Here is a 55,222-nt window from a genome sequence, read left to right on the forward strand (position 1 = left end):
TTGCTTGTGCATGCGCACTCATCGAAGGCGCGCGTAACCGTTCGGGCTTCACGAAGACCAGCGCGGCGGCCGTGCGTTCTGTACTCAGTCACGGGCTCGATCACCCCAGCCGCTACCAAACTGCACGGGCCGGTCTGGCCGCCTCAACGGCGGCCACACTCTACCGCGCCAGTCAGATATGAAGATACAAGCCGTTGGGCGCTTGCAGCCGCTGTCAGGCCCGCGAAACCGGGCAACCAGGCGTTCGAGGGTGCTTACCGGAAGCGCTGGCGCAGTCGGGGCCAGAACAGGATGACGCACAGGCCGCCCAGCACCAGGGCGCCGGCCTGCAGTTTCCAGGCCGGCATGGCTTCGCCCAGCATCAGCGCCGAGGCGCCCATGCCGAACACCGGCACCAGCAGGGCCGTGGGCGCCACGGCGGCGGCCGGGTGGCGGGCCAGCAGCCAGTTCCAGGCAGCGTAGCCGAACAGCGTGTTGCCCAGCGCCTGCCACAGCACGCTGGCCCAGATCACCGGCCCCGCCGCCGACAGCGCCCCACCGATGGCGGCCGGCCCTTCCAGACCCAGCGACAGCAGCAGCAGGGGCGGCACGGCAAACACGCTGCTCCAGACGGTGAAGTGCAGCATGTTGACCTGCCCGGCGCGTTTGACCACCAGGTTGGCGCAGGCCCAGCAGAAGCCGGCACCGAGCACCAGTGCCACGCCCAGCGCCGTGACGGTGGCGTCCAGGTGGGTGGCGATCAGGCCCAGCCCACCCACGGCGAGCGCCAGGCCGGCGAGCTGGAACGGCTGCACCTTTTCCTTCATCAGCACCAGCGACAGGCCGATGGTGAAGAACACCTGCATCTGCACCACCAGCGAGGCCATGCCGGGCGAGATGCTGCTGCGCATGGCCAGGAACAGCAGGCCGAACTGGCCCACGCCCAGCAGCACGCCGAAGCTGGCCAGCGGCCGCCAGCCGATGGCGGGGCGGGGCACGAACAGCAGCCACGGCAGGGCGGAAAACGTGAAACGCAGGGTGGCGAACAGGAACGGCGGTAGCCCGTTGAGGCCCCAGCGGATGACCACGAAGTTGGTGCCCCAGACGGCGACAACGGCCAGGGCGAGGAGCAGGTGCGAGAAGGGCAAGGGCGGGCGGCGGTGTGGTAGGGCAGCCGAACAGCTTAGCGCAGGCACAGCGCCCCTGATCGGGGGCTGGTCAAACGGGGCGGGCCGGTTCGGGGCGCGTCAGGTGGCCGGCGTCCGGCCGGATCCCGAGCGGCCGATGCCTTGCCAGACGTCGCGGCGCAATTCGGGCGCATGCCGGAACCGGCCGACCCAGCGCTGGGTCAGCGTGGTGGAGCCGGGTTTGTGCACGCCGCGCGTCGTCATGCACAGGTGCTGCGCCTCGATCACCACCGCAACGCCGCGTGGCTGCAGGGTGTCCACCAGGGTGTCGGCAATCTGGCGGGTCAGACGCTCCTGGATCTGCAAGCGCCGGGCGAAGGCATCCACCACGCGCGCGATCTTGCTGATGCCCACCACACGGTCGCGGGGCAGGTAGGCCACGTGGGCGACGCCGATGATGGGCACCAGGTGGTGCTCGCAATGCGATTCGAAGCGGATGTCGCGCACCAGCACCAGGTCGTCAAAGCCGCCAGCGTCTTCAAAGGTCGTTGCCAGCAGTGCTGCCGGGTCTTCTTCGTGGCCGGCGAAAAAGGTCCGGTAGGCCCGGGCGACGCGGCCGGGCGTGTCTTGCAGGCCTTCCCGGTCGGGGTCGTCGCCCGCCCAGCGGATCAGGGTGCGGACGGCGGCTTCCACGTCGGCCTGCACCGGCCGGATGGGTGGGGGCGTGCGGGCATTCATGCGGCGGTCGCGGGGTGGGGGTCCCATGCGGGGAACGGGTCGGGCAGCTCGGCCCAGCCCTTGAGGCCCTTGCGACCTTCGGTGTAGTTCAGGTGCATGGCCCTCCAGGCCTGTTCGATGGCGGCGCGGTCCAGGTTCCGGCCGATGAACACCACCTCGTTGAGGCGGTCGCCCCAGGGCTCCTGCCAGCGCGCCTCGATGGCTCCGCGCTGCGGTGAGCCCTTGGGCGGCCAGTGGTCGCGCGGGGCGCTGGCCCACCAGCGGCCCACCGGTTCGTGGGTGGCGGTGTTGCCGGCGCGCGAATAGCTCACCACCCACTGCGCACGGCTGGCCAGCCAGACGTAGCCTTTGGCGCGGATCAGGCCGGGCAAGGGCTGGTCCATGAAGGTGGAGAAACGCCACGGGTGCAAGGGCTCGCGGCTGCGCAGCACGAAGCTCTCGATGCCGTAGGCCTCAGTCTCGGGCGTGTGCGCGCCTTCCAGTTCACGCGCCCAGCCGGGCATGCTGCTGGCACGCTCCAGGTCGAACCGGCCGGTGCCCAGTATCTGCTTGAGCGGCACCTGGCCGTGGTCGGCGTAGACGACCTCCGCGACCGGGTTCAGCGCCTTGACCACGGCGGTCACCTCGTCGCGCCGGGCCGCGTCCACCTTGTCGATCTTGTTGATGACCACCACATCCGCAAATTCGATCTGCTCGGTCAGCAAAGCGGCCAGGCTGCGGTTGTCTTCCGGGCCGGCGGTTTCGCCGCGCTGCTCCAGCAGGTCCGTGCTGCGGAAATCGGTCAGCAGGTTGAGCGCGTCCACCACGGTGACCATGGTGTCGATGCGGGCCACCTGGTTGAGCGACTCGCCCGCTTCGTCTTCAAAGTCGAAAGTGGCGGCGACCGGCATGGGTTCACCGATGCCGGTCGATTCGATCAGCAGGTAGTCAAACCGGCCTTCAGCGGCCAGCTTGCGCACCTCCAGCAGCAGGTCTTCGCGCAGCGTGCAGCAGATGCAGCCGTTGCTCATCTCGACCATCTTCTCTTCGGTGCGCGAGAGCGCGGCGCCTGCATTCTCGGCCCCACGCTCCACCAGCGAGGCGTCGATGTTCACCTCGCTCATGTCGTTGACGATGACCGCCACGCGCAGGCCTTCGCGGTTGGCCAGCACGTGGTTGAGCAGCGTGGTCTTGCCGGCGCCCAGAAAGCCCGAGAGCACGGTGACCGGCAGGCGCGTGTCGGTAGGGTGGTGGTCTGCCATGGGGGGATGGACTCAGGAACCCCGGACGGCACGCACCAGTGCCTGGGTGTTGTGGCGCATCAGGTCCAGGTAGGTCGCCGCCGGGCCTTTGGCGTCAGAGAGCGAGTCGGAGAACAGCGCGCCGGCCGGCTTGACGCCGGCTTCGCGCCCGAGCTGCTCGATCAGGCGCGGGTCGGCGATGTTCTCGACGAACAGGGCCTGGATGTTCTGCGCCTTGATCTGCCGCGCCAGTTGGGCCACGCCCTTGGCCGAGGCCTCGCTTTCCGTGCTCACGCCCTGCGGTGCGAGGAACTCGACCCCGTAGTCGCGGGCGTAGTAGCCGAAGGCGTCGTGCGAGGTGATGACCTTGCGCTGCGCCGGTGGCACGCCGGCCCAGGCCGCACGGATGTCCTGGTCCAGGGCCTGGAGCTTTTCGCGGTAGGCGCTGGCGTTGCGGCGATAGCCATCGCAGCCGGCCGCGTCGACCCGGCACAGGCCGCGTTCGATGTTGTTCACGTAGGTCTGGACCGCCTTCACGCTTTGCCAGGCGTGGGGATCGTTGGGGCCGTGGTCGTGGTCATGACCGGCATGGGCCGGCGCCTGGGCGGCCTTCGGGTGGTCGTGACCATGGGCGTGTTCTTTCTCGTGTTCATGATCGTGCTCATCGCCGTCTTCGTGCGCGATCGCGTCCACGCCCTCGCTGGCCACCACCCGCGGCCCCTTGAACTTGGTGTTGCGCAGCAGCCGGTCCATCCAGCCTTCGAAGCCCAGACCGTTGGCAAACACGATGTGCGCCTGCGCCACCTGGCGCGCCTGGGCCGGGCGTGGCTGGAACACGTGCGCGTCGGCACCGGGGCCGACCAGCACCTGCACCGCGACGCGGTCGCCGCCCACCTGCTTGACGAGGTCGCCCAGGATGCTGAAGGACGCCACGGCCTGGACGGCGGGTTGGGGTGTCGGTGCCTGTGCCTGGGCGGGTGCGGACAGGGCCAGCCAGCCGACGGTGGCGGTAGCGGCGGCGATCCAGGTGCGGCGGGACGCGAGGGCAGAACGGGCGGTGGGCATGGGGGTTCCTTTCGAGCGGTAGAACAAGGCGGGAGGGCGGTCAGGCCCGGTAATGGGTGGCAGAAGGCCGCTGGTGGCGCAGCGCGCCTTGCGGGGCGGCCATCAGCGAAAACAGGTAGGCCAGCCCGAGCGCCAGCACGATGGTCGGGCTGGTGGGGGTGTCGAACTGGTAGGACACGAGCAGCCCACCGGTGCTGGCCAGCAGGGCCAGGGCCACGGCCAGGACCAGCAGGGGCAGCAGCCGGCGCGTCCACAGGCGGGCGGTGGCGGCGGGCAGCACCATCAGGCCGACAGCCATGAGCGTGCCCAGCGCATGGAAGCCGGCCACGAGGTTGAGCACCATCAGCACCAGGAAGCCGTAGTGCGCCAGGGGCGAGAGGCGGCTGACGCTGCGCAGGAACTGCGGGTCGTAGCACTCCAGCAGCAGCGGGCGCCACAGCAGCCGCAGGGCCAGCAGGGTGACCACGGCGATGCCGCCCAGCAGGGTCAGGGTGGCGCTGTCGAGCGCGAGCACGGTGCCGAACAGCACGTGCAGCAGGTCCACGCTGTTGCCGCGCACCGAGACGATGAGCACGCCCAGCGCCAGCGACAGCAGGTAGAAGGCGGCCAGCGACGCGTCTTCGCGCAGCACGGAGTTGCGTGCCGCCAGGCCCGAGGCGGCGGCGACGGTCAGGCCGGCGGCGATGCCGCCCACCGTCATCGCACCCAGTGAAAGGCCGGCCACCAGGTAGCCCAGCGCCGCGCCGGGCAGCACCGCGTGCGCCATGGCGTCGCCCGTCAGGCTCATGCGGCGCAGCAGCAAAAACACGCCCACCGGCGCCGCGCTGAAGGACAGCGCGATGCAGCCGGCCAGGGCGCGGGCCATGAAGTCGAATTCGGCGAACGGGCCGATCAGGGGCAGGTCGGCGAGGTTCATGCCTGGACTGGCGCCAGGGGGGTGGCGGTGGAAAGGGGGGCGGGTGCGCACAGGGGCGCGTCTTCGTCGAACGGTTCGTGCAGCGCCAGCGCCTCGGCCCAGTGCGCGTCGCTCAGGGCCTCGGCCGTCGGGCCGTAGGCTACGCAGCGGCGTGCCAGCACCAGCGTCGTGGGGAAATGCGCCCGCACGAGGTCGAGGTCGTGCAGCACCGCGACCACCGTGCGGCCTTCGGCGTGCCAGCGGTGCAGGATGGCCAGCAGGTCGGCGGTGGTGCGGCGGTCGATGGCGGCGAAGGGCTCGTCCAGCAGCACGGTGGTGGCGTCCTGCAGCATCAGGCGTGCGAACTGCGCACGCTGCCACTGACCGCCTGAGAGCGCGTCGATGGGGCGTGCTTCGAAGCCCTGCAGGCCCACGGCGGCCAGCGCCTGCCGGGCGCGGTCGTGGTGCTCGGGGCGCAGACGCCCCCAGGCGCCGAAGGCGTGCCACAGGCCCATGGTCACCATCTCCAGCACCGTCACGGGAAAGCTGCGGTCGGCCTGGTCGTGCTGCGGCAGGTAGGCCACGCGAGGCCCGGGTTGTCCGGGCGCAGACAGCCCGCTGACGGTGCCCGTCATGGGGCGCAGCAGCCCGGCCAGGACCTTGAGCCAGGTGGATTTGCCGGCGCCGTTGGGGCCGACCACGGCCAGCAGGGTGCCGGCCGGGACTTGCAGGTTCAGGTGGTGCAGGGCCGGGTGGCGGTCGTAGCCGACGGTGAGGTCGCTGCAGGTGATGCCGCGCTGGGCGGGCAGGGAATCCGGGTTTATCATGTTGCAACTTGATTGCGTTAGCGAAATCATATCGCAACTTTGTTGCGTTAATGGCATCACCATGTCCTCACCTCCGTCCGGCAACCGCCTTCCCGACGACATCCTGGCCCGCATCAGCGCCGCGGGCCTGCGCCGAACCCTGGCCACCCGGGTGGTGCTGGGCCTGTTCGTGGCCGACCCCGGCGTCGTGCTCACGCACGCCCAGGTGCTGGCGCTGGTGCAGGCGCGCGGGCTGGATGTGAACCGCGTGACGCTCTATCGCCTGCTCGACCGGCTGGCCGCCTGCGGCGCATTGCAGCGCGAGACGGACGAGGCCACGCGCACCTGGCGCTTCCGGCTGGCGTCGGCGGCCGATGCCGATGGCCAGGCGCCGCGCTTCGAGTGCGACAGCTGCCACCAGCGCTTCCGTCTGGACGGCGCGAGCGCTTCCACGCGCGAACTCGCCGACAGCCTGTTTTCGCGGCTGGCCGCCCTGGGCCACCAGGGTGTGCGGCTCGAACTGGCGGTGCACGGCACCTGCGCGGGTTGCGCCGATCCGGCGGTCGACGCGCCGGCACCATGATCCGCACCCGGGATCTGACCCACGCCCATGCCGGCGCGGCGCCGCTGCACTTTCCCGATCTGGACCTGCCGGCTGGGCAGACCCTGTTGGTGCGGGGCGATTCGGGCTGCGGCAAATCCACCTGGCTGGCGCTGGCTTGCGGGCTGCTCACTCCCTTGGCGGGCGAGATGTGCGTGGGCGGCGTGTCGGTCGGGGCTTTGTCGCGACCGGCGCGCGACCGCTGGCGGGGCGAACAGGTGGGGTTTCTGCCGCAGCGCCTGCGCCTGAGCGACGCACTCAGCGTGGCCCAGAACCTTGAATTGCCCTTCATCGCCCGCGGTCTTCCGGTGGACCGGGTGGCCGTGGAGGCGGTGCTGAAGCGCCTGGGCCTGGCCGGTCTGGCGCGGCGCAAACCATCGCAGCTTTCGGGCGGTCAGGCCCAGCGCGTGGCGCTGGCGCGCGCCGTGCTGCAACGCCCGGCGCTGCTGCTGGCCGACGAGCCGACCGCGAGCCTGGACGACACCGCCTGCGCCCAGGTGCTGACGCTGTTGCGGGAGACTGCCGACGCCGTGGGCGCCACCCTGGTCGTTGCCACGCACGATGCCCGCGTGGCCGCTGCCTGGCCGCAGGCGCGCGCACTGCGCCTGGCGCCCCACCCGCTGCCGGCCGGGGAGGCGGTGGCATGACCGATCTGCTGCGCCTGTCGTGGCGCTACCTCTGGTCGCGGCCGCTGGCGACCGTGCTCAATCTGTGGCTGCTCACGCTGGGGCTGGCCACGGTCGGCTTCGTGCTGCAGGCCCGTTCCGCCGTGGACCGGGCGTTCGCGCGCGATCTGGCCGGCATCGAGCTCGTGGTCGGCGCCAAGGGCAGCCCGATGCAGTTGATCCTGGCCGGGGTGTTCCACATGGACGTGCCGCCGGGCAACATCCCGCTGGCCGAGGTGCAGACACTGGCCCAACACCCGATGGTGGCCCAGGTGGTGCCGCTGAGCCTGGGCGACAACCTGCAGGGGTACCGCATCGTGGGCACCACCCCCGATTACCCGGCGCTGTACGGCATGCAACTGGCCGCCGGCATCTGGTGGGCGCGCCCGATGGAAGCCGTGCTGGGCGCCCGCGTGGCCGCCGCGACCGGGCTGGGCGAGGGGCAGGGTTTTGTCGGCGCGCACGGGCTGGGCCGGGGCGGTGCCGTGCACGAGGAGGCCGCCTACCACGTGACCGGGGTCATGGCGCCCTGCGGCTGCGTGCTGGACCGGCTGGTGCTCACGCCGACCGAATCGGTCTGGCAGGTGCACGACGACATGCACGGCGCCGCCGACATGGACGCCGAGGACCTGGCCGCCCTGCAGGCCGACCGCGAAGTCACCATCGCCCTGGTGCGCTACCGCTCGCCGCTGGCCGCCGCTACGCTGCCGCGCCTGATCAACGATTCGACCGGCCTGCAGGCGGCCGCCCCGGCGGTGGAGGTGACGCGCCTGCTGTCCATGCTGGGCGTGGGCACGCGTGTGCTACAGGCCGCGGGCGCCGTGCTGCTGCTGGTGGCGGGGCTGTCCGTGTTCATGGCGCTGTGGCACGCGGTGCGCGAGCGCGCGGCCGATCTGGCCATCCTGCGCCTGCTCGGAGCCGGGCCGGGCCGGGTCACCGCCCTGTTGCTGCTCGAAGCGCTGTGGCTGGCCATGCTGGCCTGCGGCCTGGGTCTGCTGCTGGCGCGCGGGCTGTGGTGGGCGCTGGCCCGGCAACTGGCGGACGATCCGTCGGGCGTGGTGGCCATGGCGCCATCGCCGCTGCTGCTGGCGGGCGTGCCGCTGCTGGCGCTGGCCGTGGTGTTTCTCGCCGTCCTGCTGCCGGCCATCGAGGCCTACCGGCAGGACGTGCACCCCTCTTTGAACCCCAGGAGTTGAACCGATGAAACGTGTATTGACCATCACCGCGCTGGCCGCTGGCTTCGCACTGCCCGTGTGGGCCCAGCATTCCGAGCAGGAACTGAAAGAAGACATCCAGCGCCACCGCTCCATGGCTGCGGCGCACGAAGCGGCCGCCAAGTGCCTGGAGGCCGGCAAGGGCGAAAAGGTCTGCATGGCGGAACTCCAGGCGGCCTGCAAGGGTCTGGCCATTGGCAAGTACTGCGGCATGCGCCATGTGCATTGACGCGGTGGCCGTCCTTCTCTGAACCGCCTGCTTTGCGCATGAAACGCCGACTGCTGTGTCTCGCTGCCCTGTCGGGGGCGCTGCTCCCGGGGGCGGGGGCACAAACCCTGTCGTCTCCGCTGGGGAACCCTGCCGGCCCGAGTGCGGGCAAGGGCGCGGGTGCGCCGGCGCCGGTTCCGCACGGTCAGGGGGCGGGCGTGCACAGCCCGCTGAGCCCGTTCGCTCCGCTGAAACCCCGGGTCGACGTGGTGGCCTGGTCGGTGCTGACCGATATCCGCACCGAGGTGCAGAACCGCCGCATCGTGCCGGTGTACCCGGCGGCGGTGTCGGCGCTGCACCAGAAGCGGATCAAGGTCCAGGGCTTCATGCTGCCGCTGGAGCCGGGCGAGCAGCAGCGGCACTTTCTGCTGGCTTCGGTGCCGCCCACCTGCGCGTTCTGCACGCCGGGCGGGCCGGAAAGCATGATCGAGATCCGCACCCGCGAGCCGGTGAAATACCGGCTCGACGCGGTGGTGGTGCAGGGGCAGTTCCACGTGCTGCGCGACGATCCCTACGGGCTCTACTACCGCATGACCGAGGCGGTGGGCACGCGCTGAACGCGCCACCTGCGCGGTTTCAGAGAAAACGCGCGGGCAGGTAGGGTGTGGGGTCCACCACCGGGGTGTCGCCGTCGATCTGTTCGGCCAGCAGCCGGGCGCTGACGGGCCCCAGGGTGAAGCCCTGGTGTCCATGGCCGAAGTGGAACCACAGGCCCGGGTGCCGCGGGGCCGGCCCGATCACCGGCTTGAGGTCACCGGTGCAGGGGCGCGCGCCCAGCCAGGGTTCGGCTTCCACCGGCTCGGGCAGGTCGAACAGTTCGCGCGCCAGCGGTTCCGTGCGGGCCAGTTGCACTGGCGTGGCCGGGGCATCCAGGCGCGCGAACTCGGCGCCGGTGGTCAGGCGCACGCCCTGCTGCATGGGGGCCAGCACGTAGCCGCGTTCGGCGTCGAGCAGGGTCAGTGCGGGGCCCGTGCCACCGCGGTAGTGGCGGTGGTAGCCGCGCTTGACGAACAGCGGGAAGCGGTAGCCGAGGGCCCGGATGGCCGCGTCCGACCAGGGCCCCAGCGCGATGACCGCCTGCGCAGCTTCGATTGGACCGTCCGGGCCCTGCACCTGCCAGCCCGTACCGGCCGGGCGCAGCGTGCGGGCGTCGCCCTGGACGATGACGCCGCCGTGGCGCACCAGCAGGTCGGCATAGCGCTGCACGAGTTCGCCCGGGTCCGTGATCGACCACGGCTCCGTCCACTGCAGCGCCCCGGCCAGCCGGGGCTTGAGCGCGGGTTCGGCCGCGGCCAGCGCCTGGCCATCGAGCACACGGAACGGCAGGCCCCAGAGACGCTGCAGGCGTTCGGCGTCTTTCACCTCCTGTTCCAGCGCACGCGGGGTGCGGAATACCAGGCGGAAGCCTTCGCGGCGCACCAGGTCCTGCGCGCCGGCGGCTTCGATCAGCGGCGCGTGCTCTGCCACCGAGCGGCGCGTGAGCTGGCCGTACTCGCGGCAGATCTGCGCATAGCGTTCGCCGCGCGAATGGAACCAGTAGCGCGCCAGTGCCGGCGCCATCGCGGGCATGTCGCCCAGGTGGTAGTGGGCTTCGGTGGCGCGTTGCAGCGCCGTGCGCAGCAACAGGCCCGGGTCTGCCGGGAAGGGGTAGGGCTCCACCGCTTCGCACTGGATGATGCCGGCGTTGCCGTACGAGGTTTCGCGGCCGGGTTCGCGCCGGTCGACCAGCGTGACCGGGTGGCCTCTGAGCGCCAGTTGCAAAGCCGTGCAGGTGCCGACCATGCCGGCGCCCAGGATGAGGATGGGAGATTTCATGGGCTTCGGGACGTGGGCTCGGAGCGGGCGTGCGCGGAAACGGGATTATCCGGAAAGCACGGGGTCGCAGGCTTACCGACGGCCTGCGGGGTGATCGGGGCGACGCTACCATCGGCGCGGTGAACCTCGCCACCCACCCCGTTTTCGTCTCCCTGACCCCCGTCTTCCTGCTCATCGGCGCCGGCTACCTGGCCGGACGCCTGTCGTGGATCCGCGAATCCGCGGTGCGGGATCTTTCCAACCTGGTGTTTTTGCTGCTCATTCCGGCGCTGCTGTTCCGGACCATGAGTGCGGTGCACGTCGAGGCGCTGGACCTGCGGCCGCTGATGGCCTACTTCCCGGCAGCGCTGGCGGTGCTGGCCATCACCATCGCCTGGCGGGGCTTCAACCGGGCCAGCGTGGTCATGGCCATGGGCAGCGTGTTCTCCAACCTGGTGATGATCGGCATCACCCTGGTCGAACTGGCCTACGGCAAGCAGGCCCTGGTGACGCTGCTGACCGTGGTGTCGGTGCACGCACTGACGCTGCTGACAGTGGGGTCGGTGGTGCTGGAGCTGGTGGTGGCGCGCGAAGCCCGGGCCGGCGGCGAGGCGTCGCCACACATCCTGCAGACCGCCTGGTCGGCCTTCAAGGGCGCGTTGATCCACCCGATCCCGCTGCCCATTCTCAGCGGGCTGGCGTTTGCCCAGACCGGCTGGAGCCTGCCGATGGTGGTGGACAAGCCGCTGCAACTGCTGGGCAGTGCCTTCGGACCGATTTCGCTGGTGCTGGTCGGGGTGACGCTGGCGCGCACGCCGCTGCAGGGGCACTGGCGCGACGCGCTGTGGATCTGCGCCGTCAAGAACCTGGTGATGCCGCTGGCCGTGGGCCTGCTGGCCTGGACGCTGGGCATCACGGGCCTTCCGCTGACCGTGCTGGTGGTGGCTGCGGCCATGCCCATGGGGGCCAACGTGTTCCTGTTCGCGCAGCGCTACAACGTGGCCCAGGGCCTGACCACGGCGGCCATGGGGCTGTCGACCGGGCTCGCGCTGTTCTCCGTGAGCCTGGTGATGCTGCTCATGGGCTGGCTCAATCCGTTGTGAGAGCGCCGCCGGTCACTGGCTGATCTTGCGCGCTTCTTCGATCTGGTATTCGAAATACCGCTGGAAGCTGAAGGCCAGGCTGCTCATGAAGGCGATCGTGCCCGCCAGCAGCGCAAAGGCCAGCACGGCGATGGTGAGCCAGTTCGTGGCGCCGGCGTTCGCCTCGGGGTCGAAGCCGGCGTTGTACTGGCGGTTCCACTTTTCGCGGTCGGCCAGCGCGTAGACGATGGCGCTGAGACAGGCGGCCGCGATGGAAAAGCCCAGCAGCGGCACCAGCACCCAGGCCAGGTGATCGTCCTGGCCGTAGGTCTGGACCCGCTCCACGCCCAGCCAGCCCAGCGCCGTGGGCAGCGGGAAGAGCCAGCCGATCCAGTCGCCCCAGCCCCGCAGGTAGAAGCGGTGCAGGCCCAGCGTACCGCCCACGAACGCGATCAGGGCCGCCAGCGTCTTGTTGCGGGGGCGCCCCGTGGGCGCGCCTGTTGCGGAGGGCGTGGCACCGCTCATGCCGCCGGCTCCTCGGGCGGCGTGGTGTTGCCCGCGCCCAGGGTCTTTTCCATCAGCACGATGTCCAGCCAGCGACCGAATTTCCAGCCGCACGAGCGCATCACGCCCACGTGCGCGAAGCCGGCCGCCGTGTGCACGCCGACCGAGCCGGCGTTGGCCGAGTCGCCGATCACGGCCATCACCTTGCGGATGCCGCTGCGCTCCAGCGTGCCCAGCAGTTCGGCCAGCAGGGCGCGGCCCAGGCCGCGGCCGGCCGCTTCGGGCGCGAGGTAGATGGAGTCTTCCACCGAAAACCGGTAGGCCGGGCGGGGCTTGAACCAGTTGCCGTAGGCGTAGCCCAGCACCTGGCCGGCTTCTTCGACGACGAGCCAGGGCAGACCCTTGCTCAGCACGTCGGCACGGCGCAGCGCCATCTCGGCGGCGGTGGGCGGTGTGGTCTCGAAGGTGCCTGTGCCATGAAGCACGTGGTGGGCGTAGATGCGGGTGATGGCGTCGAGGTCGTCTTCGCGGCTGGGACGAATGAGGGGCATGGTGCGGGGGAAACGGTCGGGGTGGTGATTCTGGCTCGGCCGGCTATAATCGCAGGCTTTGCAGCGTTTCGCTGGCCGGGTGGTCAGTCGTGTGTCTCAATCGCTGCAGAACATGTCGGCACCCGGAGAAATTCATTTCCGGACCGGCCAAGTTACCACCCGAAGGATAAATCATGGTCGTCATTCGACTCTCCCGCGGCGGCGCCAAGGCTCGCCCGTTCTACAACATCGTGGTTGCCGACAAGCGCAATCGCCGCGATGGCCGCTTCATCGAGCGCATCGGTTTCTACAACCCCCTGGCCAAGGGTGGTGAAGAACCCCTGCGTATCGCCCAGGACCGCCTGACCTACTGGACCGGTGTGGGCGCCCAGGCTTCCGACACCGTGAACCGCCTGATCAAGCAGAACGCCGCCAAGGCTTCGGCCTGATCGGTTGCTGGCAACGTGAGCCACCCCAACGGCTCATCGAACGGCCCGTTCGAGGCATCGCCCCTGCCGGGGGATGCGGTCGAACTGGGCCGTTTTCTTGATGCCTGGGGCATCAAGGGCTGGGTCCGCATCCAGCCGCACAGCGCCGACACCCGGGCGCTGTTCGCCACCACCGAATGGTTTCTGTTGCCCCCCGAAGCGCGCTTCGGCAAGGGGTTTTCCGCGTTTTCGGCGCCAGTGCGCGTGCAGGTGGCTGACATCAAGACCCATGCGGATGGCATCGTGGCCCGTCTGCAAGGCATGGACGACCGCAATGCCGCCGAGGTTCTGAAGGGCGCCCGCATCCACGTCTCGCGCCAGGCCTTCCCGCCGGCGGAGGAGGGCGAGTACTACTGGGTCGACCTCATCGGCCTGGAGGTGGTCAACCGCCAGGGCGAGCACCTCGGCGTGGTGCGCGACCTGCTGCCCACCGGCCCGACTTCGGTGCTGGTGATGGACTGCACCGAGACCGTCGACGGCGTCGACAAGCCCGCCGAGCGCATGGTCCCCTTCGTGTCGGCCTACATCGACGACGTGAACCTCGCCGAGCGGCGCATCACGGCCGACTGGGGCCTCGACTACTGAGACCGTGCGCCGCCCGTGGGCGGTGCCGGCCGTTTGGGCCCATCGCTCACGCGCGCCGCCCGGCGACAATCCCGCCATGCGCTTCGACGTCATCACCCTGTTTCCCGAGCTGTTCGAGCCGTTTTTCACCAGTGGCATCAACCGGCGGGCGTTCGAATCCCGGCAGGTGGATGTGCGCCTGTGGAATCCGCGCGACTTCGCCGAAGGCAACTACCGCCGTGTGGACGACCGGCCGTTTGGCGGCGGGCCCGGCATGGTCATGATGGCCGAGCCCCTGTGGCGCTGCCTCCGGGCCATCCGTGCCGATCGCGGTGAGGTCGAGCAAGGGGCGCCCGGAGGGCGTGCGCCCGTGGTGCTTTTTTCGCCCATCGGCCGGCGGCTCGACCACGCGTCCGTGGCCGACTGGGCGACGGACGCACGGGGTGCGGTGCTGGTCTGCGGTCGCTACGAGGGCATCGATCAGCGTTTCATCGACGCCTGCGTGGATCGCCAGATCAGCCTGGGGGATTTTGTGCTGTCGGGCGGCGAGATCGCGGCCATGGCCCTGCTCGATGCGGTGGCCCGTCTGCAGCCCGGCGTGCTGGGTGACGAGGGCAGCCATCAGCAGGACAGCTTCAATCCGGCACTGGACGGCCTGCTGGACTGTCCGCACCACACCCGGCCCGAAGTCTGGACCGGGCCGCAGGGGCCGATGGCGGTGCCGGAGGTGCTGCTGGGCGGGCATCACGAACGCATTGCCCGCTACCGCCGCGAGCAGAGCCTGCAGTTGACCGCACGCGAACGCCCCGACGTGCTGGCCACGGTGCGCGAATCGGGCCGGCTCAGCCGCGCGGATGAGGCTTTTCTGCAACAGCGCAAAGTGCCCGCCGACGCTCGGCGCTGAATACTCCCCGGGTCTTCCCTGGGGTGCTCCCGCTGGTGACCTGTCAAGCAATCCGGTGCTTTTTTGTGGGATTTCACCGCTCCTGTGACGCACGCCACAGAATCAAGAAGTCAAGCTACAAAAAGGAAAGCGCATGTTGGGCATCGTGGCGGGCGTGACATGGACAGCCATGTTTCTGCTTTGGTACGGGTATTTGCGTGCCAAAGGGGTGGCTGCCGTGGTCTCCGGGGCGCTGGCCGGGGTGCTGGCGGTCTTGGTGAGCGGGGTGGTCGCGGACACCTTCTTGGTAACGGGGCACACGGTCTCCAGCCTCATGCCCACCGCGCTGGTTTTCGGGTTGGCGGCGTTGCTGCCTCTGGGGCGCCTCTGGCGTTCCTTGCGCGCGCAGGCCGAGGTGCCGCCGTCATTGATTTCCGAAGTGCTCGCCGAAGAAGAGTCCGACGCGATGCCTGCGTCTCGCGTTCATGCGGACATGCGGGAACAGGCAGGGCAGCTCGCGAAGCTGCGCGAGCATTGCCAACGGGTTTTCACCCAAGACCACATCACGCCGGAACGCGCTCGCGGTTTGCTGACCAGGCTGGAGGCGGTGAGCGCCGTGCGCAACGACAAAGACCTGTTCATGCTCATGCTGACGCTGCAAGAGGCGGTGGCGCACGAAACCATCAGCTTCCGGGAGCAGGAATCGGTCCGGTACTGGCTGGGCGTGGTGTGCGGCGAACAGGTGGTTCCGCCCGACTTCTGGCGCTACGACGAGGGGCAGACGGTGCAGGACGACGGGGTCGCCGATCCCCAGGAGGCGTATCTGCTGGCCAATACCTCGCTGACCCGGGAAGGACGCTATGTGTTCGATTACCGCGATCCCCAGGGGCACCCGAGCACGCGACAGGTGGATGTTCTGTACGTCGACGGCGACTACATCGATGCCTTCGATCACCGTCACCAGTCCATCCAGACGTTCTGCAAAGGCCGTATCGATGGCAAGGTCACGGACGTCGAAACCGGGGAGGTGCTGGCGCCCTGGGAGATGACGCGCACCCGGTTGGGGATCGAGCGGGTGGGTAGGGAAGAGATCGGTCGGCGCGCCGATGTATAATCCAAGGCTTTTCGATCCTCTGGCCGGCCGTCGCGACCGGTGGTGCCTCCCGAGGCGCCAGGGAATCGCGGCCTTCAGTGCAGCGCGGCCATGATCGGTAAACAGGAAACCATGAACCTCATCCAGACCCTCGAGCAAGAAGAAATTGCTCGCCTGAACAAGACCATTCCCGCGTTTGCCCCTGGCGATACCGTGATCGTCAATGTGAACGTGATCGAAGGCACCCGCAAGCGCGTGCAGGCCTACGAAGGCGTGGTGATCGCCCGCCGCAACCGTGGCCTGAACTCCAGCTTCATCGTGCGCAAGATCTCCAGCGGCGAAGGCGTGGAGCGTACCTTCCCGCTGTACAGCCCGCTGATCGCCAGCATCGACGTCAAGCGCCGTGGTGATGTGCGCCGTGCCAAGCTGTACTACCTGCGTCAGCGCAGCGGCAAGTCGGCCCGCATCAAGGAAAAGCTGGGCGCCTGATCGCGCTTCTGCCGATCCCGGAAGCCCCTGTGCCCACCCGGACCAAAAGCCGCTCTCCGAGCGGCTTTTGTCGTTTCGGGCCTATGCTCGCCGCCCATGTCGCGTCTTCTGCCTGCCTTCGATCCCCGCCAGGTGCCCGTGTTGCCGGGCGTCGCCAGCACCGGCCTGATGCCCGCGCGGGCGGACCGGCTCACCGCCGACGGCCTGCGCCAGGTGTTTGCACACCCGCCGGTCTGGACGCCGGAAGTCCTGCGCGAACAGCGTTTCATGGACCGTTCGCCGGCGGAGGCGGCGGTGCTGGTGCCGCTGGTGCAGCGCGATCGCCTCCACCTGTTGCTGACCTTGCGGACCCAGCACCTGTCGACGCATTCGGGCCAGATTGCCTTTCCAGGCGGCAAGGTGGATGCGGAAGATGCCGATGCCACGGCGGCCGCCTTGCGCGAGGCGCGGGAAGAGATCGGCCTGCCTGCCGATCATGTGGAGGTGTTGGGGACCTTGCCCCTGTACGTGACCGGGTCGGCCTTTCACATCACGCCCGTGGTGGCGCTGGTGCGTCCGGGCTTCGCGCTGCAGCCCAATCCCGCCGAGGTGGACGATGTGTTCGAGGTCCCGCTGGACTTCCTCATGGATCCCGTCAATCACCACCGGCACGCATTCGACTGGGAAGGCGGGCGGCGCGAGTGGTATTCCATGCCGTACCAGGAGCCATCCGTCGGGGGCGAGCGCGAGCGTTTCATCTGGGGCGCCACCGCAGGCATGCTGCGCAACCTTTACCGCCTGCTCAGCGCCTGAGGTGCGAGCGGGAGATGGCCGGCACCGCCGGTATCATCGGCCCATGAGTTTTCTTGCCGTTCTTGTGGCCCTGTTGCTGGAGCAGGCGCGCCCCCTGGCTTACGACAATCCGGCCCATTCCCTGCTGCGCGGCTGGGCGCGGCTGGTGCGCCGCAACCTCGACGCCGGGGAGACGGCCCATGGCTGGCTGGCCTGGGGGCTGGCGGTGGGCGTGCCCGCGCTGGTTGCAGCCGGTGTCTTCTGGCTGGTGGACACCTTCAGCACCGTGCTGGCCTTCGTGTGGCTGGTCGTGGTGCTGTACGTCACCCTGGGTTTCCGGCAGTTCAGCCACCATTTCACCGCCATCCGGCAGGCCCTTGAACAGGGCGACGAAACCGCTGCGCGCCAGGGCCTGGCGCAATGGCTGCGCGTCGACGCGGCCAGCCTGCCGCGGGCCGAGTTGCTGCGCCAGGTGATCGAGCACTCGGTGCTGTCGGCGCACCGCCATGTGTTTGGCGTGCTGGTGTGTTTCGTGGTCTTCGGCATGCTGGGGCTGGGCCCGGCCGGGGCCGTGTTCTACCGGATGGCGGAGTACGTGGCGCGCACCTGGCGCCTGCGCCACGACGTGTCGTCCAGCCCGGCGCTGGAGACAGCGGCCGTCCGCGGCTGGGGCTGGGTGGACTTTGTGCCCTCGCGCGTGACCGCCGTCGGCTTTGCCGTGGTGGGCAACTTCGAGGAGGCGGTGGCGAGCTGGCGCAGCGACGCGCCCCAGTACGCCCCGGGCGGCGACGGGGTTGTGCTGGCTGCCACGGCGGGCGCCATCAACGTGCGCCTTCGGCCCTTGCCCGAAGGTGTGGTGCCCGACGAGTCGGTCGGCCGCGCCGAGCCGCAGCTGGCGCATCTGGCGTCGGTCGTCGGTCTGGTCTGGCGCAGCGTGGTGCTGTGGATGCTGGTGCTGGCACTGCTGACCTTCTCCGGTCTGCCGGCCTGATCTTCAGTAGCTGCGTTTGGCAGCGAGTTCGTCGAACAGCTCGCCATAGATGCGGTAGCGGCTGGCGCTGATGCCCGTGGCGGGCAGCGCTGCCGCCGGGTCCGTCTGCACGTGGGGAATCACCGCACAGCCGGGTTCGTGCCGGTGCGTGCAGTTGTGAAACCGGCATGCGCCCAGATGCTGGTGCAGGTCGGGCATCAGGCGCGCCAGGTCCATGGCATCGATGTGATGCAACCCGAATTCCTGGAACCCCGGGGAATCGATGAGCGCGGTGTGCCGCTCGCCATCGGTCCAGTACCAGGTGGTGCTGGTGGTGGTGTGCTTGCCGGAATTGAGCGCGCGTGAAATCTCGCCGGTCTCGGCCCGGGCGTGGGGCACCAGGCGGTTGACCAAGGTGCTCTTGCCGGCCCCCGAAGGCCCCAGGACCAGCGTGGTGTGCCCGTGCAGGCGTTCGTTCAGCGCGGGCAGGCCGCTCTCGTCGCCCGGGGCCCGCAGTTGCAGCGGCAGCACCTCGCAGCCCATGGCGCGGTAGGGGGCGAGCCGGTTCCAGGCACGGGCAAAGGCCGTTTCTAGGTCGCGCTTGTTCAACCCGATCACCACGTCGATGCCCGCTGCCTCAGCGGCCACCAGGGCCCGGGCCAACTGGCTTTCGGAGAACTCCGGGTCGGCCGCCACCAGCACCAGCACGCGATCGAGGTTCGCGGCAAACGACTTCGTGCGCACCTCGTCCTGCCGGTAGAACAGGTTGCGCCGGGGCTCCACCTGTTCGATGCTGCCTTCGTCACCGGAGGGCTGCCAGCGCACACGATCGCCGACCACGACCTCGTTCTTCTTGCCGCGGGGATGGCAGATGCGGCGTTGCCCATCGGCGCTTTCCACCAGACAGTGCCGGCCATAGGCGGCAACCACCAGACCGGATTCCAGCGAGGTGGTCGCCACAGGCGAGGGCGCGCGGCGGGTGGCGCGGCTCATGCCGAGGCACCTTGCAGCCGGCCGATGCGTTCGTGGGCCGGTGGGTGCGAGTAGTAGAAGCGGGCGTACACGGGGTCGGGTGTGAGCGTGCTGGCGTTGTCCTTGTAGAGCTTGAGCAGGGCGCTGGCGAGATCCTGGCCGTTGGTCTGGGTGGCGGCGTAGGCGTCTGCTTCGAACTCGTGCCGGCGCGACAGCTGTGCCATCAGCGGCGACAGGAAATAGGCCGGCAGCGGCACGAACAGAAGGAACAGCAGCAGGGCCAGGGCATCGTTGGGGGCGTCCAGTGCCGGCTGCACGCCCAGCCCGGTGTAGAACCAGGCTTGCTGCGACAGCCAGCCGAGCAGGGCGAAACCGATCAGGCTGACCGCTGCCATCAGCACCATGCGCTGGGCGATGTGTCGGCGGCGGTAGTGGCCGAGTTCGTGGGCCAGCACGGCGTCGATTTCGGGCGGGCTCAGTTGCTGCAGCAGGGTGTCGAAGAATACCACCCGCTTGGCGGCGCCAAAGCCGGTGAAGTAGGCGTTGGCATGGGCGCTGCGGCGGCTGCCGTCCATCACGAACAGGCCCTGGGCGGCAAAGCCGCAGCGCTGCATGAGGGCCGACACACGGGTCTTGATCGCTTCGTCGTCCAGGGGCTGGAAACGGTTGAACAGCGGGGCGATGAGGGTGGGGTAGATCACCATCAGCACCAGATTGAAGCCCATCCAGACCGCCCAGGCCCAGAGCCACCATCGCGGGCCCGCCGCGCCCATGAGCCACAGCACCAGCGCGGCCATCGGCAGGCCGATGAGGGCGCCGACCAGCAGGCCCTTGACCAGATCGGCCCACCACAGGGCGGGGGTGATGCGGTTGAAGCCGAAGCGCGCTTCAAGCCGGAAGGTGTTCCAGGCACTGAACGGCAGGTTGAGCACCGTGCCGATCAGGCCGAAGGCGCCCAGCAGGGCCAACTGCTGCAGCAGGCCAGGCCCCAGCCAGGTCAGCAGCGTCTGGTTGAGCAGGTGCAGGCCGCCCAGCAGGGTCCAGCCGAGCAGCAATACCGTCTCCCAGGACGACTCGAGCAGCCCGAACCGCAGGCGGGCCAGTGTGTAGGCGGCGGCTTTCTGGTGGGCATCCAGGCCGATGGTGGCGGCAAATGCGGCCGGTACCGCGTCCCGGTGCCGGGCCACGTACCGGGTCTGGCGGCTGGCCAGGACGGTGCGCACCACCAGGGTCAAAACCAGCAGGGCGCAGAACACGTAGGTGAAAAAGAGCGAGCCATTGTCCATGGCGGGAGTCTAGCGGGCGCGGCGGCGGTTGCCGTCGCAGTTGGCGCCCGGCCTTCGGCGACAATCGCCGCCATGAATGCGCCCATCCCGATGTCCGAATCCGCTGTTGCCCCTGTCGCGCTCGCCAAAAGCGACCTCAACCTGGTCTGGCTGGACTGCGAAATGAGCGGCCTCGATCCGGAAAAGGAGCGCTTGCTGGAGATGGCGGTGGTCATCACCAGCCCGGATCTGTCGCAGCGTGTGGAAGGGCCGGTGCTGGTGATCCATCAGAGCGACGCGCTGCTCGGCGCCATGGATGCCTGGAACAAGGGCACGCATGGCCGCAGCGGCCTGATCGACAAAGTCCGGGCGAGCACACTGACCGAAGCTCAGGCCGAAGCCGAGATGCTGGCGTTCATCGCCCAGTATGTGCCGCGCAATGCGTCGCCGCTGTGCGGCAACAGCATCGGGCAGGACCGGCGCTTTCTGGTCAAGTACCTGCCCAAACTGGAAGCGTATTTCCATTACCGCAACCTGGACGTGAGCACGCTCAAGGAACTGGCGCGCCGCTGGAAGCCCGAGGTTTACGCGAGCTTCAAGAAGCACCAGAAGCACACGGCGCTGGCCGACGTGCACGAGTCGATCGACGAGCTGCTGCACTACCGGGCGCATTTCTTGCGCTGAAGCCGTCATCGCCCGGTGGCGCGGCGCCGCCGGTTGGCCGCGTGTCAAAATTGCGGCCTTCACGAGATTGACACATGACCAAGAAGAACCGTTCGAGCTTCGTCTCCCGGCACACCGACGTGTTGCAACTGGGGGCCGCCATCGCCTTCCTGCTGCTGGTCGGCCTGTATGCGTCACTGACGGGGGCCAACGTGGCGGGGCTGTCGGGCTCGTCAATCTGGCTGATGATTGTTGCGGCCGTGGTGGGTGGCTACATGGCCATGAACATCGGTGCCAACGACGTGGCCAACAACATGGGGCCGGCGGTGGGTTCGGGCGCCATGACCATGGGGTGGGCCATCCTGGTGGCCGCCGTGTTCGAAGCCCTCGGCGCCATCATTGCCGGTGGCGACGTGGTGGGCACGATCAAGGGCGGCATCATTGCCAGCGACGCCATCGGCGGGGCCACCCAGTTCGCGTGGGTGATGTTTGCGGCCCTGCTGGCCGGGGCCATGTGGCTGCATCTGGCCACCGCCATCGGGGCGCCGGTCTCGACCACGCACTCCATCATCGGGGCGGTCATGGGGGCCGGCATCGCGGCCGGCGGCTGGGGCCTGGTCAACTGGGGCACCATCGGCTCCATCGTCGTGAGCTGGGTGGTCTCGCCGATCTCGGGCGGGCTGGTGGCTGCGGCCTTTCTCTATCTGATCAAACGCAGCATCACCTACCGCACCGACATGACCGAGGCAGCGGCGCGTGTCGTGCCCTGGCTGATCGCTGCGATGGCTTGGGCGTTTGGCACCTACATGCTGCTCAAAGGCCTGGGTCAGCTGATGAAGGTCAGCTTCTGGCCCGCGGTGCTGGCCGGTGCGGTGTTCGCCGGGGGGGTGTGGGCGTTGGTGCGAGGCCCGATCGCGCGCAAGGCCCGCCTGCAGGACAACACCAAAGCCGGCGTCAACCGCCTGTTCATCTGGCCGTTGCTGTGTTCGGCGGCCTTGTTGAGCTTTGCCCATGGTGCCAACGACGTGGCGAACGCGGTCGGGCCCCTGGCGGCCATCTATGAGGCGGTCAAGCAGGGGGCGGTGGCCACCACCGCGGCCACGCCGCTGTGGGTCATGGTGCTGGGCGCGGCCGGGTTGTCGGTGGGGCTGGCGCTGTACGGGGCGCGGCTGATTCGCACCGTGGGCAAGGAAATCACCGAGCTGGACAACATGCGGGCCTACTCGATCGCCATGTCGGCCACGCTGACGGTGATCGTCGCCTCCCAGCTGGGCATGCCGGTGTCCACCACGCACATCTCCATCGGGGCGGTGTTCGGCGTCGGTTTCCTGCGTGAGCTGCTCAAAGTCAATTACGCCAAGATGGAGGCGGCCGTGTTCGCAGGCCATCAGGGCGAAGACCGGGGAGAGGTCGAAGCTTATCTGCGGCGTTTCGAAGCGGCCGAAATCAGCGAGAAGAAGCGGATGCTGGCCGACATGAAGAAGCGCGCCAAGGCGCGCGAGATGGCGGTTGGCGCGGTGTTCGACAAGAAAGAGCAGAAGGCGCTGAAGAAGGTCTACAAGAAAGAGATCGTCAAGCGTTCGGCGGTGCTGCGCATCGTGGCCGCCTGGATCGTGACCGTGCCGGCCACGGCGGTGCTGGCGGCGATCCTCTACCACGTGGTGGCTGAAGTCCTCGGTTGACGCGGCACCGTTGGCCAGGGTGTTGCGGGAAAACCCTAGCCGTGCCATAATTCGAAATTGTGCTTTTTGGCGCAATCCATGTGCATCTGCCTCACACAAGAGGCCTCCCGTATCGTTTGAACCGCCTCCGGTTCATCGCAGGCATCGCTTGATGTCCCGCACGACGGATGAGGCCACTCGCTGACCACTGGCTTCTCGGCCAGACCGCCAAGCGTGACCGTTTGTGGTTGATGTGTTTGACCACCAACGGAATCCGGTGTCGGCTTCGTGTCTGATCGGTTGATCAGGCCTCGCACCGTGCTCCTCTTTGGCGCTTTCCTGCGCCTGAATATCATGAGCGACGCTTTCGACGTCCGCGGCGATGAGGCCGTGGAAATTTCTTCTTTGCCCGCACCGGTCGACGCTTCGGCGTTTGCCGCGCTCGGCTTGGCTCCGGAACTGGTGCAGGCCGTGGCCGATCTCGGTTTCGAGCAACCCACCAAGGTCCAGAGTCTGGTCGTGCCCATGGCCCTCCAGCCTGGTGTGGCCACCGCCGGCGAGGCCCGTTATGCCGACCTGATGGTTTCCAGCCAGACCGGCAGTGGCAAGACGGCGGCCTTTCTGCTGCCGCTGCTGCACACGCTGATCCAGCAAAAAAACGAACAGGCCGATGCCGAGCGTCAGGCCTTTGAGCGGGCCGCTGCCGAAGCGCTGGCTTCCGGCCAGCCGGCGCCCAAGCGGCCCAAGCGCAAGAACCCCACGCTGGCCCGCCACTTCAAGCCGGCCACGCCCGGCGCGCTGGTCCTCTGCCCGACGCGCGAACTGGCCCAGCAGGTGGCGCACGACGCCATCGATCTGGTGCGCCATTGCCGCGGCATGCGCATCGCCTGTGTGGTGGGCGGCATGCCCTACCAGATGCAGATTGCCCGCCTGCAGAACGCCGATCTGGTGGTGGCCACGCCCGGCCGCCTGCTGGACCTGCAGCGCTCGCAACAGATCCAGCTCGACCAGGTGCAATTCCTGGTGGTCGACGAGGCCGACCGCATGCTTGACCTGGGCTTTGCCGACGATCTGGCTGAAGTCAACAACCTGACCAGCCAGCGCCGCCAGACCATGATGTTCTCGGCCACCTTTGCGCCGCGCATCCAGCAGCTCGCGCTGCGCGTGATGCACGAAGGCGGCAAGCACGTGCAGCGCGTGCAGGTCGATACCCCGCAGGAAAAGCATGCCAACATCAAGCAGGTTCTGTTCTGGGCCGACGATGCCGGCCACAAGCGCCGCATGCTCGACCATTGGTTGCGCGATGCCTCGATCAATCAGGCCATCGTGTTTGCCAGCACCCAGATCGAGTGTGATGCGCTCGCGACCGACCTGCAGCAGACCGGCTTTCACGCCGTGGCGTTGCACGGAGCCCTCAGCCAGGGGTTGCGCAATCGGCGCCTGACGGCGCTGCGCAATGGTCAGGTGCAGATCCTGGTGGCCACCGACGTGGCCGCGCGCGGCATTGACGTGCCCACGATCACCCACGTGTTCAACTTCGGGCTGCCGATGAAAGCGGAAGACTTCACGCACCGTATCGGCCGCACCGGTCGTGCCGGCCGCGAAGGGGTTGCCGTGACCTTTGCCGAGTTCCGCGATCGCCGCCGCATCGGCGACATCGAAGCGTTCACCCACCAGCGCATGAGCGCGGAAGTGATTCCGGGTCTGGAGCCGCGCCAGCGTCCGCCCCAGCCCGACCGTGGCGAGCGCGGCCGCTTCGACCACCGTCGCGACGGACGCCGGCAGGACTCCCGCAACGGCGGTGGCGGTCGCTCGCAAGGTTTTGGCGGCTTTGGCCGCTCCGAGGGGCCGCGGGAACGCCGGGAGTGGAATGACCGTCCCGCCAGCGGACAACCGTCGCGGCAGGCGCGCCCCCAGATGTCGCGTGATGGTGGCGACGCTCGCGGTGCATTCGCCACCGCTCGCCCGGCCCCGCGACGCGAAGGTGCCGCACGGCCTGCTCCGCGCCGCAGCCCCCGCTGAGGGCGCCTTCAGGGGGCTGCGCAGCCGCTGCTCCCTGTGGCTGATCGTTGCCGGTGGTGGCGGTCAGCGTCAGAGCATGCCGCGCAGCACGCCCAACGCGAAAGGCAGACTGACGACTCCCAGCAGGGTGGACAGGGTCACCAGTGCCGCGACGTAAGGGCCGTTGTAGCCCATGCGAGCCGCCAGCACATAGCAGCTGGAGGCCGTGGGCAGGGCTGCAAACATCAGCAGCACCGTGGCCTGCAGCGCATCCAGCCGGAACAGGTGCACCAGGCCCAGGGCCAGCAGCGGCGTGCCGACATGTTTGACCACCAGCACGGCCACACCCAGGCTTTTGCCGGCATGGAGCGAGCCCAGTTGCATGCCTGCCCCCGCGGCCATCAACCCCAGGGCCAGTGACGCCTGGCCGATCCGGTTGATCGTCGGTTCGAGCCAGCCAGGCAGGGCAAAACCCAGCAGATTGGCCGCCAGGCCGGACGCGGTGCCGATGATCAGCGGGTTGCGCAGCAGCTCGCGCCCAAAGCCACGCTGCGCATGGCGGGCCATGGGCCACACGGCGCCGACATTGAACAGCGGCACGCACACGCCAATCAGCACCGCGATCATCTGCAGGCCTTGTGGACCTGCCACCTTGCCGACCAGCGCCAGGGCGATGAACGAGTTGAAGCGGAACCCGACCTGCGCACTGGCTGCGTGCAGACGCACGTCCATGTGGCGGCCGATGAGCGGCCAGCGGGGCAGCGAATAACTCAGCGCGATGGAGCCGACGCCCAGGGCCAGGCCGGCGCCGATGAGGCTGGAGGCGCTGCCCAGATCGAGCGGACTGCGGGCGATCGAATGGAACAGCAGAACCGGGAACAGGAAGTAGTAGACCAGGCTCTCCACCGGTTCCCAGACTTTGCGATTGAGGGCTGTGAAACGGCAGACCAGGTAGCCGCACAGAATCAGCGAGAAGTCGGGAAACAGCAGTTGGGCAAAGTTCACCGGGCGAGCATAGCGCGTTGACCGGCCGACGGCCTGCGCAGAGTGGCCGCGCTCTTGGTAGTCACCCCATGTACGGCGGTGGGGGGCGGCGCTACAGTGCCCCGTGGCGCGCGGGTAACATGCCTGCTGCTATCGTTTTGTTTCAACGACCCAAGGAGTACAAGCCATGGTTTCTCGTCGTCAATGGGTGCTGATCGGTCTGGCCAGCATGGCCGCCACCGGTACCGTGTTTGCGCAGGCCTTTCCGTCGAAACCGATCCGGTTGCAGGTGCCTTTTGCACCGGGCGGGACGACGGACATCATCGCGCGCGTGATGTCGGAACCCCTTGGCAAAGCCCTGGGCCAGAGCGTTGTGGTCGAGAACAAGGCCGGCGGCGGCGGCGTGATCGGCGCCACCGAGCTGGCACGCGCGGTGCCAGACGGGCACGTCATTGGCATGGCGACGGTGTCGACGACGGCGGCCAATCCGGCGATCAACCCGAAGATCCCGTACAACACGCTGACCGATTTCACGCCCATCATCAACATCGCCGCGACGCCCAACGTGATCGCGGTGCACCCTGGCTTCCCGGCCAAGGATTTCGCCGGCTTCCTGGCCGAAATCAAGAAGAACCCTGGCAAATACAGCTACGCCAGTTCCGGCACCGGCGGCATCGGTCACCTGCAGACCGAGCTGTTCAAGAGCCTGACGGGCGCCTTCATCACCCACATTCCCTACCGCGGTGCAGGGCCGGCGCTCAACGACACCGTGGGCGGCCAGGTGCCGATCATCTTCGACAACCTGCCTTCGGCACTGCCGCACATCAAGTCCGGCCGCCTGGTGGCGCTGGTGGTCGCGGCACCGCAGCGCCTGGACGTGCTGCCCGATGTGCCGACTTTCAAGGAGGTGGGGCTGGAGCCGGTGAACCGCATGGCGTATTACGGCCTGATCGGTCCCAAGGGCATGCCCAAGGAGGTGGTGGACAAGATCTACAGCGCGACCAAGCAGGCGCTCAACGACCCGGCGGTGAAGAAGCGCATCGAGGACACGGGCTCGCTGATCGTGGGCAATTCGCCGACCGAGTTTGCCGATCAGATCAAGGCCGAATACGAGGTCTACAAGACGGTCGTGACCAAACAGAAGCTGTCGTTGAACTGATGGATGCGGGCGCGCTGGCGCGCAGCGAAGGCAGCGCGGGTACCTTCATCGACAGCCTCTGGCTGGAAGAAGGCCTGTCCCGCAACACCCTCGATGCCTACCGGCGCGACCTGATGCTCTTCGGGCGCTGGCTGGCTTCACCCGCTGGCGGCGCCAAAGCGCTGCCAGAGGTCGGCGAAGCCGATATCCACGGCTACTTTGCCGAGCGCCACGCCGACACCAAGGCCACCACGGCCAACCGCCGCCTCACCGTTTTCAAGCGCTACTACCGTTGGGCACTGCGTGAACACGTCATCAGCGCCGACCCCACCTTGCGCCTGCTGGCCGCGCGGCAGCCTTTGCGGGTGCCCAAAACCCTCTCCGAGGCCCAGGTCGAGGCCCTGCTGGCCGCGCCGGACACGGGGATACCACTGGGTTTGCGTGATCGCGCCATGCTGGAGCTGCTGTACGCGAGCGGTCTGCGCGTGAGCGAACTGGTCACGCTGCGGACCTTTCATGTCGGGCTGAACGACCACGTGCTGCGCATCACGGGCAAGGGCGACAAGGAGCGCCTCGTGCCCTTCGGGGCCGAGGCGGCCCGCTGGCTGAGGGCCTATCTGGACGAGGGCCGGCCACAGATCCTGGCCGGGCAACAGAGCGAAGACCTGTTTGTCACCGCGCGCGGCTCGCGTGCAGGGGAGGCGATGACGCGGGTGATGTTCTGGGGGCTGGTGAAAAAGTACGCGCGACAGGCCGGCATCACGGTGCCCCTGTCGCCGCACACGCTGCGCCACGCTTTTGCCACCCACCTGCTCAACCACGGCGCCGACCTTCGGGCCGTGCAGATGCTGCTGGGCCACGCCGACATCTCCACCACCACCATCTACACCCACGTGGCGCGTGAGCGCCTCAAGGCGATCGTGGAGCAGCACCATCCGCGCGGGTGACAAGATGAGGCAAGGGCCGCTGCGCAGCAGTGATGACGCCCCGCATGGTGGGTCATGCCCAGCAGGCCCCGCACAAACAAAAAAGCGGCCCGACAGGGCCGCCATTTGAAGGGTACGCTGCGGTTCAGTGCCCCGAAGCGCCGGAGGCACCGATGCCCGTTTCGGAGCGCACCTGCTGGGCCAGGAAGCCCGCCTTGTCCTGTTGCGCGCGCTGGCTCGAATCGAGGATCGAGAACAGCCAGATGCCGACGAAGCCGATGGTCATCGAGAACAGAGCCGGGCTGGCATAGGGGAACCAGGCCGAGCCCTTGGGGTTGCCCAGCGTGACTTCCCACACCGCTGGCGAAACGATGGTCAGTGCCACGGACGAGAGCAGGCCCAGGAAGCCGCCGATCACCGCACCGCGCGTGGTGCAACCCTTCCACAGCACGCTCATCAGCAGCACCGGGAAATTGGCCGAAGCGGCGATGGCGAAGGCCAGGCTCACCATGAACGCGATGTTCTGCTTCTCGAAGGCGATGCCCAGCACCACCGCGACGATCCCCAGGCACACCGTGGTGATGCGCGAGACGCGCAGCTCGGACTTGCTGTCGGCCTGGCCTTTTTTGATGACCGTGGCATAAAGATCGTGCGACACCGCCGAGGCGCCCGAGAGCGTCAGGCCAGCCACCACGGCCAGGATGGTCGCGAAGGCCACCGCCGAGATGAAGCCGAGGAACACGTTCCCGCCCACCGCGTTGGCCAGGTGCACCGCCGCCATGTTGTTGCCGCCGAGCAGGCCACCCTTGGCATCCAGGAAGCCGGGGTTGGTCAGCACGAAGGTGATGGCGCCGAAACCGATGATGAAGGTCAGCACGTAGAAGTAGCCGATCCAGGTCGTGGCCCACAGCACCGACTTGCGCGCTTCCTTGGCGTTGGGCACGGTGAAGAAGCGCATCAGGATGTGGGGCAGGCCGGCGGTGCCGAACATCAGGGCCATGCCGAAGCTGATGGCACTGATCGGGTCCTTCACGAAGCCGCCCGGGCCCATGATGGAAAAGCCCTGTACGGCGGCCTCTTCAGGCGATTTGCCGGCGGCGGCCGCGATCTCGGTCTTGATCTGCACCGACTGCGCAAACATGGCCTCGGGGCTGAAGCCGAAGTGCATCAGCACCATGAAGGCCATGAACGAAGCACCGGCGAGCAGCAGGATGGCCTTGATGATCTGCACCCAGGTGGTGGCGGTCATGCCGCCGAAAAGCACGTAGACCATCATCAGCGCGCCGACGATCACCACCGCGATCCAGTATTCCAGACCGAACAGCAGCTTGATCAGTTGGCCGGCGCCGACCATCTGTGCGATGAGGTAGAAGGCCACCACGACCAGCGTGCCGCTGGCGGCGAAAACCCGCACCGGCGTTTGAGCGAAGCGGAAGGCCGCCACGTCGGCAAAGGTGAACTTGCCCAGGTTGCGCAGCCGCTCGGCCAGCAGGAAGGTGACCACGGGCCAGCCCACGAGGAAGCCGATGGAGTAGATCAGGCCGTCGAAGCCGGAGGCCATCACCGCCGCCGAAATGCCCAGGAAGGAGGCGGCCGACATGTAGTCGCCGGCGATGGCCAGGCCGTTCTGAAAGCCGGTGATGCCGCCACCGGCGGTGTAGAAGTCGGCCGCGCTGCGGGTTTTGGCGGCAGCCCATTTGGTGATGTAGAGCGTGCCCAGCACGAAGATCGCGAACATGCTGATCGCGGTCCAGTTGGTGGGCTGCTTCTCGGCCTGGCCGAGATCGGCACCAGCGGCCAGTGCGGCACCCGCGAAAGCGGCCAGGGCCAGCAGGAGCGTGGCGTTTTTGAGGGTCGCTTTCATCCTTGCACCGCCTTCTTGATCTCTTCGGTCATCTCGTCGAATTCGCTGTTGGCGCGGCGCACATAGACGGCGGTGATGGCGATGGTGAACAGGATCACACCCAGCCCGATGGGCATGCCCAGGGTGGTGACACCGGCGCCCAGGCGCTGGGCGAGCAGTTCCTTGTCGAAGGCGACCAGCACGATGAAGCCGTAGTAGACGGCCAGCATCACGGCGGTCAGGGTCCAGCCGAAGCGCGAGCGGCGGGTCTTGAGTTCCTGGTAGCGAGGGTGGGTTGCGATACGTTGGACCAGATCGGGTTCCACGTTGTCTCCATGCATCTTTGCTTTTTCAGGTTGGCCTTCATTTTGGTGTCAGGCCGCTGTAAGCCCCGAAAAATGCTGATGGGATGCTATGGTTTTTGGATTACCAAGGTCTTACGAAAAAATGATTCCTTCTTAAGGCGGTGCCGGGCGCCGGCCGTCCGGGGTGTTCAGTCCGCCTGGCTCAGCCGGTCGATCTCGTCGCGGCTGAAGCCCGCTGCCAGGCGGGCCGCTTCGTTGAAGGGCGGGCGCAGGCGGGGTGCCTGGTGGGTACGGGCCAGGGTGCGGTAGTGCGACACCGGGTCCAGGCCCTGGCGGCCGCAGAGCCAGCCGTACCAGCGGTTGCCGATGGCCACATGGCCGACTTCGTCGCGCAGGATGATGTCCAGGATGTCGATGGCCCGTTGTGCCGCCGGGGTGCCGACCTTGCGCAGTTTGGCCTGGATCAGCGGCGTGGCATCCAGGCCGCGGGCTTCCAGCGTGCGGGGCACCAGAGCCATGCGGGCGGTGATGTCATCCTGGGTCTTGACGCACATTTCCCACAGTCCATCGTGCGCGGGAAAGTCGCCATAGCGGTGTCCCAGAGACTGCAGGTGGGTGTGCAGCAGGCTGAAGTGGGTGGCCTCCTCGTCGGCGACGCGCAGCCAGTCCACGTAGAAATCGGGCGGCATGCCGGCGAAGCGCCACACGGCGTCCAGCGCCAGGTTGATGGCGTTGAATTCGATGTGCGCAATCGCATGCAGGAGGGCTGCCAGGCCTTCGGTGGTGAAGGGTGAGCGCTGCGCCACCGATGCCGGCGGCACCAGCACCGGGCGCTCCGGGCGGCCCGGCAAGCGGGCCGAGGCGGGGGGCGTCAGGGAGGTCTGTATCCCCAGGGCATGGGTCAGGGCGCTGCCTGGCCGGTCATGCTCGGGCAGGTTCTGCAGCTGTTGCCAGAGGGCGTGCGCCGCGTCGGCTTTGGTGGCGGGGTCGGTCAGGAGCAAGGCCGCCAGGGCCTGCTGGCGCAGGGTGCCCGTGGCGGGGCTTTGTGGGCGGGAGGGCATCCCTACAATTCTAGGATTCACGACAACCCCACAGGAGACGAGCAGCATGGCGATTTACGAACTCGATGGTGTGGCCCCGCGCGTGGCCGCCACGGCCTGGGTGGCCGACGAGGCGCAGGTGATGGGCGATGTCGTCCTGGGTGAACGCACCAGCGTGTGGTTCGGTGTCACCGTGCGGGGGGATACCGACACGATCCGGATCGGCGAGGGCAGCAACATCCAGGATGGCAGCGTGCTGCATGCCGATGAGGGCATGCCGCTGGTGGTGGGGCGCCACGTGACGGTCGGGCACAAAGTGATGCTCCATGGCTGCACGATCGGTGATGAATCGCTGATCGGTATCGGTGCGATCGTGCTCAACGGGGCCAAGATCGGCAAGAACTGTCTGGTGGGGGCCGGTGCGCTGGTGACCGAAGGCAAGGAATTCCCCGATGGCTCCATGATCCTGGGCAGCCCGGCCAAGGCGGTGCGCCAGCTCACGCCGGAGCAGATCGAGGGGTTGCGTCGCAGCGCCCGGCACTACATCGACAATGCCGCGCGTTTTCGCCAGGGGTTGAAAAAGATCGGCTGATCCCGATCTCCTCCGTTTGCTCTTTCAGAAAGACCGTCGCGTGTCCGAACTCCACAAATTCGTTTTTGAAGGCCTGCCCGTGCGGGGCATGCTGGTGCGCCTGACCGACGCCTGGCAGGACATCCTGCGGCGCCGCGAGCAGTCTGGCGCCTACCCGGTGGCCGTGACCGAGTTGCTGGGGGAAATGACCGCGGCAGCGGCCCTGATGCAGGCCAACATCAAGTTCAATGGGGCACTGATCCTGCAGGTGCACGGCGACGGGCCGGTGAAGCTGGCGGTGGCCGAGGTGCAACCCGATCTGTCGCTGCGGGCCACCGCCAAGGTGCTGGGCGAGGTGGCCGATGGGGCACCGCTGTCGCACATGGTGAACGTCAACAACCAGGGGCGTTGTGCCATCACGCTCGACCCCAAGGACCGCCTGCCGGGCCAGCAACCCTATCAGGGGGTGGTACCGCTTTTTGGCGACCGCCGGGAAAAGCTGGAAAAGCTCAGCGAGATCATTGAGCACTACATGTTGCAGAGCGAGCAGCTCGACACCCGGCTGGTGCTGGCCGCCAACGACAAAGTGGCCGCAGGCCTGCTGATCCAGCGCCTGCCCTTGCAGGGCGACGCCAACCTCGCCGGCAGTGGCGCCGTGGCGCGCGACGAAGACCAGATCGGCCAGAACGAGGATTACAACCGGATCGCGATCCTGGCCGCCAGCCTCAAGCGTGAAGAGCTGCTGGAGCTCGACGCTGAAACCATCCTGCGGCGCCTGTTCTGGGAAGAGGATGTGCGCCGCTTCGATCCGCTCACCGGGCTGGAGGGCCCGCGCTTTGCCTGCAGTTGCTCGCGCGAACGCGTGAGCAACATGCTGCGCTCGCTGGGGCAGGAGGAGGTGGCCAGCATCCTGGCCGAGCAGGGCCAGGTGGAGGTGGGCTGCGATTTCTGCGGGGCGATGTACCACTTTGATCCCGTGGATGCGGCGCAGGTGTTTCTGGAAGCGGCCTCCCAGCCGCCGGGCTCGCCGGGCGTGCAGTGACCTGGTCAGCCTGCGTGAGCAGGGCGGACCAGCCGGGAGAACAGGCGGTGTTCGCAGTCGGGGTCGCTGCAGCGCTCGCACGTCCAGCGTTGCGCCGGAGGCGGTGAGGGCGTGGCGGGTGCCAGTTCAGGCCGGTCCAAGGCCCGCGCGACGGCGCGCAGGGCCTGTTCCAGGCGATGCGCGCCGCGCCCGTAAAGGGCCTGGAAAGGCACCCGCGCCGAGATGAGGGCGCCACGCAGAGCACTGTCAATGGCGTCGCTCACCGCGGGGCTGTCGCGGAACAGGCCGTCAGGCACCCAGGGCAGGTCCTGGCCCATGAGCAGGGTCAGGCCGGTGTGGCGGGCCTGCCAGTCCAGCGCCTCGGGCCAGAGCTTGGGATCCTGGAAATAGTGATCGCTGTAGGCGGCCACCACGAGCGGTGAGGTGTCGGCCACCACCACGGCAGGCTGGTCTGAGGCCCGGAGTGCGGCAGCCGCTGTGTCGATCTGGCGGGCCTGCTCGCGCGCAATGGCCCCCTGTTCGTCGGCACGGGGCGCACGGTCTTCGCGTTCGCACCACTGGCGCAGGTATTCGGGCACGTGGGCGACCGGCATGCCGGTGGCGCGCAGGGCTTGCGCGAGTTCGCGGGCCAGGGTGCTCTTGCCGGTGGACTCGCCGCCGATCAGCGTGACGACGCACACCACGGTCAGCGCAGGCCGTTGGCGAACTGGACGAAGATCTCGTTGGGCTTGACCATGCCGAAGTCCTGGCGGGCCAGTTCTTCCACGGTGTAGAGGCCTTCGCGCAGGTCGTCGACTTCGCTGGCCACCTGCTCGTTGCGGTGCTGGGCGGCCTTGTTGGCCACCTCGACACGGCTCAGGTCCAGGCGCAGAGCATTGACCTGGGGCACGCTGCCCCGGCCAAACCACAACTGCGCATGAATGACCACCAGCAAGGCCATCAACAGGGCAGGGATGAAGCGGTTGGCCATGATGGGGCGAGTGTAGCGGGGGCCGCTGTCGCGGCCCCGGATCTCACTTCAGGTTGTAGAACGCGGCACGGCCGGGGTAGACGGCCACGTCGCCCAGATCTTCTTCGATGCGCAGCAGCTGGTTGTACTTGGCCATGCGGTCCGAGCGCGACAGCGAACCGGTCTTGATCTGGCCGGCGTTGGTGCCCACCGCGATGTCGGAGATGGTGCTGTCTTCGGTTTCGCCCGAGCGGTGCGAGATCACGGCGGTGTAGCCGGCGCGCTTGGCCATCTCGATGGCGGCGAAGGTCTCGGTCAGGGTGCCGATCTGGTTGATCTTGATCAGGATCGAGTTGGCGATGCCTTTGTCGATGCCTTCCTTGAGGATCTTGGTGTTGGTGACGTACAGGTCGTCGCCCACCAGTTGGACTTGCTTGCCCAGGCGTTCGGTCAGGTGTTTCCAGCCGTCCCAGTCGCCTTCGGCCATGCCGTCTTCGATCGACACGATGGGGTACTTGTCGCACCAGGTGGCCAGCATGTCGGTCCACTGCTCGGCGCTCAGGCTGATACCGCCTTCGCCTTCGAGCACGTACTTGCCGTCTTTGTAGAACTCGCTGGCGGCGCAGTCCAGGCCCAGGGCGATCTGTTCACCGGCGGTGTAGCCGGCCTTGTCGATGGCCTGCAGGATCAGCTGCAGCGCGGCTTCGTGGTTCTCGACCGACGGGGCAAAACCGCCTTCGTCGCCCACGGCGGTGCTGATGTGCTGGTCGTGCAGGATGGCCTTGAGGGCGTGGAACACCTCGGCGCCCCAGCGCAGGGCTTCGCGGAACGACGGTGCGCCCACGGGGATGATCATCAGTTCCTGGAGGTCGAGCGAGTTGTTGGCGTGCGCGCCGCCGTTGATGATGTTCATCATCGGCACGGGCATTTGCACCGCGCTCATGCCGCCGAAGTAGCGGTACAGCGGCAGGCCGGCTTCTTCGGCGGCGGCACGGGCCACGGCCATCGACACGGCCAGCATCGCGTTGGCGCCCAGGCGGCCCTTGTTGTCGGTGCCGTCGAGGTCGATCAGGGTCTTGTCCAGGAAAGCCTGCTCGGAGGCGTCCAGGCCCAGCACGGCTTCGCTGATCTCGGTGTTGATGTTCTCGACCGCCTTGAGCACACCCTTACCGAGGTAACGGCTCTTGTCGCCATCGCGCAGCTCGATGGCTTCCCGGCTGCCGGTGGATGCGCCCGAGGGCACGGCGGCGCGGCCCATCACGCCCGACTCCAGCAGCACGTCGCATTCAACGGTGGGGTTGCCACGGCTGTCCAGCACTTCGCGGCCGACGATATCAACGATTGCACTCATCTTCTCTACCTTTGGAACAAGTCAAACAAAATCGGGGAGCAGCGCTCACACACCTTCCACGGCAAACATGCGGATGGACCCGGCGCCTTCGCGCACCTGGCGTGCATGGGTGTAGGTTGCCGAGTGGTAATAGGCCTTGGCGGTATCGAGGTCCTTGAAGCGCAGGACCACCACGCGCTGCGGGACCCAGTCGCCTTCAAGGGGTTCGATCCGGCCACCACGCACCAGCACCTCGGCGTCGAATTCCTGCATCGCGCGGGTGCTCCACTCGCGGTAGGCCTTCATCTGTGTTTCGTCGGTGATGGTCACCTCGGCCACGATATACGCACTCATTGGAAATCGGTCTCCAGCAAAGGGTTGTTCTTGGTCACCGTGTCCAGTGCCACCAGGGTTTCGAGCAGCGCTTTCATGCGGTGCAGCGGTACGGCATTGGGGCCGTCCGACCAGGCCTCGGCCGGCCTGGGGTGGGTTTCCATGAACAGGCCGGCCACACCGGCGGCCACGCCGGCACGGGCCAGTACCGGCACCATCTCGCGCGCGCCGCCGCTGACCGCGCCCAGGCCGCCAGGCTTCTGCACCGAGTGGGTGACATCGAACACCACGGGCGCCCCCGAGTTGCGCATCTCGGCCAGGCTGGTCATGTCGGCCACCAGGTTGTTGTAGCCAAAGCTCACGCCACGCTCGCAGGCCAGAAAGCGGTCTTCGGACAGGCCCGCCTCGCGCGCGGCGGCGCGGGCTTTGTCGATCACATTCTTCATGTCCCAGGGCGCGAGGAACTGACCCTTCTTGATGTTCACCGGCTTGCCCGACTGCGCCACGGCTCGGATGAAGTCGGTCTGGCGGCACAGGAAAGCGGGTGTCTGCAACACATCGACCACGCTGGCCACCTTGGCCACCTGGGATGTGTCGTGCACATCGGTCAAGATGGGCAGCTGCAACTGGCTACGCACCTCGTCGAGGATCTTCAGGCCGGCGTCCAGACCCACGCCGCGCTGGCTGGTGCCCGAGGAACGGTTGGCCTTGTCGAATGAACCCTTGTAGATCAGCGGAATGCCCAGTGCCGAGCAGATCTCCTTGAGTTGACCGGCGACGTCCAGCGACATCTGCAGGCCTTCAATGGAGCAGGTGCCGGCGATCAGGAAGAAGCGCTGGTCCAGGCCAACGTCGAATCCACAAAGCTTCATGCGGTGCGCCTCAAGCCTTGCGGGCCTTCTGGTGTTCGACCGCCGCTTTCACGAAAGCGTTGAACAGCGGATGGCCGGCCCACGGGGTGGACTTGAACTCGGGGTGGAATTGCACGCCGATGAACCAGGGGTGCACGGCTTGCGGCAGCTCGACGATTTCGGTCAGCTGCTCGCGCTGCGTCAGCGCCGAGATCACGAGGCCCGCCTTGCGCAACGGGTCGAGGTAGTTGACGTTGGCTTCGTAGCGGTGGCGGTGGCGCTCGGTGACCACGTCGCCGTAGATGCTGTGGGCCAGGGTGCCGGGGGCCACGTCAGAGCTTTGGGCGCCCAGGCGCATGGTGCCGCCCAGGTCGGAGTTGGCGTCGCGCTTCTGGATGCTGCCGTCGGCGTCTTTCCATTCTTCGATCAGCGCGATCACCGGGTGCTTGCAGGCCGGATCGAATTCGGTGCTGTTGGCACCAGCGAGGCCCGCCACATGGCGCGCGTACTCGATGGTGGCGACCTGCATGCCCAGGCAGATACCCAGGTAGGGCACCAGGTGTTCGCGGGCGAAGCGGGCGGTGGCGATTTTGCCTTCCACACCCCGCTGGCCGAAGCCACCGGGCACCAGGATGGCGTCGTACTGCGCGAGCTTGGCGCTCACGTCCACGCCTTCCATGGTCTCGGAGTCGACGTGGTCTATCTTCACCCGCACATGGTTGCGCATGCCGGCATGACGCAAGGCTTCGTTGACCGACTTGTAGCTGTCCGACAGGTCGACGTATTTGCCCACCATGGCGATCTTCACTTCGCCTTGCGGGTGCTCGGTCTCGTAGACCAGATCGTCCCAGCGCTTGAGGCTGGTGGGCGGCGTGTTCAGGCGCAGCTTGTCGCAGATCAGGCCGTCCAGGCCCTGCTCGTGCAGCATGCGCGGCACCTTGTAGATGGTGTCCACGTCCCACATGCTGATCACGCCCCACTCGGGCACGTTGGTGAACAGCGAAATCTTGGCGCGTTCTTCTTCGGGAATGCGGCGGTCGGCGCGGCAGAGCAGGGCGTCGGCGGAAATACCAATTTCGCGCAGCTTCTGCACCGTGTGCTGGGTCGGCTTGGTCTTGAGCTCACCGGCGGCGGCAATCCACGGCAGGTAGGTCAGGTGCACGAAGGCCGAGTTGTTCGGGCCCATGCGCAGGCTCATCTGGCGCACGGCTTCGAGGAAGGGCAGGGACTCGATGTCGCCCACCGTGCCACCGATCTCGACGATGGCCACGTCGACCGCGTCGGGCGTGCCGATGCCGGCGCCGCGCTTGATGAATTCCTGGATCTCGTTGGTGACGTGCGGGATGACCTGCACCGTCTTGCCGAGGTAGTCGCCCCGGCGCTCCTTCTCCAGCACCGACTGGTAGATCTTGCCGGTGGTGAAGTTGTTGGTCTTCTTCATGCGCGTTTCGATGAAACGCTCATAGTGACCGAGGTCCAGGTCGGTTTCGGCGCCGTCGTCGGTGACGAAGACCTCGCCGTGCTGGAAGGGCGACATGGTGCCCGGATCCACGTTGATGTACGGGTCGAGCTTGATGAGGGTGACTTTGAGGCCGCGCGATTCGAGGATGGCGGCCAGCGAGGCGGAAGCGATGCCCTTGCCCAGGGAGGACACCACACCGCCGGTGACGAACACAAATTTGGTCATGACTCGGGCGGGCGACAAACCCGCAGGAGGTGAAAGACCGATTATAGGAGTTCGGGCATCCGGTCACGACCGCCTGGCCCGCTCCCCCATGGGCAGATCAGTCGCCGTGCACGTGAAACAGGAAGCTGCGGTTGAGCCCGCTTTTGGCACCCAGCACCTTGGCGGTGGTGGTGATGCGGAAGGTCTGCGTCTGCTGCGTCATGTTGTCGTGGCACTGCGGGAATCCGCTGCAGCGCTGGGTCATCAGCCCGGTCGCGCCATTGAGCTGCAGGTTCGAGCGCAGCAGGTTCACGGCGGTGGCGTCGGCGTTGGCCGTGACCCCCTCGATCGCCATGCTGTATTCCAGGGTCTTGCCCTCCGGCGGCGTGGCCGACGTGTCGATGGCCCAGGCCGACATCGTGCGGATGCCTTCCTGGAAATCGGGGTTGCGCGTGCCGAAGTCGGCCGAGCTGGTGAAGATCACGGAGCCGTCCGAGCGGGCGCGTTCCAGCGTGTAATACCCTTCCGTGTCCTGGAACCATTGGTCTGCCAGCGCCCCCCCGGTGGGGATGGGGTCGTCGCTGTCCGAGCCGCCGCAGGCGGACAGGCCGAAGCACAGGACGCCGGCGAGCACAGCGGCGACCAGGGGGCGGAAGCGGATTCGGGACAGGGGCATCATGAGGTCCTTGCAAAACGGTGTGGCGCGATTATCGTCAAGCCTTGCGGGCCGCCGGCCGGCCGATGCGCCTGGCAGTACAAACTGATACATTGTTTCTTATGGCTGATCTCACTGGAAAACACATCGTGCTGGGTCTGTCCGGCGGCATCGCCTGCTACAAGGCGGCCGAGCTGTGCCGGGCGCTGGTCAAGGAAGGGGCCACGGTGCAGGTGGTGATGACCGAGGCGGCCGAGCACTTCATCACCCCGGTGACGATGCAGGCTTTGTCGGGCCGTCCGGTGTTCACCTCGCAGTGGGACGCGCGGACGTCCGGCGGGGCCGACAACAACATGCCCCACATCAACCTCAGCCGGGAGGCCGATGCCATCGTGGTGGCGCCAGCCAGTGCCGACTTCATGGCCAAGCTGCTGCACGGCGCCGCCGACGACCTGCTCTCGCTGATGTGCCTGGCCCGGCCCATCGACCAGGTGCCGCTGATCCTGGCGCCGGCCATGAACCGCGAAATGTGGGCCCACCCGGCCACCCAGCGCAATGTGGCGCAACTGCGTGCCGATGGCACCACGGTGCTCGATGTGGGGTCGGGCGACCAGGCCTGCGGCGAGACTGGCGATGGCCGCATGCTCGAAGCGGACGAACTGCTTTATGACCTGGTCCGCTTTTTCACGCCCAAGACGCTGGCGGGCCAGCATGTGGTTGTCAGTGCCGGGCCGACGTTTGAAGCGATCGATCCGGTGCGTGGGCTCACCAACCTGTCCAGCGGCAAGATGGGCTTTGCCATCGCGCGCGCCGCGCACGAGGCGGGTGCCCATGTGACGCTGGTGGCCGGGCCCGTGGCGCTGCCCACGCCGCGGGGGGTGGGGCGCATCAATGTCAAGTCGGCGCTGAACATGCAGCGCACGCTTCAGGTGCTGGCGCAGACGGCGTCCGTCTTCGTGTCGGCGGCTGCCGTGGCCGACTGGCGGCCTGTATCGGCGGCCGAACAGAAAATCAAGAAAGACGGTTCGGGGTCGGTGCCGGCCCTGAACTTTGTCGAAAACCCCGACATCCTGGCGGGCATTGCCGCGCAACCACGCGCGGTGGCCAGACAGCTGTTCTGCGTGGGCTTTGCGGCCGAAAGCCAGGATCTGCAGGCCCAGGCGCAAGTCAAGCGTGTGCGCAAAGGGGTACCGCTGCTGGTGGGCAACATCGGTCCGGACACCTTCGGGCAGGACGAGAACGCCCTGTTGCTGGTGGACGAGCAGGGCACCACAGAATTGCCCCGCGCCCACAAGCTGCATCTGGCCCGCCAACTGGTGGCAGAGATCGCGCAGCGTCTGCCGGTGGGCAGCGTCGCCTCGCCTGCCTGACCATTTCCCCGGTTGCGGGGACACTGGCGTGCGCGGTATCATCAGAAAATAAGTAAAAACTTATTTTCTGGAGACTTCATGAACCCGTCCGATCACTCGTTGCCGGGCTCCGAGCCACTGACTGTGCCGTGGTCCCGTCGCCGCTGGCTGCGCGCAGCCGCCGGCATGGGCGGCGCGGGCCTGGCGCTGGCTGCCGTGCCCGAAGTGCGTCTGTTTGCCCAGCAGGTGCAGGCGTTCATCGAAGGGCCGCCAGTGCCCGATGTGCCGCCCGAGCAGCTGTCGCCGCATGTCTGGATGGTGTACGCCAAAGACGGTTTCCCCACCGAGGCGAACTTCGGCATGATGGCGACGGTCTTTTTTGTCGTGACCGAGCAGGGGGTGGTGATCATGGATTCGGGGGCGTCGCTCCAGATCGGCCAGATGGCGATACGCATGATCCGGACGGTGACTCCCAAGCCTGTGATCGCGATCTTCAACAGCCACTATCACGGCGACCATTGGCTGGGCAATCACGCGTTCGTGGAGACCTTCGGGCGCGACCTGCCGATCCATGCGCTGGCGCATACCCGGGAGCAGATTGCGGGGCACGAGGGCAATCTCTGGCGCAGCCTGATGGAGCGCTGGACCAATCAGGCCACTTTGGGGACCGCGGTGGTTGCGCCCAACCGCACGGTCGAACACGGGCAGGTGTTCGACTATGGCGACGTGCAGATCCGCCTGCACCACTATGGCCGCGCCCACACACCTTCGGACCTGTGTCTGGAGGTGGTGCAGGACAAGCTGACCTATGTGGGCGACATCGCCATGGGCAACCGCATTGCCAACATCGACGACGGCTCTTATCCGGGCACCTTCAAATACTACGAGGCCCTGAAAAAGGCGGCGGGCGACCAGGTCTGGGTGCCCGGCCACGGCAGGGGCGGCCGCGATCTGCTGGATGCTTACGGCACGTTTCTCAAAGGCATCTGGGAGCCTTGCGTGCAGGCGGTCAAGGATGGGGTGCCTCTGGAAGGGGCCAAAGCCCTGGTGCTCAAGGATCCGCGCGTGGCCAGCCGGGCTGCCACCATGGCCGGCTTCGAGAGCAACATCGGCAAGTACACCAGCCTGGCCTATCTGGAGGCCGAAAAGGAAGCTTTCTGAGGGGCTTGCTTGGGCCGCCTGGATGCGGCTTGCTGACCGGTCAGCGGACGATGGCGATGCCCTTGATCTGCGCGTAGACCTTCTGCCCGGTGGTCAGGCGCAGCCGCCGGGCCGAAAACTCGCTGATGCGCGAGAGCAGGCGGGCGGCCTGGGGACGGGGTGGCGTCTGCTCGCTCTCGGCCAGTTGCAGCGCGACGAGGACCTGACCCGAACCATCGGGAATGATGTCCGTCACCGTGGCGGGCAAGATGTTGAGCACGCTGGTGTGTTCGGGCCGCTGCAGCGCCAGGCTCACGTCGCGTGCCTGGATGCGCAGCCGCACGGTGGCGTCCTTGCCCAGGGTCTGGGCCAGCATCGGCAGCAGGATCCGGCCGCCGTCAAATCCCAGCACGCTGATCTGATCGGCGGGGGAATGCCCCTGGACCCGCGCCTCGATCAGGGTGCTGGCATGGTCGCCGTGCGACAGCGGCAGATCGGTGCGCGCCAGCAGGTCCGCCACCGGGCCCTGGGCAAGGGTGCGTCCCTGTTCCAGCAGCACCAGATGATCGGCCAGCCTGACGACCTCGTCGGGCGAGTGCGTCACATAGACCACGGGGATGTCCAACTGCCGGTGCAGGCTTTCCAGCCAGGGCAGGATCTCGGCCTTGCGCTGAGCGTCCAGCGCGGCCAGGGGTTCGTCCATGAGCAGCACCTGGGGGCTGGTGGCCAGCGCTCGGGCAATGGCGACGCGCTGGCGTTCGCCGCCCGAGAGTTCGGCCGGCATGCGCTGCAGCAGGTGTGCTATGCCCAGCAAGTCCAAGCCCTGGTCCCAGCCGTGCCGGCGCTGGGCCGGCGGGGTCCGCTGCCAGCCAAAGCGCAGATTCCCGGCAACGCTCAGGTGCGCCAGCAGGCTGGCTTCCTGGAACACGTAGCCCACGGCGCGCCGGTGCACCGGCACAAACAGCTGGCGGGCGCTGTCCTGCCAGGTCTGATCGTCGACCGAGACGAGACCTTGGGCGTCGCGCTCCAGGCCGGCCAGCACCCGCAGGCAGGTGGTCTTGCCCGAGCCGGACGGACCGAACAGGGCGCTCACGCCGTGTCCGGGCAGGCGAAGGTCGACATCGAGGGCAAAGCCTTCGCGGGCCAGATGCGCGCGCAGGATCAGGGGGTGTCGGGTCATGGTCTCAGGCACGTGTGCGGCGCGCGACGCGGGCGTTGTAGACCTGCAGGGTGATCAGCACGGCGAAGGCGAAGACCAGCATGACGGCGGCCAGGCGGTGGGCGTCGGCGTATTCGAGGGCTTCCACGTGATCGAAGATCTGCACCGAGACGACCCGGGTGACGCCGGGAATGTTGCCCCCGACCATGAGCACGACGCCGAATTCGCCCACCGTGTGGGCAAAGCTCATGATGCAGCCGGTGACCAGGCCCGGCCGGCACAGCGGCAGCACCACATGGAAGAAGCGGTCCCACGGCGAAGCGCGCAGGGTCGCCGCCACCTCCAGCGGGCGGTCGCCCAGGGCCTGCATGGCGTTCAGGATGGGCTGCACCATGAAGGGCAGGGAATAGAACACCGAAGCCACCACCAGGCCGCTGAAGGTGAAGGGCAGCGGGGGCAGCCCGACCGCCTGCATCCATTGCCCGACGGGGCCCAGGGGGCCCAGCAGCACCAGCAGGTAAAAACCCAGCACCGAAGGCGGCAGCACCAGCGGCAGCGAGACCAGCGCCCCGACGGGCCGGGCGATCCACGAGCGCGAGCGGGCCAGCCACCAGGCCAGTGGCGTGCCCAGCACCAGCAGGATGGCGGTGGTGAGGGCGGCGACCTTGACGGTCAGCCAGATGGCCTGGAGGTTGTCGGGCGTCAGAAACACGGTGGGGCGGCGGATCGGATCAGAGATCGTAGCCGTACGAACGGATCAGGTCCTTGATATTGGGGCTCTGCAGGAGTTTGAGCAGGGCCTTGGCGGCCTCGTTCTGCTCCCCGCGCTTGAGGAGCACGGCATCCTGGCGGATGGTGTCGTAGTGGGTCTGCGGAATCACCCACATCGAACCCTCCTTGAGTTTGCCGCCCTGCAGCACCTGCGCCATGGCCACGAAACCCACGTCGGCGTTGCCGGTCTTCACGAAATTGAAGGCCTGGCCGATGCTTTCTCCCTGCACCAGCTTGGGTTTGAGTGCATCGGCCAGGCCCATGCGCTCCATCACCTGCACGGCCGCGGCGCCATAGGGGGCGGTCTTCGGGTTGGCGAACGACACTTTGCGCAGCGCCGGGGACTTGAGCACGTCGCCCTGGGCGTCCACCCGGGCGGGGTCGACCGACCAGAGCACCAGCTTGCCGGTGGCGTAGGTAAAGCGGGTGTTGGGCACCGTCAGGCCTTCGCGCTCCAGCAGGGCGGGGCGCTCGTCGTCGGCGGCCAGGAACACGTCGAACGGCGCGCCGTTCTTGATCTGCGTGTAGAACGCGCCGGTGGCGCCGAGCGACACCTTCAGGGTGTGGCCGGTGGTCTTTTCCAGCACGGCCGCGATGGCCTTGATGGGTTCGGTGAAGTTGGCCGCCACGGCCACCTGGGCTTCGGCGGCCCAGGCACCGGTCTGGGCGACCAGGGCGAACATCAGGGTAGAGAGGCGGGCGAAGGATCGGCGCATGGGGAACTCCTGAACAGGGTGGCGGATGCCGTGGCAAGGTCGAAACAGCGCTGGCTGTTCGCTATTCAATAATAGAATAGCGAGTGTAACAAAACCCCGCTGCCGGAGAGTTCCATGACGTTTTCGTTCGACGACCGTTTTCATGCAAACCCTGTGCCACACGCCGCTGCGCCGGCGATGGAGCGCCGGCAATGGCTGACCGCCGGGCTGGCGTGGGCCGCGCTGTCCACCGTGCCCCTGCGGGTCGGGGCACAGAGCGACAGCGCCACGCTGCTGCTCATGGCGGGGGCGGGGTATCGGCGGCCGCTGGAGGCTTTGTGCCAGGCATTCACGCAGGAGACCGGCATCGCGGTGGAGCGCAGTTACGGCAATCTCCAGCAGGTGTTTGCCCAGGCCCGGGCCAGTGGCCGTGTCGATGTGCTGGTCGGTGATGCCGACTTCATCCGCAAGGCCGAAGGTCTGAACCTGTCGCAGCGGCTGCCCCTGGGCCAGGGCGTGATGGCGCTCGCCTGGCGCCGCGATCTGCCCGGCCAGCCGGAACCGTCTGGTTCGGCGGGTGCCCGGGCGTGGCTTGAGGTGGCCGGCCTGTCGGTGGCCATGCCGCACCCGCAGCAGGCGATTTACGGCCTGGCAGCCCAGCAATGGCTGCAGGCGCAGGGGCTCTGGGAGGGGCTGCAGCCGCGGCTGAAGATCGTCGGCACGGTGCCACAGGTGTCGGCTTATCTGACGTCGGGCCAGGTGGATCTGGGCTTTGTGAACCTCACCGAAGCGCTGGGTGCCCAGGCGCAGCTCGGCGGTTTCCTGCCCTTGCCGGCGGGAGAGGGCAGCTACCGCCCGATCGAGATCGTGGCCGCCATGCCGGCGCCCGGTGCGCACCCACAGACCCAGGCTGCGCGCGAGCGCTGGACCCGCTTCCTGAGCGCGCCGAAAGCCCAGGAGTTGCTGCGCCGCGCCGGTTTGTGATGCCCGACGACAGCGCCTGGGCGGCGCTGCGCCTGAGCGCCTGGCTGGCCGTGACGGTGACGCCGGCCTATGTGCTGGCGGGGGCCTGGCTGGCCTGGGCGCTCGAATTCGGCCTGCGGCGGCCGGCCTGGCTGGACATTCTGGTCACGCTGCCGATTGCGTTCCCGCCGGTGGTGATCGGTTTCGGGCTGTTGTGGCTGCTCGGGCGGCAGGGGCTGCTGGGACCCTGGCTGGCCCGTCTGGGTATCGATTTCGTGTTCAGCTTTGCCGGCTTGTGGCTGGCGGCCTTCATCGCCGGCCTGCCGCTGGCGGTCAAGAACCTGCAGACGGCCCTCCAGGCACAAGGGCGCGACCTGCACGAAACCGCGCTCGACCTGGGTTGCCGCCCCCTGGCGGCCTACTGGCGGGTGCACCTGCCCATTGCCCGCGCCGCACTCGCGGGCGGGGTGCTGCTGGCGCTGGCACGGGGCATGGGCGAGGTCGGTATCAGCCTCATGCTGGGGGGCAACATCCTCGGGCGCACGGAGACGCTGTCGCTGGCCATCTTCAATGCCGTGTCGGGCGGCGATTACCGGCAGGCCGCGATGCTCAGCCTCTGCCTGGGGGCGTTCTGTCTGCTGCTTTTCGGGTTGGTGCGCTGTTTCCAGCCCCGCTCAAGGAACTTGTCATGATCCATTTCAGCCAGGCCGAGATCGATGGCCTCATCCAGGAAGACCTGCCGTTGCACGACGAAACCACGCGTGCCATCGGCATGCCCGATGTGCCGGGCACTCTGAGCTACCTGGCGCGCCAGCCCGGCGTCGTCGCGGGGGTGGCGCCCTGTGCGCAGATGGCCCGCAGCCTGGGGTTGGTGGTTCACAGCCTGGTGCCCGACGGCGAACCGGTGGCGGCGGGGCAGGCGGTGCTGCAGGTGCAGGGCCGCTCGCACGCCCTGCACGTGCTCTGGCGGCAGGGCATGAATCTCATCGAACACCTCAGCGGCATTGCCAGCGCCACGGCGGCCATGCTGCGCGACGCGCGTGCCCTGCAGTCGAATGTGCAGCTCGCGGCCACCCGCAAGGCGTTTCCCGGGGCGCGCCGTTTGCAGCAGTACGCGGTGCTGTGCGGCGGTGGCATGGTGCACCGGGCCGGCCTTTCGGAGAGCCTGCTGGTGTTCGCGCAGCACCGCCACTTCATGCCCGACACGGCACTGGCGGACCTGGTGCGCCAGGCCCGGCGGGCCAGCCCCGAGAAGTTTCTGCTGGTTGAAGTGGTCAATGCGGCCGATGCCCTGGCGGCGGTGCGCGCAGGCGCCGATGGTGTGCAGATCGACAAGATGGCGCCCGCGGCGCTGACGCCGCTGGTGGCTGAACTGCGGGCGCTGCGGCCCGGGCAGCACCTGACGGTCAACGCGGCCGGGGGCATCCGGCAGGACAACGTGGCCGCCTATGCCGCCACGGGCGCCGACGTGCTGGTGACGTCCCACCTCTACACCGCCGCAGCGGCGGACTACGCGGCCGTCATGGCGCCTTTGGCGTGAAGGGCCGCAGCCCCGCGCTTCAGGGCCGGCTTTCGGACGCCCCCAGTTTGCGGTAGAGCGTCTGCCGGCTGATGCCCAGTTGCCGGGCGGCCAGGGACACGTTGCCCCGGCTGTTCTCCAGCGCCCGGTGAATGGCGCTGAGCGAAAGCTCCTGCAGGCTCTGGGGTGGGCGGCTGCCGGTGACCGGTACTGGTGCCTGCCACGCGGGCTGGAGCAGGGCTTCCCGCTGGTCTTCGGTGAGGTGCTCCCAGTCCAGGGTCGTGGTCTCGTCCGGCATCAGGGCGCAGGCGGTGCGCAGCAGGCTGGCGTACTGTCGCAGGTTGCCGGGCCAGTGGTGGCGGCCGAACGTGTCGAGCAGCCCCGGCGCGACCGCCATCGGCCGGTCGGGTTCGATCTCGGCCAGCAGGCGCTGGGTCAGCACCGCCAGGTCGCTGCGTTCGCGCAAGGGTGGCAGCTCTACACAGAGCCCGTTGAGGCGGTAATAGAGATCGGCCCGGAAGCGGCCTTCGTCCACCGCCTGACGCAGGTTCTGGTGGGTGGCGCAGATCAGGGCGAAATCGACCGGCACCGCCGCCGAAGCGCCCACCGGTACCACCTGGCGCTCCTGCAGCACGCGCAGCAGCCGGGTCTGCAGCGCCAGCGGCATGTCACCGATTTCGTCGAGAAACAGCGTGCCCCGATGGGCGTCGCGCAGCAGCCCCGTGCGGCCGTGCCGGTGGGCGCCGGTGAACGCCCCCGGGGCATGGCCGAACAGTTCGGACTCGATCAGCGACTCGGGCAAGGCCGCGCAGTTGATGGCCACGAACGGACCGCTCCGCCGCGGCCCGCTCTCATGCGCTGCGCGCGCAAACAGTTCCTTGCCAACGCCGGACTCGCCCTGCACCAGCACCGGAATGCCTTTGCCCAGCACCCGTCGCACCCGGTCGGCGGCCGTGCGCCAGCGCCGGTCGCCGGTATCGAGCTTGGACAAAGCGTCCGTGGTCGCAGCGTCGGCCAACACCGGCCGTGTCGGCGTGGCCTGCGGTGCCCGACCCACGGGCACTGGGGGGGCGTCACAGCGCAGGCGGGCGTAGAGGGTGCTGCCGTCGGGGCGTTGCAACACCAGCATCTGGTCAGGGGCCCGCCGCTGCGCGTCGAGCCAGCGCTGCAGGCCCGGTTGCAGCAGATCGTCGAGCCGCGTGCTGGCGAGCGCACTGCGCCCGATGCCGAGCAGTTGCAGGGCACTGTGGTTGGCGCCCAGCACCCAGCCATCTTCCGAAAACGCGACGATGCCTTCGGCCACCGTGCCCACGCCTTCGGGCCGGTGGTGCAGGTGCAGCCGCAGCAGGTGGCGGCTGTGGGCATCGAGCAGGCGGTTTTCGATCATGCGCGCCGCCGTGCTGACCAGGCCCAGGGTGTGCGGGTGGCCCGGACGGTGCTCGCCCGAAATGTCGAGGATGCCGAGCAACTGCCCGGTGCCCGACAGAATGGGCGCCGCTGCGCAGGTGAGAAAGCCGTTGCGTTCGAGATAGTGTTCGCCGCCGTGGATCGCCACCGCACTGAGTTCGGCGATGGCGGTGCCGATGGCGTTGGTGCCGCGCTCCTGCTCGTGCCAGCTGGCACCGCTGGTGAGGGCGATGCGTTCGGCCTTGCCCAAGAAGTGGGTGTCGCCGTGCGTGTGCATCAGCGTGCCCTGCGGGTCGGCCAGCACCACCACGCTCTGGCTGTGGCGCACCTGCTCGAACAGGTATTCCATCACCGGCAGCGAGTGGGCGAGCAGTTCGTGGTGTCGCGCGCGCAGCAGGCTCAGGCCCTGGGTGTCGAGGGTGGCCGCGGGGTCGAAGCGGCCCAGGGGCTGCAGGCCGGCGGCCAGGCTGCGCTGCCAGGAGCGGGCCAGGCGTTCGTCCAGGTGCTCGCTCGAACAGCGACCGTGTTCGATCAGGTGCCGGCGGGCCTTGCGCAGCGCCAGGGCCTGCGACGGAATGTCCATGGTTTTGTCTCCTGACCGGCAGGGAGCCGGCGGCGGGCCTTCGGGAAGGGGCTCTCGGTGGATGGGGCCAGTATAGGCAGAGCCGGGAGCGCCTAAGGCCTGGTACGCGCCAGACCTGTCCGACTGTCTCGTTCTGTGACAGGTGTGGCGTCCTGGAACGTCCGTGCTTGGGGCGGTGTCCGTCGCTTGCGGGGAAAAAACCTGCGAAATCAAGAGGTTGGCGTTTCCGCCCGGGGTGGCACAGGTTTTGAAAAGGCTTCGGCGCCTGCAAGGCATTCCGTTCTCTCAACCACCCAGAGGAAGACAAGCATGATTTACGCCGCTCCCGGCGCCGCCGGCGCCAAGATCCAGTACAAGTCCCGCTACGACAATTTCATCGGCGGCCAGTGGAAGGCCCCGGTGGGCGGCCAGTATTTCGACGTGGTCACGCCCGTCAACGGCAAGGTCTATACCCAGGCTGCGCGCTCCACCGCCGACGACATCGAGCTGGCGCTCGACGCGGCCCATGCCGCCGCCCCGCAGTGGGCCAAGACCTCGCCGGCCGAGCGCGCCCATGTGCTGCTCAAGATCGCCGACCGCCTGGAAGCCAACCTTGAACTGCTGGCCTACGCCGAAACCGTCGACAACGGCAAGCCAATTCGCGAAACCCTGAACGCCGACATCCCGCTGGCCATCGACCATTTCCGCTATTTCGCGGGCTGTGTGCGGGCGCAGGAAGGCAACATCAGCGAGATCGACGAAAACACCATGGCCTACCACATCCACGAGCCGCTGGGCGTCGTGGGCCAGATCATTCCCTGGAACTTTCCGATCCTGATGGCGGCCTGGAAACTCGCCCCCGCGCTGGGCGCCGGCAACTGCGTGGTGCTCAAGCCGGCCGAGTCCACGCCGATTTCGCTGCTCATCCTCACCGAGCTGATCGCCGACCTGCTGCCGGCGGGCGTGTTGAACATCGTCAACGGCTTTGGTCGCGAAGCCGGCATGCCGCTGGCCAGCAGCAAGCGCATCGCCAAGATTGCCTTCACCGGGTCCACCGCCACCGGCCGCGTGATCGCCCAGGCCGCCGCGACCAACCTGATTCCAGCCACGCTGGAACTGGGGGGCAAATCGCCCAACATCTTCTTCGAAGACGTGATCGCCCAGGACGACAGCTACCTCGACAAGGCCATCGAAGGGCTGGTGCTGTTCGCCTTCAACCAGGGCGAGGTCTGCACCTGCCCGAGCCGCGCCCTGATCCAGGAGTCGATCTACGACCGCTTCATCGAACGCTGCCTGCAGCGTGTGGCCGCCATCAAGCAGGGCAGCCCGCTCGACACCGAGACCATGATCGGCGCGCAGGCTTCGCAGATGCAGATGGACAAGATCCAGTCCTACCTGCAACTGGGCAAGGAAGAGGGCGCTCAGGTCCTGATCGGTGGCGAACGCGCCCAGCTCGGCGGTGACATCGAAGGCGGTTACTACATCCAGCCGACCCTGTTCAAGGGCCACAACAAGATGCGCATCTTCCAGGAGGAAATCTTCGGCCCGGTGCTGGCCGTGACCACCTTCAAGGACGAAGCCGAAGCCCTGGTCATCGCCAACGATTCGCCTTACGGCCTGGGCGCCGGCGTGTGGACCCGCAACGGCAACCTGGCTTACCGCATGGGGCGCGCCATCCAGGCCGGCCGTGTGTGGACCAACTGCTACCACGCCTACCCGGCGCACGCCGCTTTCGGTGGCTACAAGGAATCCGGCATCGGGCGCGAAACCCACAAGATGATGCTGGACCACTACCAGCAGACCAAAAACCTGCTGGTCAGCTACAGCGAGAACAAGCTGGGCTTCTTCTGACGTGTGGAAGGCGGGCATGGCGCCGTGAAACAATGGCGCCATGTCTTCTCTGCCCATCGACAGCCTTGGCCAGGCGCTCGGCCATGCGATCAGCGACAAGCGGCTGGAAGTGCTGCGTCGCATCGGCGAAACGGGCTCCATATCTCAGGCCGCGCGCGATGCCGGCATCAGCTACAAGGCGGCCTGGCAGGCCCTGGATACCCTGACCAACCTGAGCGGTCAGCCGCTGGTGGAGCGCACCGTGGGCGGGCAGGGCGGCGGCGGGGCGCGGCTGACACCCGAAGGCGAGCAACTGCTGGTGCTTGCCGATGCCATGGCGGAGGCGCGTCAGTCGGTGCTGCAGCGCTTCGGCGCCTTGCCCCTTGGCGGGCAGGTGGCAGCGGACACCCCCCTGCCGACACTGGGCGGGCTCGGTTTGCGCACCAGCATGCGCAACCAGCTCGCCTGCACTGTCGTGGTCTGCGAGCAGGCTTCCGCCGAAGATCCGATGGTGGCGGTCCGGCTGCGCACGCGGGGCGGCGCCGAGCTGGTGTCGGTGATCACCTGGGACAGCGCCGATCTGCTGGCGCTGTCGGCGGGCACGCCAGTCCTGGTGCTGTGCAAAGCCACTGCGGTGACCATCAGCGCCGGGCAGGCGCCGGCGCTCGGTGTGCCGCGCCAGCCTGGAACCTGCCTGGAGGGCCGGGTCGAGCGGATCGCGGCAGGGGCCCGGCACGACGAGGTGGTGCTGGCGCTGGAAGGGGGTGACCACTGGGTCGGTTTTGCGGCGCATCCCTGCGCCTTGCAGCCTGGCGACAGCGCGGTGGCTTTCATGGCGGCAGCGGCTCTGGTGATTGCGCACCCGAGCTGATGGCCAGTCAGCGGCTGTTTCTGAGTCCTTTCGGGTTATTTTTTCTGATCAAAACGGCCGAGAAACCCCGGGCATGCGTGCGATTGTTCTCGCGGGAACGGCTGTTAAAGGCGATACGTTCATTTACAAGTAGTGCTTTAGAACTTTATACTTTGGTACCTTTTTCAAGGTTCCTTCTATTTCCTGGAGTACAAAATGCGTACGTTGACCCAACAAGAGATGGCTGATGTGGCCGGTGGTTTCTTCTTCTGCCGGCCCAAGTGCTCGCCCAAGCCGAAGTGCCAACCGAAGCCCAAGTGCTCGCCCAAGCCGAAGTGCCAGCCGAAGCCCAAGTGCAATCCCACGCCGGTCCCGGTGGAGCCGGTGGAGCCGCCCGAAGAGTATTGATCTGCTCGTCGGCAGCGACATGCTGAAAAGCCCGAAAGCCTTTGGCTTTCGGGCTTTTTTCCTGGGGCGATCAGCGCGCGCCCAGGCGGCCGCTGGCCAGGCTCAGGCCCAGACGGGCGTTGAGCAGCTCGACTTGTGCGGTCACCCGCTGCCGCCGTGCTTCGGCCAGCGCGGCCTGGGCGTTGAGCAGGTCCAGCACCGAGCCCACCCCCGCCTGATAGCGGCCATGGGCCACCTGGTAGGTGGCCTGGGCTGACTGGAGCAGGCGTTCGCTGGCGCTGAGACTCTGGCGCCCGGTCTGCAGCGCCTGGAAAGCCTGCCAGAGCTGGCTTTCCACGTCGCGACGTGCGGTTTCGAGCTCGGCCTCGGCCTGGGTCTTCCGGGCCACGGCCTGGGTTTGCAGGGCTTTGCTTTCACGGCCATCGAACAGTGGGATGTTCAGACGGATCTGGGCACTGCCGGCAGGGAGGGTGCCGGTGCCGGCCGACCCCCAGTTGCGCGAGGTCCCGGCGGCGACGCCCGTGGTCACACTGCCACGGGTCTGGGCCCGGGCAGCCTCGATTCGGGCATCCGCGCCGTCGATCTGCGCGCGCAGCGCCTGAAGGCGGGGATGGGTCTGGCGCACTTCCTGCCCCAGCACGGCCAAGTCCGGCGCGGCCTGGTTGGTCTGGACGAGGGCTTCCCAGTCGGCCAGTTGCAGCGGTTGTGCCGGTTCGGCGCCCAGGGCCAGGGCCAGGGCGGCCCGCGCGTTTTCCCAGGTACCCTCAGCGCGCACACGCTCCAGGGTGGCTTGGGCCAGGGCTGTCTGGGCCTGCAGGCGCTCAATCTGGCTGCCCACTTCGGCGCGGTGCCGGGCATCGGCCGCGGCGGCCGTGCGCGAGGCGGTTGCTTCGGCCTCGCGGGTGGCGTCGAGGCTGGCCGCTGCGATCACCGCTTCGCCATACAGCCGCAAGGTCTCGCGCAAGGTCTCCAGCAGGGTGTTGCCCTGCTGGGCCAGTGCGGCCGACAAGCCCGCGCGGGCCTCGCGCAGCGCCGCGCTGCGCTGCCCGAAGTCGAACAGCACCCAGGACAGGCCCACGGTGGCATCGAGCGTGCGGCCGAGGCTGCCGCTGGCGTTGAAGTTGCGGTCGGCGCTGTAACCGGCGCTCACGCTCCAGCGCGGCCGGAATTCGACCTCGGCCAGATCGACGCCAGCGGTCTGCTCGCTCACGCTGGCCAGTGCCTGGCGCAGGGCCGGGCTGGCACACAGCGTGCGTGCGACGGCGTCGCCCACGGTCAGGTGCCCCCAGGGGGCCTGGCCGGGGGCTTGGCAGACCGGGCTGCCGGGCAGCCAGTTCAGCACTTCGGCGTCAGGGGGTGGGGCCCCAGGAGCCCGGTCCAGGGGCAGCTGGCCCAGCCAGGTCGACAACCGGAGCACCGGGTCCGGTGTGTCGGCCGCACCCGCAGGACCGGTCAGCCCGGCGAGAGCGCTGGCCACGGCCAGGGCTGCGCGCAGGGGGCGGTGGTTCATGCGGGCTCCTGGTCGCGTCGGCGTTGCGCCACCATCGCGAAGTAGTCGGCGGGCGTGCCATCGAAGTGCACCTGGCCCTCGCGCAGTTCGACCACACGCGGTGCAGCGCGCAGGGTTTCGGGGCGGTGGGCGATGATCAGGCGCGTGACCGGCAGGGCCGAGATGGCGTCGTTGACGCGCTGTTCGGATTCGAGGTCGAGATGGCTGGTGGCCTCGTCCAGTACCAGCACGCGGGGCCGCTTGTAGAGGGCGCGCGCCAGCAGCAGGCGCTGGCGCTGGCCACCGGAGAGCACGGTGCCCATGTCGCCGGTCAGGGTCTGGTAGCCCATCGGCATGGCTTCGATGTCTTCGTGCAGGGCCGCCATGTCGGCGCAGGTGACCATCCAGTCCAGATCGGGCTCAGGGTCGAAGAAGGTGATGTTGTCGCGGATCGAGCCCGCGAACAGGCTGTCGTCCTGCATCACGGTGGCCACGCCTTCGCGCCAGCGCTCGATCCCCAGTTGCGACAGGGGCACGCCATCGGCGCGGATCTGGCCTTCGGTGGGGGCGTAGCTGCCGAGCAGCAGGTTGATCAGGGTGGTCTTGCCGCAGCCGGATCGCCCGGTGATGGCCACGACCTCGCCGGCACCGATGTCCAGCGTCAGGCCATCCAGCACCCAGGGTGCCATGTCGGCATAGCGGAATCGCACCTGGTCGATCTGCAGGGTGGGGCTGGCGGTCTCGCCGTCTCCGGCGATCTGGCGCTGAGCAATGGCCTGGGCGTCGAGGCGGTCGGCGCGTGGCAGCGCCGGGGTGAGCACGATGTCGGCCAGGCGTTCGGCATGCAGGCGCAGCATCTTGAGGTCGATGGCCTTGTCGATCAGGGCCATGACCCGGCTGTCGAACTGGTTGCGGTAGGCCAGGAAGGCCATCAGCATGCCGACCGTGAGTTCGGTGGACACGATCTGGCGCGCGCCCAGCCAGACGATCAGGATCATGAAGCCGCCACTGAGCAGGCCCCGCGCCAGACCGTAGAGGATCTGCATCTTCTCGACCTTGAGGTGGGCATTGGTGGCGCTGACCAGCAGGGTCTGCCAGGCGCCCTGGCGCTGCTGCTGGCGCCCGAACAGCTGGATGGCCCGCATGCCACGGATCGTTTCGAGGAAGTGCGTGGACTGCTGCGCATCGCGCACCAGCGATTCTTCGGAGGCCGCGTAGAACGGGCGGAACCACAGCAGGCGCAGCACCAGATACAGCAGCACGCCCAGCACCGACACGCCGGCCAGCACCGGGCTGTAAAGGAACATCAGCACCAGGGTCAGCACCACCAGCAGGCCGTCGAACAGCGCTTCGACCAGGGCTGTGCTGAGGGTGTTCTGGATGTCTTCCACCGATTCGGAGCGCGACACCACGTCGCCCAGGTGCCGGTTCTGGAAGTACGACAGCGGCAGCCGCGTCAGGTGGGCAAATACATTGGCTTTCCACTGCACCGACACCGACGTGTTGATCACCATCAGCAGCCACGAACGCACCAGGCCCGTGGCGTTTTGCAGCAGCAGCAGCAGGCCGAAGCCCAGTGCCAGCGTGGTCAGCAACTGGGTGTCGCGCGAGACCACGACCTCATCCAGCACCCACTGCATGAACAGGGGCGAAACCAGGCCGAACACCTCCAGCGCCAGCGACAGCATCAGGATGCGGGCGAGCGAGGGCCAGAAGCCCGACACCTGGCCGATGAGCTGCGACAGGCGCACACGCGTCTTTTCATCGCGTGGCTGGAAGCCGGGGTTGGGCCAGAGTTCGAGCGCCACACCGGTGAAGTGCTGCGAGACCTCGTCGAGACTCAGGTGGCGTTCGCCGAAGGCCGGATCCAGCACCACCGCCTGGCGGCCGCTGACCGACTGCAGCACCACGAAGTGGTTGAGGTCCCAGTGCAGGATCGCCGGCAGCCGCAGTTGCGGCAGCTCGTCCAGTTCCAGCCGCAGCGCGCGCGTGCCGAGCTGTTCGCGGGCGGCAATGTCGGTCAGCGTGGCCAGGGTCACCCCGGTCAGCGACAGGGTGTGGCGCGAGCGCAGCGCCGCCAGGTCGGTGGCCAGCCCATGGTGACCCAGCACCATGGCCAGGCAGGCCAGGCCGCATTCCGCGGCCTCGGTCTGCAGCACCACCGGGGTGGTGCGGCGCAAGCCGAAAGACAGTTGTTCGGTCCAGTTCACAGGGGGCTCCGGTGGGGCGCGGGCATCACGAGGCCATGCGCCCGGTCAGGCTGAACAGCGGCTCCAGCATCCATTCGTAGAGGCGCCGGCGTTCCTGCAGGATGTCGGCGTCGAGCAGCATGCCGGCTTGCAGTGGGCGCGGCTGGCCGTTGGCCTGGACCTGGCCCGCCTTGAGCCGCACCTGGATGGCGAACACCGGCTCGCCCGGGGCCAGGCCGGTGGCCGGCAAGGTGGCCAGTTCGGCAGGGCCCACGGCCGAGCTCGACACCGACTCCACCACGCCTTCGTGCTGCCCGAACTTCTGGTATGGGAAGGCCTGGTAGCGCAGCAGCACCGTGTCGCCCGGCTGCACGAAGCCGATGCTGCTGCTCGGGGCGTACAGCCGGGCCCGCAGTTCGCCGTGCAGCGGCACCAGCGTGACCAGCGCCTGGGTGGTTTCGGCCACCTGGCCGATTTCGGCCTGCACCAGCGTGGCTCGGCCGGCTTCCGGTGCCGTCACCAGCACGCGGCGGCGGGCCTGCACTTCGGTCAGTTGTTCTTCGGTGCTGGAGACCTCGCGCTGAATCTGCGCGAGCTGGTTTTCATGGCGCCAGCGGGCGGAGTCGAGATCCTGGCGGACCTGCGCGGTTTCGCGCTGCACACCGAGGGCATCGCGTTCCAGACCGCGCAGCCGCGAGCGCTGTTCGCTCAGATCGATCTGCTTTTGCAGCAGCTCTTCGCGCGCGATGTAGTCCTGGTCGGCCAGGCTGCGGTAGCGGCGCTCGGTGTCTTCGGCGATGCGCACGCGGTCTTTCTGCTGTTCGATCTGGGCGGCGATCGCCGCCGTTTCGGCCCGCAGCGTGTCCAGCCGGCGTTGCAGGCCGGCGGTTTCATCGGCCTGCACCTGGCGCGAGCGGCGGATGTCGTCTTCCAGCGACTGCTTGCGCGCG

General features: G+C 67.9%; 57 protein-coding genes (1 of these 57 cut by a window edge). 28 read left to right on the forward strand and 29 right to left on the reverse strand.

Features of this window, described 5'->3' with window-relative positions; genetic code table 11:
* A partial coding sequence (locus QQK43_RS11705; RefSeq protein WP_284307918.1) for a hypothetical protein occupies window positions 1-182 on the forward strand: 182 nt, incomplete at its 5' end.
* Between the two features lie 72 nt (window positions 183-254).
* On the opposite strand, the gene QQK43_RS11710 is transcribed toward QQK43_RS11705, so the two are convergent.
* From QQK43_RS11710 to QQK43_RS11735, 6 genes are all read right to left on the reverse strand, one after another.
* Window positions 255-1,127, reverse strand: a complete 873-nt coding sequence (locus tag QQK43_RS11710) for an EamA family transporter (protein WP_234262673.1) — start codon at window positions 1,125-1,127, stop codon at window positions 255-257.
* Window positions 1,128-1,226: 99 nt separating this feature from the next.
* Window positions 1,227-1,871, reverse strand: a complete 645-nt coding sequence (gene folE, locus QQK43_RS11715; protein ID WP_370465264.1) for a GTP cyclohydrolase I FolE — start codon at window positions 1,869-1,871, stop codon at window positions 1,227-1,229.
* Entirely contained in the window at window positions 1,841-3,085 is a 1,245-nt protein-coding gene (locus QQK43_RS11720) for a GTP-binding protein (protein WP_234262675.1), read from the reverse strand. Before QQK43_RS11720 ends, folE begins: the two co-directional genes overlap by 31 nt.
* Before the next feature lie 12 nt (window positions 3,086-3,097).
* The gene (locus QQK43_RS11725) at window positions 3,098-4,129 is read right to left on the reverse strand and encodes a metal ABC transporter solute-binding protein, Zn/Mn family (protein WP_234262676.1); all 1,032 of its coding nucleotides are present in this window, start codon (window positions 4,127-4,129) and stop codon (window positions 3,098-3,100) included.
* Window positions 4,130-4,169: 40 nt separating this feature from the next.
* A complete protein-coding gene (locus QQK43_RS11730) occupies window positions 4,170-5,045 on the reverse strand; it encodes a metal ABC transporter permease (RefSeq protein ID WP_234262677.1) in 876 nt (291 codons plus the stop codon).
* The gene (locus QQK43_RS11735; RefSeq protein ID WP_234262678.1) at window positions 5,042-5,851 is read right to left on the reverse strand and encodes a metal ABC transporter ATP-binding protein; all 810 of its coding nucleotides are present in this window, start codon (window positions 5,849-5,851) and stop codon (window positions 5,042-5,044) included. Before QQK43_RS11735 ends, QQK43_RS11730 begins: the two co-directional genes overlap by 4 nt.
* Window positions 5,852-5,912: 61 nt before the next feature.
* On the opposite strand from QQK43_RS11735, the gene QQK43_RS11740 reads away from it, so the two are divergent.
* From QQK43_RS11740 to QQK43_RS11760, 5 genes are read left to right on the forward strand one after another with little or no spacing between them, the layout of a single operon-like run.
* Window positions 5,913-6,413, forward strand: coding sequence for a Fur family transcriptional regulator (locus tag QQK43_RS11740; protein ID WP_234262679.1), 501 nt, complete (start codon window positions 5,913-5,915; stop codon window positions 6,411-6,413).
* The gene (locus QQK43_RS11745) at window positions 6,410-7,078 is read left to right on the forward strand and encodes an ABC transporter ATP-binding protein (protein ID WP_284307919.1); all 669 of its coding nucleotides are present in this window, start codon (window positions 6,410-6,412) and stop codon (window positions 7,076-7,078) included. Before QQK43_RS11740 ends, QQK43_RS11745 begins: the two co-directional genes overlap by 4 nt.
* The gene (locus tag QQK43_RS11750; protein WP_284307920.1) at window positions 7,075-8,292 is read left to right on the forward strand and encodes an FtsX-like permease family protein; all 1,218 of its coding nucleotides are present in this window, start codon (window positions 7,075-7,077) and stop codon (window positions 8,290-8,292) included. Before QQK43_RS11745 ends, QQK43_RS11750 begins: the two co-directional genes overlap by 4 nt.
* 4 nt (window positions 8,293-8,296) lie before the next feature.
* Complete coding sequence (locus tag QQK43_RS11755; RefSeq protein ID WP_284307921.1) at window positions 8,297-8,539, forward strand: hypothetical protein; 243 nt, start codon at window positions 8,297-8,299, stop codon at window positions 8,537-8,539.
* A 38-nt stretch (window positions 8,540-8,577) separates the two neighbouring features.
* Window positions 8,578-9,135, forward strand: a complete 558-nt coding sequence (locus QQK43_RS11760; protein WP_234262683.1) for a DUF3299 domain-containing protein — start codon at window positions 8,578-8,580, stop codon at window positions 9,133-9,135.
* A 19-nt stretch (window positions 9,136-9,154) separates the two neighbouring features.
* On the opposite strand, the gene QQK43_RS11765 is transcribed toward QQK43_RS11760, so the two are convergent.
* Entirely contained in the window at window positions 9,155-10,393 is a 1,239-nt protein-coding gene (locus tag QQK43_RS11765) for an NAD(P)/FAD-dependent oxidoreductase (RefSeq protein WP_284307922.1), read from the reverse strand.
* A 119-nt stretch (window positions 10,394-10,512) separates the two neighbouring features.
* On the opposite strand from QQK43_RS11765, the gene QQK43_RS11770 reads away from it, so the two are divergent.
* The gene (locus tag QQK43_RS11770) at window positions 10,513-11,475 is read left to right on the forward strand and encodes an AEC family transporter (RefSeq protein WP_234262685.1); all 963 of its coding nucleotides are present in this window, start codon (window positions 10,513-10,515) and stop codon (window positions 11,473-11,475) included.
* Between the two features lie 12 nt (window positions 11,476-11,487).
* Here QQK43_RS11770 and QQK43_RS11775 read toward each other — a convergent pair whose 3' ends face one another.
* Both QQK43_RS11775 and QQK43_RS11780 read right to left on the reverse strand, forming a co-directional pair.
* Entirely contained in the window at window positions 11,488-11,979 is a 492-nt protein-coding gene (locus QQK43_RS11775) for an NINE protein (RefSeq protein ID WP_234262686.1), read from the reverse strand.
* Complete coding sequence (locus QQK43_RS11780) at window positions 11,976-12,509, reverse strand: GNAT family N-acetyltransferase (RefSeq protein WP_284307924.1); 534 nt, start codon at window positions 12,507-12,509, stop codon at window positions 11,976-11,978. The genes QQK43_RS11775 and QQK43_RS11780 overlap by 4 nt, the downstream gene beginning before the upstream one ends.
* 173 nt (window positions 12,510-12,682) lie before the next feature.
* On the opposite strand from QQK43_RS11780, the gene rpsP reads away from it, so the two are divergent.
* From rpsP to QQK43_RS11815, 7 genes are all read left to right on the forward strand, one after another.
* Window positions 12,683-12,937, forward strand: a complete 255-nt coding sequence (rpsP, locus tag QQK43_RS11785) for a 30S ribosomal protein S16 (RefSeq protein WP_234262688.1) — start codon at window positions 12,683-12,685, stop codon at window positions 12,935-12,937.
* A 15-nt stretch (window positions 12,938-12,952) separates the two neighbouring features.
* Window positions 12,953-13,561 (forward strand): ribosome maturation factor RimM, encoded by a 609-nt coding sequence (gene rimM / locus QQK43_RS11790; protein ID WP_234262689.1) that lies wholly within the window; start codon window positions 12,953-12,955, stop codon window positions 13,559-13,561.
* Window positions 13,562-13,637: 76 nt separating this feature from the next.
* Window positions 13,638-14,444, forward strand: a complete 807-nt coding sequence (gene trmD / locus QQK43_RS11795; protein WP_284307925.1) for a tRNA (guanosine(37)-N1)-methyltransferase TrmD — start codon at window positions 13,638-13,640, stop codon at window positions 14,442-14,444.
* A 133-nt stretch (window positions 14,445-14,577) separates the two neighbouring features.
* Entirely contained in the window at window positions 14,578-15,537 is a 960-nt protein-coding gene (locus tag QQK43_RS11800) for a hypothetical protein (RefSeq protein WP_284307926.1), read from the forward strand.
* Window positions 15,538-15,648: 111 nt separating this feature from the next.
* Entirely contained in the window at window positions 15,649-16,005 is a 357-nt protein-coding gene (gene rplS, locus QQK43_RS11805; RefSeq protein WP_234262944.1) for a 50S ribosomal protein L19, read from the forward strand.
* 96 nt (window positions 16,006-16,101) lie between these two features.
* Window positions 16,102-16,797, forward strand: coding sequence for a CoA pyrophosphatase (locus tag QQK43_RS11810; protein ID WP_234262692.1), 696 nt, complete (start codon window positions 16,102-16,104; stop codon window positions 16,795-16,797).
* A 43-nt stretch (window positions 16,798-16,840) separates the two neighbouring features.
* Entirely contained in the window at window positions 16,841-17,767 is a 927-nt protein-coding gene (locus QQK43_RS11815; RefSeq protein ID WP_234262693.1) for a CobD/CbiB family protein, read from the forward strand.
* Between the two features lie 3 nt (window positions 17,768-17,770).
* Here QQK43_RS11815 and rsgA read toward each other — a convergent pair whose 3' ends face one another.
* Both rsgA and QQK43_RS11825 read right to left on the reverse strand, forming a co-directional pair.
* Window positions 17,771-18,739, reverse strand: a complete 969-nt coding sequence (rsgA, locus tag QQK43_RS11820) for a ribosome small subunit-dependent GTPase A (RefSeq protein ID WP_234262694.1) — start codon at window positions 18,737-18,739, stop codon at window positions 17,771-17,773.
* Complete coding sequence (locus QQK43_RS11825; protein ID WP_284307927.1) at window positions 18,736-20,004, reverse strand: M48 family metallopeptidase; 1,269 nt, start codon at window positions 20,002-20,004, stop codon at window positions 18,736-18,738. The genes rsgA and QQK43_RS11825 overlap by 4 nt, the downstream gene beginning before the upstream one ends.
* 90 nt (window positions 20,005-20,094) lie before the next feature.
* Between QQK43_RS11825 and orn the strand changes: the two genes are divergently transcribed.
* The 3 genes from orn to QQK43_RS11840 all read left to right on the forward strand — a co-directional run bounded on the left by orn (window position 20,095) and on the right by QQK43_RS11840 (window position 24,329).
* A complete protein-coding gene (gene orn, locus QQK43_RS11830) occupies window positions 20,095-20,667 on the forward strand; it encodes an oligoribonuclease (protein ID WP_234262945.1) in 573 nt (190 codons plus the stop codon).
* 74 nt (window positions 20,668-20,741) lie between these two features.
* Window positions 20,742-22,328, forward strand: a complete 1,587-nt coding sequence (locus QQK43_RS11835) for an inorganic phosphate transporter (RefSeq protein ID WP_234262696.1) — start codon at window positions 20,742-20,744, stop codon at window positions 22,326-22,328.
* Window positions 22,329-22,661: 333 nt separating this feature from the next.
* Entirely contained in the window at window positions 22,662-24,329 is a 1,668-nt protein-coding gene (locus tag QQK43_RS11840) for a DEAD/DEAH box helicase (protein ID WP_234262697.1), read from the forward strand.
* Between the two features lie 69 nt (window positions 24,330-24,398).
* Here QQK43_RS11840 and QQK43_RS11845 read toward each other — a convergent pair whose 3' ends face one another.
* On the reverse strand, window positions 24,399-25,313 hold the full coding sequence (locus QQK43_RS11845) for an AEC family transporter (RefSeq protein WP_234262698.1): 915 nt from the start codon (window positions 25,311-25,313) through the stop codon (window positions 24,399-24,401).
* Between the two features lie 166 nt (window positions 25,314-25,479).
* On the opposite strand from QQK43_RS11845, the gene QQK43_RS11850 reads away from it, so the two are divergent.
* A complete protein-coding gene (locus tag QQK43_RS11850) occupies window positions 25,480-26,451 on the forward strand; it encodes a tripartite tricarboxylate transporter substrate binding protein BugE (protein WP_234262699.1) in 972 nt (323 codons plus the stop codon).
* Entirely contained in the window at window positions 26,451-27,377 is a 927-nt protein-coding gene (xerD, locus tag QQK43_RS11855; RefSeq protein WP_234262700.1) for a site-specific tyrosine recombinase XerD, read from the forward strand. Before QQK43_RS11850 ends, xerD begins: the two co-directional genes overlap by 1 nt.
* A gap of 124 nt (window positions 27,378-27,501) precedes the next feature.
* Here the strand turns inward: xerD and QQK43_RS11860 are convergent, their stop codons facing one another.
* The 3 genes from QQK43_RS11860 to QQK43_RS11870 form a co-directional block, all read right to left on the reverse strand.
* Window positions 27,502-29,220: a cation acetate symporter gene (locus tag QQK43_RS11860; RefSeq protein WP_234262701.1), complete on the reverse strand. Its 1,719-nt coding sequence runs from the start codon at window positions 29,218-29,220 to the stop codon at window positions 27,502-27,504.
* Window positions 29,217-29,525 carry a DUF485 domain-containing protein gene (locus QQK43_RS11865; RefSeq protein ID WP_234262702.1) on the reverse strand — a complete coding sequence of 103 codons (309 nt, stop codon included), beginning with the start codon at window positions 29,523-29,525 and terminating at the stop codon, window positions 29,217-29,219. The genes QQK43_RS11860 and QQK43_RS11865 overlap by 4 nt, the downstream gene beginning before the upstream one ends.
* Window positions 29,526-29,692: 167 nt before the next feature.
* Window positions 29,693-30,565 (reverse strand): ferritin-like domain-containing protein, encoded by an 873-nt coding sequence (locus QQK43_RS11870; RefSeq protein WP_284307930.1) that lies wholly within the window; start codon window positions 30,563-30,565, stop codon window positions 29,693-29,695.
* A 46-nt stretch (window positions 30,566-30,611) separates the two neighbouring features.
* On the opposite strand from QQK43_RS11870, the gene QQK43_RS11875 reads away from it, so the two are divergent.
* A complete protein-coding gene (locus tag QQK43_RS11875; RefSeq protein WP_284307931.1) occupies window positions 30,612-31,136 on the forward strand; it encodes a gamma carbonic anhydrase family protein in 525 nt (174 codons plus the stop codon).
* 40 nt (window positions 31,137-31,176) lie between these two features.
* Complete coding sequence (gene hslO, locus QQK43_RS11880) at window positions 31,177-32,157, forward strand: Hsp33 family molecular chaperone HslO (protein ID WP_284307932.1); 981 nt, start codon at window positions 31,177-31,179, stop codon at window positions 32,155-32,157.
* A gap of 5 nt (window positions 32,158-32,162) precedes the next feature.
* Here the strand turns inward: hslO and QQK43_RS11885 are convergent, their stop codons facing one another.
* The 7 genes from QQK43_RS11885 to QQK43_RS11915 form a co-directional block, all read right to left on the reverse strand.
* Complete coding sequence (locus QQK43_RS11885) at window positions 32,163-32,840, reverse strand: AAA family ATPase (protein ID WP_284307933.1); 678 nt, start codon at window positions 32,838-32,840, stop codon at window positions 32,163-32,165.
* 2 nt (window positions 32,841-32,842) lie between these two features.
* Window positions 32,843-33,127: an FtsB family cell division protein gene (locus QQK43_RS11890; protein ID WP_284307935.1), complete on the reverse strand. Its 285-nt coding sequence runs from the start codon at window positions 33,125-33,127 to the stop codon at window positions 32,843-32,845.
* A gap of 43 nt (window positions 33,128-33,170) precedes the next feature.
* Window positions 33,171-34,457: a phosphopyruvate hydratase gene (gene eno, locus QQK43_RS11895; RefSeq protein WP_234262708.1), complete on the reverse strand. Its 1,287-nt coding sequence runs from the start codon at window positions 34,455-34,457 to the stop codon at window positions 33,171-33,173.
* 45 nt (window positions 34,458-34,502) lie between these two features.
* Window positions 34,503-34,790 carry a DUF1330 domain-containing protein gene (locus tag QQK43_RS11900; RefSeq protein WP_234262709.1) on the reverse strand — a complete coding sequence of 96 codons (288 nt, stop codon included), beginning with the start codon at window positions 34,788-34,790 and terminating at the stop codon, window positions 34,503-34,505.
* A complete protein-coding gene (gene kdsA, locus QQK43_RS11905) occupies window positions 34,787-35,641 on the reverse strand; it encodes a 3-deoxy-8-phosphooctulonate synthase (RefSeq protein WP_284307936.1) in 855 nt (284 codons plus the stop codon). The genes QQK43_RS11900 and kdsA overlap by 4 nt, the downstream gene beginning before the upstream one ends.
* Before the next feature lie 10 nt (window positions 35,642-35,651).
* Window positions 35,652-37,307: a CTP synthase gene (pyrG, locus tag QQK43_RS11910; RefSeq protein ID WP_284307938.1), complete on the reverse strand. Its 1,656-nt coding sequence runs from the start codon at window positions 37,305-37,307 to the stop codon at window positions 35,652-35,654.
* Between the two features lie 97 nt (window positions 37,308-37,404).
* Window positions 37,405-37,962 (reverse strand): hypothetical protein, encoded by a 558-nt coding sequence (locus tag QQK43_RS11915; RefSeq protein ID WP_284307939.1) that lies wholly within the window; start codon window positions 37,960-37,962, stop codon window positions 37,405-37,407.
* A 101-nt stretch (window positions 37,963-38,063) separates the two neighbouring features.
* Between QQK43_RS11915 and coaBC the strand changes: the two genes are divergently transcribed.
* The gene (coaBC, locus tag QQK43_RS11920; RefSeq protein ID WP_284307940.1) at window positions 38,064-39,311 is read left to right on the forward strand and encodes a bifunctional phosphopantothenoylcysteine decarboxylase/phosphopantothenate--cysteine ligase CoaBC; all 1,248 of its coding nucleotides are present in this window, start codon (window positions 38,064-38,066) and stop codon (window positions 39,309-39,311) included.
* A gap of 78 nt (window positions 39,312-39,389) precedes the next feature.
* The gene (locus QQK43_RS11925) at window positions 39,390-40,451 is read left to right on the forward strand and encodes an MBL fold metallo-hydrolase (RefSeq protein WP_284307942.1); all 1,062 of its coding nucleotides are present in this window, start codon (window positions 39,390-39,392) and stop codon (window positions 40,449-40,451) included.
* A gap of 40 nt (window positions 40,452-40,491) precedes the next feature.
* Here the strand turns inward: QQK43_RS11925 and modC are convergent, their stop codons facing one another.
* From modC to modA, 3 genes are read right to left on the reverse strand one after another with little or no spacing between them, the layout of a single operon-like run.
* Window positions 40,492-41,610, reverse strand: a complete 1,119-nt coding sequence (modC, locus tag QQK43_RS11930; RefSeq protein ID WP_234262715.1) for a molybdenum ABC transporter ATP-binding protein — start codon at window positions 41,608-41,610, stop codon at window positions 40,492-40,494.
* 4 nt (window positions 41,611-41,614) lie between these two features.
* Entirely contained in the window at window positions 41,615-42,301 is a 687-nt protein-coding gene (gene modB, locus QQK43_RS11935) for a molybdate ABC transporter permease subunit (RefSeq protein ID WP_284307943.1), read from the reverse strand.
* 19 nt (window positions 42,302-42,320) lie between these two features.
* Window positions 42,321-43,076, reverse strand: a complete 756-nt coding sequence (gene modA / locus QQK43_RS11940) for a molybdate ABC transporter substrate-binding protein (protein ID WP_284307944.1) — start codon at window positions 43,074-43,076, stop codon at window positions 42,321-42,323.
* 114 nt (window positions 43,077-43,190) lie between these two features.
* On the opposite strand from modA, the gene QQK43_RS11945 reads away from it, so the two are divergent.
* Genes QQK43_RS11945 through modD form a run of 3 tightly spaced genes read left to right on the forward strand, consistent with a single transcriptional unit; the run spans window position 43,191 to window position 45,558 of the window.
* A complete protein-coding gene (locus QQK43_RS11945; protein WP_234262718.1) occupies window positions 43,191-44,039 on the forward strand; it encodes a molybdate ABC transporter substrate-binding protein in 849 nt (282 codons plus the stop codon).
* The gene (locus QQK43_RS11950; protein ID WP_284307945.1) at window positions 44,039-44,710 is read left to right on the forward strand and encodes a molybdate ABC transporter permease subunit; all 672 of its coding nucleotides are present in this window, start codon (window positions 44,039-44,041) and stop codon (window positions 44,708-44,710) included. Before QQK43_RS11945 ends, QQK43_RS11950 begins: the two co-directional genes overlap by 1 nt.
* The gene (gene modD, locus QQK43_RS11955; RefSeq protein WP_284307947.1) at window positions 44,707-45,558 is read left to right on the forward strand and encodes a ModD protein; all 852 of its coding nucleotides are present in this window, start codon (window positions 44,707-44,709) and stop codon (window positions 45,556-45,558) included. Before QQK43_RS11950 ends, modD begins: the two co-directional genes overlap by 4 nt.
* A 19-nt stretch (window positions 45,559-45,577) precedes the next feature.
* On the opposite strand, the gene QQK43_RS11960 is transcribed toward modD, so the two are convergent.
* Window positions 45,578-47,527 carry a sigma-54-dependent Fis family transcriptional regulator gene (locus QQK43_RS11960; RefSeq protein WP_234262721.1) on the reverse strand — a complete coding sequence of 650 codons (1,950 nt, stop codon included), beginning with the start codon at window positions 47,525-47,527 and terminating at the stop codon, window positions 45,578-45,580.
* Between the two features lie 309 nt (window positions 47,528-47,836).
* Between QQK43_RS11960 and exaC the strand changes: the two genes are divergently transcribed.
* A complete protein-coding gene (gene exaC / locus QQK43_RS11965) occupies window positions 47,837-49,357 on the forward strand; it encodes an acetaldehyde dehydrogenase ExaC (RefSeq protein WP_234262722.1) in 1,521 nt (506 codons plus the stop codon).
* 40 nt (window positions 49,358-49,397) lie between these two features.
* The gene (locus tag QQK43_RS11970) at window positions 49,398-50,207 is read left to right on the forward strand and encodes a TOBE domain-containing protein (protein ID WP_234262723.1); all 810 of its coding nucleotides are present in this window, start codon (window positions 49,398-49,400) and stop codon (window positions 50,205-50,207) included.
* Window positions 50,208-50,664: 457 nt separating this feature from the next.
* Here the strand turns inward: QQK43_RS11970 and QQK43_RS11975 are convergent, their stop codons facing one another.
* The 3 genes in view from QQK43_RS11975 to QQK43_RS11985 are tightly spaced (at most 25 nt apart) and all read right to left on the reverse strand, a layout consistent with a single transcriptional unit that may run on beyond the window.
* A complete protein-coding gene (locus QQK43_RS11975) occupies window positions 50,665-52,104 on the reverse strand; it encodes a TolC family protein (RefSeq protein ID WP_234262724.1) in 1,440 nt (479 codons plus the stop codon).
* Complete coding sequence (locus QQK43_RS11980) at window positions 52,101-54,293, reverse strand: peptidase domain-containing ABC transporter (RefSeq protein WP_284307948.1); 2,193 nt, start codon at window positions 54,291-54,293, stop codon at window positions 52,101-52,103. The genes QQK43_RS11975 and QQK43_RS11980 overlap by 4 nt, the downstream gene beginning before the upstream one ends.
* A 25-nt stretch (window positions 54,294-54,318) precedes the next feature.
* On the reverse strand, window positions 54,319-55,222 hold the 3' portion of the coding sequence (locus QQK43_RS11985) for an HlyD family secretion protein (RefSeq protein ID WP_284307949.1). The gene runs 380 nt beyond the window's last position; only the last 904 of its 1,284 coding nucleotides appear in the window; its start codon lies beyond the right edge, outside the window; the stop codon is at window positions 54,319-54,321.

This window comes from Hydrogenophaga electricum (assembly GCF_030160815.1).
GTDB lineage: Bacteria > Pseudomonadota > Gammaproteobacteria > Burkholderiales > Burkholderiaceae_C > Hydrogenophaga > Hydrogenophaga electricum.

Coding starts and splice junctions, on each gene's coding strand:
- QQK43_RS11720 (WP_234262675.1), bottom strand. CDS start 3,085: ATGGCAGACCACCACCCTACCGACACGCGCCTGCCGGTCACCGTGCTC.
- QQK43_RS11975 (WP_234262724.1), bottom strand. CDS start 52,104: ATGAACCACCGCCCCCTGCGCGCAGCCCTGGCCGTGGCCAGCGCTCTC.
- QQK43_RS11870 (WP_284307930.1), bottom strand. CDS start 30,565: ATGCCCTCCCGCCCACAAAGCCCCGCCACGGGCACCCTGCGCCAGCAG.
- QQK43_RS11860 (WP_234262701.1), bottom strand. CDS start 29,220: ATGAAAGCGACCCTCAAAAACGCCACGCTCCTGCTGGCCCTGGCCGCT.
- coaBC (WP_284307940.1), top strand. CDS start 38,064: ATGGCTGATCTCACTGGAAAACACATCGTGCTGGGTCTGTCCGGCGGC.
- QQK43_RS11775 (WP_234262686.1), bottom strand. CDS start 11,979: ATGAGCGGTGCCACGCCCTCCGCAACAGGCGCGCCCACGGGGCGCCCC.
- QQK43_RS11875 (WP_284307931.1), top strand. CDS start 30,612: ATGGCGATTTACGAACTCGATGGTGTGGCCCCGCGCGTGGCCGCCACG.
- QQK43_RS11765 (WP_284307922.1), bottom strand. CDS start 10,393: ATGAAATCTCCCATCCTCATCCTGGGCGCCGGCATGGTCGGCACCTGC.
- QQK43_RS11800 (WP_284307926.1), top strand. CDS start 14,578: ATGTTGGGCATCGTGGCGGGCGTGACATGGACAGCCATGTTTCTGCTT.
- exaC (WP_234262722.1), top strand. CDS start 47,837: ATGATTTACGCCGCTCCCGGCGCCGCCGGCGCCAAGATCCAGTACAAG.
- rsgA (WP_234262694.1), bottom strand. CDS start 18,739: ATGAGCCGCGCCACCCGCCGCGCGCCCTCGCCTGTGGCGACCACCTCG.
- trmD (WP_284307925.1), top strand. CDS start 13,638: ATGCGCTTCGACGTCATCACCCTGTTTCCCGAGCTGTTCGAGCCGTTT.
- rpsP (WP_234262688.1), top strand. CDS start 12,683: ATGGTCGTCATTCGACTCTCCCGCGGCGGCGCCAAGGCTCGCCCGTTC.
- QQK43_RS11900 (WP_234262709.1), bottom strand. CDS start 34,790: ATGAGTGCGTATATCGTGGCCGAGGTGACCATCACCGACGAAACACAG.
- QQK43_RS11925 (WP_284307942.1), top strand. CDS start 39,390: ATGAACCCGTCCGATCACTCGTTGCCGGGCTCCGAGCCACTGACTGTG.
- QQK43_RS11815 (WP_234262693.1), top strand. CDS start 16,841: ATGAGTTTTCTTGCCGTTCTTGTGGCCCTGTTGCTGGAGCAGGCGCGC.
- kdsA (WP_284307936.1), bottom strand. CDS start 35,641: ATGAAGCTTTGTGGATTCGACGTTGGCCTGGACCAGCGCTTCTTCCTG.
- QQK43_RS11960 (WP_234262721.1), bottom strand. CDS start 47,527: ATGGACATTCCGTCGCAGGCCCTGGCGCTGCGCAAGGCCCGCCGGCAC.
- QQK43_RS11850 (WP_234262699.1), top strand. CDS start 25,480: ATGGTTTCTCGTCGTCAATGGGTGCTGATCGGTCTGGCCAGCATGGCC.
- folE (WP_370465264.1), bottom strand. CDS start 1,871: ATGGGACCCCCACCCCGCGACCGCCGCATGAATGCCCGCACGCCCCCA.
- QQK43_RS11945 (WP_234262718.1), top strand. CDS start 43,191: ATGACGTTTTCGTTCGACGACCGTTTTCATGCAAACCCTGTGCCACAC.
- QQK43_RS11840 (WP_234262697.1), top strand. CDS start 22,662: ATGAGCGACGCTTTCGACGTCCGCGGCGATGAGGCCGTGGAAATTTCT.
- QQK43_RS11810 (WP_234262692.1), top strand. CDS start 16,102: ATGTCGCGTCTTCTGCCTGCCTTCGATCCCCGCCAGGTGCCCGTGTTG.
- modC (WP_234262715.1), bottom strand. CDS start 41,610: ATGACCCGACACCCCCTGATCCTGCGCGCGCATCTGGCCCGCGAAGGC.
- QQK43_RS11760 (WP_234262683.1), top strand. CDS start 8,578: ATGAAACGCCGACTGCTGTGTCTCGCTGCCCTGTCGGGGGCGCTGCTC.
- QQK43_RS11915 (WP_284307939.1), bottom strand. CDS start 37,962: ATGCCCCTGTCCCGAATCCGCTTCCGCCCCCTGGTCGCCGCTGTGCTC.
- QQK43_RS11780 (WP_284307924.1), bottom strand. CDS start 12,509: ATGCCCCTCATTCGTCCCAGCCGCGAAGACGACCTCGACGCCATCACC.
- QQK43_RS11745 (WP_284307919.1), top strand. CDS start 6,410: ATGATCCGCACCCGGGATCTGACCCACGCCCATGCCGGCGCGGCGCCG.
- pyrG (WP_284307938.1), bottom strand. CDS start 37,307: ATGACCAAATTTGTGTTCGTCACCGGCGGTGTGGTGTCCTCCCTGGGC.
- QQK43_RS11950 (WP_284307945.1), top strand. CDS start 44,039: ATGCCCGACGACAGCGCCTGGGCGGCGCTGCGCCTGAGCGCCTGGCTG.
- orn (WP_234262945.1), top strand. CDS start 20,095: ATGTCCGAATCCGCTGTTGCCCCTGTCGCGCTCGCCAAAAGCGACCTC.
- QQK43_RS11970 (WP_234262723.1), top strand. CDS start 49,398: ATGTCTTCTCTGCCCATCGACAGCCTTGGCCAGGCGCTCGGCCATGCG.
- modD (WP_284307947.1), top strand. CDS start 44,707: ATGATCCATTTCAGCCAGGCCGAGATCGATGGCCTCATCCAGGAAGAC.
- xerD (WP_234262700.1), top strand. CDS start 26,451: ATGGATGCGGGCGCGCTGGCGCGCAGCGAAGGCAGCGCGGGTACCTTC.
- QQK43_RS11725 (WP_234262676.1), bottom strand. CDS start 4,129: ATGCCCACCGCCCGTTCTGCCCTCGCGTCCCGCCGCACCTGGATCGCC.
- QQK43_RS11825 (WP_284307927.1), bottom strand. CDS start 20,004: ATGGACAATGGCTCGCTCTTTTTCACCTACGTGTTCTGCGCCCTGCTG.
- eno (WP_234262708.1), bottom strand. CDS start 34,457: ATGAGTGCAATCGTTGATATCGTCGGCCGCGAAGTGCTGGACAGCCGT.
- QQK43_RS11755 (WP_284307921.1), top strand. CDS start 8,297: ATGAAACGTGTATTGACCATCACCGCGCTGGCCGCTGGCTTCGCACTG.
- QQK43_RS11890 (WP_284307935.1), bottom strand. CDS start 33,127: ATGGCCAACCGCTTCATCCCTGCCCTGTTGATGGCCTTGCTGGTGGTC.
- QQK43_RS11730 (WP_234262677.1), bottom strand. CDS start 5,045: ATGAACCTCGCCGACCTGCCCCTGATCGGCCCGTTCGCCGAATTCGAC.
- rplS (WP_234262944.1), top strand. CDS start 15,649: ATGAACCTCATCCAGACCCTCGAGCAAGAAGAAATTGCTCGCCTGAAC.
- QQK43_RS11735 (WP_234262678.1), bottom strand. CDS start 5,851: ATGATAAACCCGGATTCCCTGCCCGCCCAGCGCGGCATCACCTGCAGC.
- QQK43_RS11740 (WP_234262679.1), top strand. CDS start 5,913: ATGTCCTCACCTCCGTCCGGCAACCGCCTTCCCGACGACATCCTGGCC.
- QQK43_RS11835 (WP_234262696.1), top strand. CDS start 20,742: ATGACCAAGAAGAACCGTTCGAGCTTCGTCTCCCGGCACACCGACGTG.
- modA (WP_284307944.1), bottom strand. CDS start 43,076: ATGCGCCGATCCTTCGCCCGCCTCTCTACCCTGATGTTCGCCCTGGTC.
- QQK43_RS11750 (WP_284307920.1), top strand. CDS start 7,075: ATGACCGATCTGCTGCGCCTGTCGTGGCGCTACCTCTGGTCGCGGCCG.